The following is a 56,418-nucleotide window of genomic DNA, read 5'->3' on the forward strand; positions in this document are numbered from 1 at the left end:
AAGATCGGCTCGTTGCTGATCGCCTTGCCGAAAACGCCGCAAAATCCGTTGCCGGAAGCGGTGCAACCGGCGGTCGAGGTGGCGAAAAAGGTCGGTGAGCAGGTTACCGACGCGGCGAAACCGGCGCCGCAGCCGGAAGAGAAGCCGCTTGGCGAAACGCTGAAGGAACTGTTCGCCAAACCGCTGTTGCCGGATCTGCCGGACATCCGCCTGCCGCTGGATATCACCGTGAAAGAGATCAGCGGCGAACAGCTGCGCTTGACCGGCGATACCGACGTGCTGATCACGAGTCTGTTGCTGCAGGCCAGCACGCAGGATCAGCATATCCAGCTGGACAACTTCGACGTGAAGTCGCCGCAGGGTACGCTGTCGGTGCAGGGGCAGGCGACCCTGACCGGCGATTGGCCGGTGGCCCTGACCGCCAACAGCGCGTTGAACATCGACCCGTTGAAGGGCGAGAAGGTGAAGCTGAACATCGGCGGCGGGTTGCGTGATGAGCTGAAGGTCGCGCTGAACCTGTCCGGCCCGGTCGGCGCCCAGCTCGATGTGCAAACCCGGCTGGCCGAAGCCGGCCTGCCGCTGGCGCTGACGCTGCAGAGCAAACAGCTGAAATGGCCGCTGAGCGGCGAGGCGCAGTACCAGGTTAACGATTTCCGCCTGCGCTTTAACGGCAAGGCGACCGACTATGCGTTGTCGACGCGCGCTAATCTGAAAGGTCAGGATCTGCCGCCGGCGGTGCTGACGCTGGACGGCAAAGGCAACGTCGAGCAGTTCAAGCTGGAGCGCCTGCGGCTGGCGGCGCTGCAGGGTAATACCGATCTCACCGCGCTGGTGGACTGGAGCAAGGCCATCAGCTGGAACTCGCAATTGACGCTGAGCGGCATCAATACCGCCAAGCAGTGGCCGGAATGGCCGGCGAAACTCGACGGCAAGATCACCACGCGCGGCAGTCTGCACGGCGGCAGCTGGCAGCTGCAGGTGCCGGTGCTGCAGCTGGACGGCAACGTGAAGCAGAACAAGGTCACGGCGCGCGGCACGCTGAGCGGCAACGCCGCCGGGCAGTGGAAAATCCCCGGCATCGATCTGACGTTGGGGCGCAACCAGCTGAACGTCAAAGGACAGCTGGACGAGAAGAGCTGGAACCTGGACGCCAACATCGACGCGCCGCGTCTGGACGGCGCGCTGCCGGGCCTGGGCGGCACCGCCAAAGGGCTGCTGAAGCTGCGCGGCAATCTGCAGGCGCCTCAGCTGCTGGCGGATTTGACCGCCTCCGGTTTGCAGTGGCAGGCGCTGCGCATCAACCGGGTGAAGATCGACGGTGACGTGCGCTCCACGGATCAGATCCAGGGGCAGCTGGCGGTACGCGTCGAGCAACTGAAGCAGGACGCGCTGGAAGTCAGCCTGCTGACCCTCGACGCCAAAGGCAGCGAGAAGCAGCATCAGCTGCAGTTGAAGATCGACGGTAAGCCGGTCTCCGGCCAGCTGGCGCTGCAGGGCAGCTTCGATCGTCAGCAGCAGCGCTGGCGCGGCAATCTGAACAATACCCGCTTCGATACGCCGGTGGGGGAGTGGCGCCTGACGCGCGCCATCGCGCTGGACTACCTGAACACCGCGCAGAAAATCAGCATCGGGCCGCACTGTTGGCAGAACCCGAACGCTGAGCTGTGCGTGCCGAAGACCATCGAAGCCGGCCAGAGCGGCCAGGCCAGCGTGGTGCTCAACCGGTTCGATCTGGCGATGATCAAGCCGTTCCTCGGCCCGGAGACCGCCCTGAGCGGCGTGTTCACCGGCCGGGCCGACGTCAGCTGGAAACCGGGCGGCGCGCTGCCGGAGGCGAAGGTCACGTTGGCCGGCAACGGCGTCAAGGTGGTGCAGCAGGTGCAGGGCAACGCGCTGCCGATCGCCTTCGATACGCTGACCCTCAACGCCGGTCTGAACAACGGCCGCGCGCAGGCCGACTGGCGGATCAAACTGACCAACAACGGCCAGTTCGACGGCAATATCCAGGTGGCGGATCCGCAGGTGCGGCGCACCATCAGCGGCAACGTCAATATCACCAACATTTCGTTGGCGCTGATCAACCCAGCGCTGATGAAGGGCGAAAGCGCGGCGGGCATGCTGAACGCCAACCTGCGTCTGGGCGGCAGCGCGCAGAAGCCGCTGGTGTTCGGGCGTCTGGCGTTGGATCGGGCGAAGGTGCAGGGCCACTGGATGCCGTTCGATATGACCGACGCGCGGCTGGCGGTGAATTTCAATGGCATGACCTCGACGCTGGAAGGGCTGCTCAGCACCACGCGCGGCCAGCTGAATCTGGCGGGCGATGCCGACTGGCGTGACATCAACGCCTGGCGTGCGCGCATTGCCGCCAAGGGCGACAAACTGCGGGTGACGGTGCCGCCGATGATCCGCATCGACGTGTCGCCGGATCTGGTGTTCGAAGCCACGCCGCAGCTGTTCTCGCTCAACGGCAAGGTCGACATCCCTTGGGCGCGCATCACGGTGCAGGAGCTGCCGGAAAGCGCGGTGGGCGTCTCCTCCGACGAAGTGATGCTGGACGACCAGCTGAAGCCGATTCAACCGAAGACCGCCTCGATTCCGATCAACAGCAACCTGATGATCCACGTCGGCAATGACGTGCGGCTGGACGCCTTCGGCCTCAAAGCCCGCTTGAAGGGTGATTTGAAAGTGGTGCAGGACAAGAAAGGGCTGGGCCTCAACGGCCAGATTGACATCCCTTCCGGTCGCTTCCATGCTTATGGTCAGGATTTGATCGTGCGTAAAGGGCAGCTGATGTTCTCCGGCCCGCCGGATCAGCCGCTGCTCAATATCGAAGCGATCCGCAACCCGGAATCCACCGAGGACGACGTGACCGCCGGCGTGCGCGTGACCGGCCTGGCGGATGCGCCGAAGCTGGAAGTGTTCTCCGATCCGGCCAAATCGCAACAGGAAGCCCTGTCTTATCTGCTGCGCGGCCAGGGCTTGAACAGCTCAGGCGCCGACGGCAACGCCATGACGTCGATGTTAATCGGCATGGGGGTTGCACAAAGTGGTCAACTTGTGGGTAAAATCGGCGAGGCATTCGGCGTGAGTAATTTGGCTCTGGACACTCAAGGGGTTGGCGACAATTCCCAGGTTGTCGTGAGCGGCTATGTCCTCCCAGGCTTACAAGTAAAATATGGGGTGGGCATTTTCGACTCGCTGGCCACGCTGACGTTGCGTTATCGCCTGATGCCTAAGTTGTATCTTGAAGCGGTGTCTGGTCTCGACCAGGCATTAGATTTGCTCTATCAGTTTGAGTTTTAGCGATGCGAATAATTGTCTACGGCAGTTTACGGCGCAAACAGGGAAACAGCCATTGGATGACCAACGCCCAATGGCTCGGCGAGCACGAGCTCGAAGGCTATCAGATTTACAATCTGGGCCATTACCCGGCGGCGATCCCTGGAGAGGGCACGATACATTGCGAGGTGTATCGTATTAACTCATCGATTCTGGCAGAGCTGGACGAACTGAAAAGCAACACCAAGGACTATAAGCGCGAGCTGATTCAGACGCCTTATGGGAGTGCGTGGATCTACCTGTACAAACACAGCGTGGACGGTTACCCGCGAATTACCAGCGGTGACTGGCTGAAGCGTCTCGAAGAACAGTAAGAAAAAAAACACCGCTCAATGAGCGGTGTTTTTTCATCGGACGGCGGCAGGATTACTTCTTGGCAGCGCGTTCGAAGGAGGCGATGATTTCCGCTTTAGCCGCGGCAGCGTCTGCCCAGCCTTCCACTTTCACCCATTTGCCTTTTTCCAGATCTTTGTAGTGCTCGAAGAAGTGAGCGATCTGGGCTTTCAGCAGTTCCGGCAGGTCGTTCACGTCTTTCACGTGATCGTACTCTTTGGTCAGCTTGCTGTGCGGCACCGCAACCAGCTTGGCGTCTTCACCGGCTTCGTCGGTCATTTTCAGCACGCCAACCGGACGGCAGCGGATCACGGAGCCCGGCTGCAGCGGGTATGGGGTTGGAACCAGCACGTCAACCGGGTCACCGTCCAGAGAGAGGGTGTGGTTGATGTAGCCGTAGTTGCACGGGTAGAACATCGCGGTGGACATGAAACGGTCAACGAACAGCGCGCCGGTTTCTTTGTCGATTTCGTATTTGATTGGATCGGCGTTGGCCGGGATTTCGATTACTACGTAGATGTCTTCCGGCAGGTCTTTGCCAGCAGGGACCAGATTCAAGCTCATGTCGGTTTCCTTTAATCATCAAACCAGAAATGGAGTGGCGGCTATTATAGCGGACTCTTTTGCGATTTCCTGCCCTTTTCATCGTCGAAAACCCCGCGCGCCGACGCAGGGAGAATTTCCAGATTAATCCCGCTGCGGCATGAAGTTTTGCCTCCGCCTGCCGATAACTTCAACAAACAATAATGAGCCAGCAAAGCTGGCTCCGCGTTTTGCCACCCCTACTACGTCTGATCTCACTATTCTGAAGCCGGGAAGAACTCATGCTAAAAAAGATTACGGTGAAGGCTGGGCTGATCGCCCTGCTGAGCCTGATGACCATGCTGCTGATCATGGTCAGCGTTATTGGCGTCAACGCGATTAACGAAGGATCGCGCTCGATCCATACCTTAAACCAGATCCTCGGCGAAGAGCTGGGCTCGCTGGCCAACAGCTCCAACCTGACGCTGCGCGCCCGCACCGCCGCCTCGCTGGCGGTGCGCCAACGGGAGATCGGCCAGACTGATGTCTCCGACGCCACCGTGGGCCGCATCTACGGCTACCTCGAGCAGTCGAACAAGGAAATGGCGCGCTTTGTCGGCGTCGGCACCGTGACCGAGCGCGGCCGCGAACTCTCCAGCCGCCTGCAAAACAGCTATCGCGCCTATCTGGAGCAGGGCGTGAAGCCGATGGCCGCCGCCATCAAGGCCGGCAAGATCGATGAGTATTACCATATCCAGGAGACGCGCATTTCCGCCCTGAGCATCGCGTTTGAAAAGGATCTCACCGATTTCCGCAGCTTCGCCATGAAGCTCGGCGAGAAGCAGGTGTATGAGGCGGAAAGCAACGCCAGCACCAAGATCTCGCTGATCGTGGTGGCGGGCCTGCTCAGCGTGCTGTTGGCGTTGCTGGCCTGGTTCGCGCTGCGCGTGATTATCCTGCGTCCGCTGGACGAGTCCATCGCGCAGCTGGAACACATCGCCGGCGGCGATCTGACCCACGAGATCCGCGGCGAGGGCGATACCGAGATGGGGCGCCTGGTGCGGGCGATGCAGCGTATGCAGCAGGCGCTGGCCAGTTCGGTCAGCAAAGTGCGCGACGCCAGCAGCCAGATCGACACCGGCTCGCGCGAACTGGCGGCCGGCAACCTGCATCTGGCGCAGCGCACCGAAGAATCGGCCGCGTCGCTGGAAGAGACCGCCGCCAGCATGGAACAGCTGACCTCGACGGTGAAAATGAACGCCGAGAACTGTGAACAGGCCAACCAGCTGGCGCTGAGCGTGTCCGATATCGCCAACCAGGGCAGTGAGGTGGTCAGCCAGGTGATGAGCAAGATGCAGGCGATCACCGACAGCTCGCGCCGCATCGCCGATATCATCAGCGTGATGGATGGCATCGCCTTCCAGACTAACATCCTGGCGCTGAACGCGGCGGTGGAAGCCGCGCGCGCCGGCGAACAGGGCCGCGGTTTCGCGGTGGTGGCCGGTGAAGTGCGCAACCTGGCGCAGCGCAGCGCCCAGTCGGCGAAAGAGATCAAAGGGCTGATCGAAGCGTCGCAAAACCGGGTGCAGGAAGGCGAACAGATGGTGGAGTCGGCGGCGCAGACCATGAGCGGCATCACCGGTGAAGTGGGCCGGGTGACGGCGTTGATGCGTGAGATCTCGGCGGCGACGCGCGAACAAAGCAGCGGTATCGAACAGGTGAACCTGGCGGTGGCGCAGATGGATCAGGTGGCGCAACAGAATGCGGCGCTGGTGGAGGAGTCTGCAGCGGCGACGCGCTCGCTGGAAGATCAGGCTCAGCTGCTGGCGCAGAGCATGGCGGCGTTCAAGCTGTAAGGCAATAAGGGTTCGGCAAGGCGCCGAACCCTGGCAAAGAACGCGTTACTCGTCCGGATTTTCGGCGATGAAGCGTTCTGCGTCTTCCACCATCGACTTGGTGCCGACGAAGAATGGCGCGCGCTGGTGCAGTTTCACCGGCGTGATGTCCAGAATGCGGTTTTTGCCGTCGCTGGCCTTGCCGCCGGCCTGTTCGGCCAGGAACGCCATCGGGTTGCATTCGTACAGCAGGCGCAGCTTGCCTTGCGGGTGGCTGGCGGTGCTTGGGTAGATGTAGATGCCGCCTTTCAGCAGGTTGCGGTGGAAGTCCGCCACCAGAGAACCGATGTAGCGCGAGGTGTAAGGGCGCTGCGTCGCTTCATCCTGCTCCTGGCAGTATTTGATGTATTTCTTCACGCCGAGAGGGAACTTGATGTAGTTGCCTTCGTTGATGGAATACATGTTGCCGCTCGCCGGGAAACGCACTTTCTCGTGAGAGAGACAGAACACGCCCAGAGACGGATCGTACGTGAAGGCGTGGACGCCGTAACCGGTGGTGTACACCAGCATGGTGGACGAACCGTAAACCACGTAACCCGCTGCGACCTGGGCGCTGCCCGGCTGCAGGAAGTCTTCTTCGGTCACCGGCGTGCCGACCGGCGTGATGCGACGATAGATAGAGAAAATCGTACCGACCGAGACGTTGACATCAATGTTGGACGAACCGTCCAACGGATCCATCAATACGACATACTTGGCATTTTCAGCTCGCTCGCCGTCGAATATCACGATTTCATCTTCTTCTTCGGAAGCGATACCCGCAACTTCACCACGCGCTTTCAACGCCGCTTTCAGTTTTTCGTTCGCGTACAGGTCCAGTTTCATCTGAACTTCGCCCTGTACGTTGGACACCCCGCTGGTCCCCAGAATATCAACCAGGCCGGCCTTGTTGATGTCGCGGTGAATGATTTTGGCGCCCAGTTTAATGGCAGAAAGTAACGCGGTCAGCTCGCCGGTGGCGTGCGAGAAGTCGTGCTGTTTCTCGACGATAAATTCGCCTAACGTTTTCATGACACAATCCCTGAATCTACGGATGGATAGCGGCCTGTTAACAAACCGCCAACGTTTTCGCGAGCAGTGTAGCCCAAAGATGCGCGCCATTCATAGGCAAATCCATTTCTTCTGGACGATTCTGAGCGTTAGAATATGCCGACATTCGATGCACTCACATGAGAAACCTATGCGCATTCACATTCTTGGGATCTGTGGCACCTTTATGGGCGGGCTGGCGATGCTGGCGCGCTCACTGGGGCATGACGTCACCGGTTCGGACGCCAACGTCTATCCGCCGATGAGCACGCTGCTGGAGAACCAGGGGATCGATCTTATTCAGGGTTATGATCCGGCCCAGCTGGATCCGGCGCCGGATCTGGTGATCATCGGCAACGCCATGACGCGCGGCAACCCGTGCGTGGAGGCGGTGCTGGAGCGTGGTATCCCTTACGTTTCCGGCCCGCAGTGGCTGCACGACGCCGTGTTGCGCGATCGCTGGGTACTGGCGGTCGCCGGCACCCACGGCAAAACCACCACCGCCGGCATGGCGACCTGGATCCTCGAAGCCTGCGGCTACCAGCCGGGCTTCGTCATCGGCGGCGTGCCGGGCAACTTCGACGTCTCGGCTCGCCTCGGCGGCAGCCCGTTCTTCGTGATCGAGGCCGACGAGTATGACTGCGCGTTCTTCGACAAGCGCTCCAAGTTCGTGCACTACAGCCCGCGCACGCTGATCATGAACAACCTGGAGTTCGACCACGCCGATATCTTCGACGATCTGAAAGCCATTCAGAAACAATTCCACCACCTGGTGCGCCTGGTGCCGGGCAAAGGCAAGATCATCCTGCCGGACAACGACAGCCACCTGAAGCAGGTGATGGCGATGGGCTGCTGGAGCGAACAGGAGCTGGTGGGCGAAGAGGGCACCTGGCGCGCGCAGAAGCTGACGCCGGACGCCAGTCATTACGCGGTGTTCCTCGACGGCGAGCAGGTTGGCGAAGTGAACTGGGCGCTGGTGGGCGAGCACAACATGCATAACGGCCTGATGGCCATCGCGGCGACCCGTCACGTTGGCGTGCAGCCGGCGGACGCCTGCCGTGCCTTGGGCGACTTCATCAACGCCCGTCGCCGCCTGGAGCTGCGTGGCGAAGCCAACGGCGTCACGGTCTACGACGATTTCGCGCACCACCCGACGGCGATCCTGGCCACTCTGGCCGCGCTGCGCGGCAAGGTAGGCGGCACGGCGCGCATTCTGGCGGTGCTGGAGCCGCGATCCAACACCATGAAAATGGGCATCAGCAAAAACGATCTGGCGCCTTCGCTCGGCCGTGCCGATGAAGTGTTCCTGTTCCAGCCGCATCACATTCCGTGGCAGGTTGCGGAAGTGGCGGATGCCTGCGTGCAGCCGGCGCACTGGAGCGCGGATCTCGACACGCTGGTGGAGATGGTGGTGAAAACCGCACAGCCGGGCGACCACATTCTGGTGATGAGCAACGGCGGTTTCGGCGGCATTCACGATCGCCTGTTGGACGCGTTGGCGAAAAAGCAGGAACCGAAGGTGACCTACTGATTGTTCAGCCGCATAAGCCAACCTAAGGGCCGCATTCGCGGCCTTTTTTACGCCCATAAAAAAGCCCTCGCGAGCGAGGGCAACGGGGTTCGTCGGATAGGACGACGAGAGGGTCTCTGGGAAATCGGCGTTTGCGTCAGAACTCGGCAGTGGCAGTGACGAGGGTAATCAGCTCTGCAAAGCCGTTCCCAGAGTTGTTATTTGTAAATCTCGGCGGTGGCGTGGTAGTTGCCTTCGTTACGCGCTTCGATCACGCGGTAAGCGGTCGCGCCTTTAGCATCGGCTTTCTCCGACAGCGCCTGGCGAATGTCGGTCGGTGCGCCGTCGATACCGCTGACGGTAATGGTGCCGATAGATTGCAGATTGGCGGTCTGATCGTTAGTCACCAACTGGGCGGCAGACGCGCCAAAGGAGATGACAGACAGCAAACCGAGTGCAGCGAGAGTAGTTTTCATGTTCATGATAGCGATCCTTGGTCATAACAGCCTGGAAGGGCTTGGCAGCGATTTTTATTCTTGAAGGCCGTTATGACAGCGTTTGATTCCAGAGATGTATTGCCCGTTGCCGGGTAATGCCGGTACTTATTTGTAGATTTCAGCGGTCGCGTGGAAGTTGCCGTCGTTGCGCGCTTCGATCACGCGGTAAGCGGTCGCCCCTTTGGCGTCGGCTTTATCGGACAGCGCCTGACGAATGTCGGAAGGCGCAGCGGCGACGCCGCTCACGGTGATCACACCGGCGGGCTGCAGTTTTGCGGCCTGGGTTGCGTCAACAGATTGTGCTGCGAATGCGCCAAAGGAAAGCATGGACAGAACGCTCAGGGTTGCAACGGTAGCTTTAATTTTCATCATCTCACCTCATCGTATTCTTTTATCAGTTCCAACGAACTGTGATTCAGTTCACGAAAATGAGTATACAGCTAGTAACGCCAAAAATTAATAGTTCGCTAACAGTTTCTAGTGAAACTTTAAACCGATGAACCTTATTTTTTATAACTACAAGGAATAAAAAACGCTCATAAAACGATCTTTCGATGTTAAATTTATGTAATTTCAATAAGGTAAGTGCTTTTGACCAAAAGTGCGGAAGATCACAGTGGGTACTGCTGGTTACATGGATATGTCATGGAAATGTGTTGTTGCGGGATAAAAAAGCAGTGTTAAACGCGGTTGAAGGCCGGAAAGGTAACGCGAGGGTTAAAGAAGCGCTAACAAAATGCGGGCGGTAGCCGCACTTTGTTAGCGCCAGGTTTCACAGCTCTTGCTCGAACACGCCCAGGATCGCTTCATGCAGCTTCTGAGCGGTAAAGCCGCTGGACGGCGTGACGAAAATCGTGTCGTCGCCGGCGATAGTGCCGAGGATGCCCTGGGATTTGCCCAAGGAGTCAAGCAGGCGGGCGATCAGCTGTGCGGCGCCCGGACTGGTGTGGATCACCACGACGGCGTCGTTATGGTCGACGTCCAGCACCAGGTTCTTCAGCGGGCTGGTGGTGGTCGGCACGCCGAGTTCGGCAGGAAGGCAATACACCATTTCCATTTTGGCATTGCGCGTACGTACCGCACCGAACTTGGTCAGCATGCGCGATACTTTGGATTGGTTAATGTTTTCGAAGCCTTCTTCTTGCAGCGCCAAAACGATCTCGCCTTGAGAACTGAATTTTTCTTCTTTCAATAACGCTTTGAACGTCTTGATCAGATCTTCCTGTTTTGCGGGATTACGCATTTTGCACCGTGGAATGTTGATAATGGAAGTCATGATTATGCATATAGATGAATTTTTATGCAACAAAGGCCGACCCAAAGAAAATAAACATGACCGGGCGGCGAGGAAAGGGCGGCATTTTAACAAAATCCGGCCGTGATGAATATGCCCTTTTGACGTCGGAAAATCGGCCTGCGCTGGTAAATAAAATGTTATTAAAATGATGTTGTTCTGATGTTGCGTAAGGGTGTAATGTAACGGCCGGTTAACTTGCTCGTGAATAACCTCGCACTATTTTTGATTAGTGTGCGCTATGCCCTTCATGCGTAAGCGATTTAATCTAAAATGGGCGCGACAGCGGTCATTTTATTGCACCTGCAGGCAACAATTAGCTAATTTATTGTTTTTAAAGGTGTAATAATTTAAGGTCCGTCACCAACACATTCACGGCGCTTTATATATTTAAGACAATAAAGGAGTATAGGATGAAAGTTGCAGTTCTCGGTGCTGCTGGCGGTATCGGCCAGGCCCTCGCCCTTCTACTCAAAACCCAGCTTCCTTCAGGTTCTGAACTCTCTCTCTACGACATTGCCCCCGTTACCCCAGGCGTTGCCGTCGACTTAAGCCACATCCCAACCGCAGTTAAAATCAAAGGCTTCAGCGGCGAAGACGCGACCCCGGCTCTGCAGGGTGCGGACGTGGTGCTGATTTCCGCCGGCGTGGCCCGTAAGCCAGGCATGGATCGCTCTGACCTGTTCAACGTTAACGCCGGCATCGTGCGTAACCTGATTGAGCAAGTGGCGAAAACCTGCCCGAAAGCCTGCATCGGCATCATCACCAACCCGGTTAACACCACGGTCGCCATCGCGGCGGAAGTGTTGAAAAAAGCCGGCGTTTACGACAAGAACAAACTGTTCGGCGTGACTTCGCTGGATATCATCCGTTCCAACACCTTCGTGGCCGAGCTGAAAGGCAAGCAGCCGGAAGAGCTGAATGTGCCGGTCATCGGCGGCCACTCTGGCGTGACTATCCTGCCTCTGCTGTCGCAGATCCCTGGCGTGAGCTTCACCGATCAGGAAGTAGCGGATCTGACCAAACGTATTCAGAACGCCGGCACCGAAGTGGTGGAAGCCAAAGCCGGTGGCGGGTCTGCTACGCTGTCCATGGGCCAGGCGGCCGCGCGTTTCGGTCTGTCTCTGGTGCGCGCACTGCAGGGCGAGAAAGGCGTTGTGGAATGCGCTTACGTTGAAGGCGACGGCAAATACGCTCGCTTCTTCGCACAGCCGCTGGTGCTGGGTAAAAACGGCGTTGAAGAACGCAAGGATATCGGCACGCTGAGCGCCTTCGAACAGAAAGCGCTGAATGAGATGCTGGACGTGCTGCACAAAGATATCGAACTGGGCGAGAAGTTCATCAATAACTGATCGTCGCCGATAGTCAGCCGATAAACGCCGCCGGACGCTGTTCCGGCGGTTTTTTTTGCCCCGCGTTCACGATTTGATGCGGGCTTTTCGATCCAGCAGGCAATCGCTGTGCGGATCATAATAGCGGCTTGGCCAGATCTCCGATGGGTGGATGCCGATTGCTTCGGCGATCAGCCATTCCCCCTTCGGCCAGGGACGCGACAGCGCGTTGGCCAGCGTTGATGAGCTTAATCCGGCCTTGCGCGACACCGCCGCCAGCGTGGTGCCCTGTTTGCGTAACGCCGCGATGATATCTGCCGGATGCCAATCTGGGTTCCTTGAATTCATGTTTACATTCCTTTTCTGATTAGCCAAAGTTGCGTTAGTGGTATAACTAACGGATCAGGGTTAGGCGTTTGAACAACGTGAAACGCTTATTCGGAAACAAGAATACCATTAAATTTCCTAAAAAATACCCAAGTAATTTCCAAAAATGACTTTGCCCACTATTGCCCAGAGATGATGGCTATGAAAAACGAGTGGTTTGCCGCCAAGGAACTGACAGGCATCGCAGGATTACCTTCCTCACCACAGGGAATCAATCTGATGGCCCGGCGCGAAGGCTGGATAAGCCGCAGGCGTAAAGGCGTGCAGGGAAAAGCGTTGGAGTATCATATCGACAGCCTGCCGCCTGGCGCGCGCAACCTGCTGATGCTGAAAGAAGATGGGGCGGCGTATGACGTAGAACGCCAGGATCCGTTAGCGGTATGGATCGAGTATTACTACCATTTGACGGAGAGCGAGCGCGAGAAAATGGTGGCTTTCCTGATGCGGGAAGGGATAGGCGGCCTGCTGGCGCGCATTGACGAAGAGAACAATACCTAGACAGGCCCGCATCAGCGGGCCTGATAAGAACGTTAAGAAACTTTTGTTTCTTAAAAGTCGCGTTGCACTGCCAGATGCGCCAGGCCTTCCAGCGCCGTGCGGTGCTCCGAGGCCGGCAAGACCTGCAGCGCGGCGATCGCCTTGTCGGCTTCTTCCTCGGCGCGTTGGCGAGTGTATTCCAGCGAACCGCATTGTTGCATCGCCTGCAATACCGGCTCCAGCAGATGACGACCGTTGCCTTGCTCAATCGCGCCGCGGATCATCTCACGCTGTGCGTCGTCGCCGTTGTGCATCGCGTGCAGCAGCGGCAGGGTCGGTTTCCCTTCATTCAGATCGTCACCGGTGTTTTTGCCCAGGGTGCTGCCGTCGGCGCTGTAGTCGAGCAGATCGTCGATCAGCTGGAAAGCGGTGCCGAGGTAGCGGCCATAATCTTGCAGCGCCTTCTCTTGCTCGGCGTTGGCGCCGGACAGGATCGCCGACGATTGCGCCGCCGCCTCAAACAGACGGGCGGTTTTGCTGTAGATCACCCGCATATAGCTTTCTTCGCTGATGTCAGGATCGTGCACATTCATCAACTGCAGCACTTCGCCTTCGGCGATGACGTTGACCGCCTCCGACATCAGCGCCAGCACGCGCAGCGATTCCAGGCTGGTCATCATCTGGAAGGCGCGGGTATAGATAAAGTCGCCGACCAGCACGCTGGCGGCGTTGCCGAACGCGGCGTTGGCGGTGGCTTTGCCGCGGCGCATGTCCGATTCGTCGACGACGTCGTCATGCAGCAGCGTGGCGGTATGGATGAATTCGATCAGGGCGGCGACGGTGACGTGCTTGTTGCCTTCATAGCCCAACGCTCGCGCCGCCAGGACGGCGATCATCGGCCGGATGCGTTTACCGCCACCGCTGATAATGTAATAGCCAAGCTGATTGATGAGCGTGACATCGGAATTCAGCTGTTCGAGAATTGTTGCGTTCACGGCCGCCATATCTTGCGCGGTTAACTCGGTAATTTGCTCTAGGTTCATTGTGTTTTTTTCAGCTGTGTTTCTCTTCACCGCGTTGAGATCGCTGCTCACATCGGTACATGGCGGTAACTGTCCCTATGATTGTACTTGAAAAACGGTTCAGATAAACGCCACGAAAGAAACTGTGTTTTTTTTCTTCTTTTTTGTACATCTGGTCTTATTCTGCTCTTGTCATGCGCCGCTTTTTTGCGTAGAATTCGCGCCCTATTGTGAATATTTATAGCGCGCTCTGAACTAACACAGTCGGGCACGCGGAAAGCGGAGTTTTATATGTACGCGGTTTTCCAAAGTGGTGGTAAACAACACCGAGTAAGCGAAGGTCAGACCGTTCGCTTGGAAAAGCTGGACATCGCAACTGGTGAAGCGGTTGAGTTTGACCAGATTCTGATGATCGCTAATGGCGAAGATATCAAAATCGGCGTTCCTTTCGTCGATGGCGGCAAGATCAAAGCTGAAGTCGTTGCTCACGGTCGTGGCGAGAAAATTAAAATTGTTAAGTTTCGTCGTCGTAAACACCACCGTAAGCAACAGGGCCACCGTCAGTGGTTCACTGACGTTAAAATCACCGGCATCAGCGCTTAAGTTAGGAGAGCGGATTAATGGCACACAAAAAGGCTGGCGGCTCGACTCGTAACGGTCGCGATTCAGAAGCTAAACGTCTGGGCGTAAAACGCTTTGGCGGCGAAGCAGTACTGGCAGGCAGCATCATCGTTCGTCAGCGCGGCACCAAATTCCACGCTGGTACCAACGTGGGTTGCGGCAAAGACCACACTCTGTTTGCTTTGAAAGACGGTAAAGTCAAATTCGAAGTTAAAGGCCCGAGCAATCGTAAATTCATCAGCATCGAAGCTGAATAATTTTTCGAGCCTTACGAAATAGATGTAAGCCCCGCAATTCGTTGCGGGGCTTTTTACATTTATGGGTTGCCTGCGGGCAGCCCCGTCAGCGTTGGCGAAGGTAATATGGATACGAAGCAGCAGGTCGGCGTGGGTATTTCCCTGGCGTTAACCACGGCGGTTTGCTGGGGCGCGTTGCCGATCGCGATGAAAGAAGTGTTGGCGGTGATGGAGCCGTTTACCGTCGTTTGGTATCGCTTTACCATGGCCGCCATCGGTTTGGGCGTGATCCTCGCGGTGCGCGGCAAGCTGCCGCCGCTGAAGATGTTCCGTCAACCGCGTTGGCTGCTGCTGTTGGCGATCGCCACGGCGGGGCTGTTGGGCAACTTTGTGTTCTTCAGTTCCTCGCTGCAATACCTGAGCCCGACGGCGTCGCAGGTGATTGGCCAGCTGTCGCCGGTGGGCATGATGTTCGCCAGCGTGCTGATTTTAAAAGAGCGCATGCGCATCACCCAGGTCATTGGCGCCTTGATGCTGATTTGTGGACTGATGTTGTTTTTCAACGTCAGTCTGATAGAGATCTTTACCCGGCTGACGGACTACACGCTGGGCGTCATGCTGGGCGTGTGTGCGGCGATGGTCTGGGTGAGCTACGGCGTGGCGCAGAAGGTATTGCTGCGACGGCTGGCTTCGCCGCAGATCCTGGTTATGTTGTACACTTTATGTGCGATAGCGTTGTTCCCTCTGGCCAAACCCGAGGTGATTTTCCAGCTTAGCGGCTGGCAATTGGCGTGCCTGCTGTTTTGCGGCGCCAACACGTTGATCGGCTATGGCGCGCTGGCGGAAGCGATGGCGCGCTGGCAGGCGGCGCAGGTGAGTGCGTTGGTGACGCTGACCCCGCTGTTTACCCTGCTGTTTTCTGATTTATTGGCGCTGGCCTGGCCCCAGGCGTTCGCCGCGCCGACGTTAAATCTCGTCGGCTATGTTGGCGCGTTTGTGGTCGTGGCGGGCGCTATGTTTTCCGCAATTGGTCACCGGTGGTGGCCGCGACGGGCAGAACCCCCCCAGGTTGCTCCTTTGAAGCAGCCCGGTGAATGATTTACGGAGACGGTAAATGAAGTTTGTAGATGAAGCAGCGATTCTGGTCGTTGCAGGCGATGGCGGCAACGGATGCGTCAGCTTCCGCCGCGAAAAATATATCCCTAACGGTGGGCCTGACGGCGGCGACGGCGGCGACGGCGGTGACGTCTACCTGCTGGCGGACGAGAACCTCAATACCCTGATCGACTACCGCTTTGAGAAGTCTTTCCGCGCCGAGCGCGGTCAGAATGGCCAGAGCCGCGACTGTACCGGTAAACGCGGTAAAGACGTCATCATCAAGGTGCCGGTCGGCACGCGCGTGAAGGATCAGGGCACCGGCGAGATCCTCGGCGACATGACCCGTCACGAGCAGAAACTGATGGTCGCCAAAGGCGGCTGGCACGGTCTGGGCAACACCCGTTTCAAATCGTCGGTCAACCGTGCGCCGCGTCAGAAGACGCTGGGCACCGCCGGCGAAGCGCGCGATCTGTTGCTGGAGCTGTTGCTGCTGGCCGATGTGGGCATGCTGGGGCTGCCGAACGCCGGCAAATCGACCTTCATCCGCGCGGTGTCCGCCGCCAAGCCGAAGGTGGCCGATTATCCGTTTACCACGCTGGTGCCAAGCCTGGGCGTGGTGCGCATGGACCACGAGCAGAGCTTTGTGGTCGCCGACATTCCGGGGCTGATCGAGGGCGCCTCCGAAGGCGCGGGCCTGGGCATTCGCTTCCTGAAACACCTGGAGCGTTGCCGCGTGCTGCTGCACCTGGTGGACATTGCGCCGATCGACGAATCCGATCCGGTGGAAAACGCCAAAGTCATCATCAACGAGTTGAACCAATACAGCGAAAATCTGGCGCAGAAGCCACGCTGGCTGGTGTTCAACAAAATTGATGTGATTGGTGAGGAAGAAGCCGCCGAACGCGCCAAGGCGATTGTGGAAGGCATGGGCTGGGAAGGAAAGTACTACATGATCTCCGCCGCCAACCGCGAAGGCGTCAACGCGCTGTGCTGGGACGTGATGAACTTCATCAACACCCAGCCGAAAGCGATGGCGATCGAAGAAAGCGCGCCGGAAAAAGTCGAATTCATGTGGGACGACTATCACCGCGAACAGCTGGCGGAGATGGAATCGGAGGCGGATGACGACTGGGATGACGACTGGGACGAAGACGACGACGAAGGTGTCGAAATCATTTACCAGAAGTAATTCGATGATAAAGGGCTCAGCAACGCTGGGCCCTTATTATTTGAGCGCCTTTTCCGGCAGCCAACACTGGGCATTCAGGCCGCGCGCATCGCGGCGGTTTTCCAGCGTCAAGCGCCCCTGGTGCAGCTGCACGATGCGGATCACGATATTCAAGCCCAGTCCGCTGCCGCCATAGCGTTGATCCATGCGGCGAAACGCCTGCGTCAGCTCCCCGACCATCTCTTCCTTGATCCCCGGGCCATCGTCGATGACCTGCAGCAGATAACCGCGGTCCTGCGGCGTTAACCGCACCTGTATCGCGCCGCCTTCCGGGCCGTATCGGTGGGCGTTTTCGACCAGGTTGCGCAGCAGCAGCCGCAGCAGCACCGGATCGCCGTTCACCGCGGCGGCGGCCGGCAATTGCCAGGCCAGCGTTTGCCCGCGTTGGGCGGTCATTTCGTCGAGTTCTTCACGCAGCGGCTGGATCACATCGGCTACCCAATCGAAATGCTGGTAATGGCCGCTGGCAAAGTCTTGCCCGGCGCGCGACAGCATCAGCAACTGCTCGACGGTGTGCATCAGTTGATCGATGCGGGCGATCAGCGCCTGGCTGCCCTTGACGCCCTGTTTTTCCATCAGTTCCAGATGCAGGCGGATGCCGGCCAGCGGCGTGCGCAGCTCGTGGGCGGCGTCGGCGGTGAACAGGCGTTCCTGCTGAATGGTGTTGTCCAGCCGTGAGAACAGCTGATTGAGCGCATTGGTGACCGCCACCATTTCCTGGCTGTCGCTGGTGATCGGCAGCGGCGTCAGGTTATCGGCAGAGCGCTTTTCCAGCCGCTGCTGCAATTGGTTGAGCGGGCGGGTGATCCAGCTGATGGCCCAGAAAGACGCCAGCAGGGTCACGATCATCATGATCAGCGAAGGCGCCAACAGCGAGGCGATGGCTTCGGCGATCTCGGTATCGACGCGCTCGCTGCGCACTTTGGCGGACAGGGTTTCGTCCACCAGGAAGCTGATCTGTTCCTGGCTTTCGTGCCACAGCCAGAAGGCGCTGATGAGCTGCGTGACCAACAGGATCAGCGCCAACATCAGCAGCAGGCGGCGGCGCATGCTGATCATGAGGAAGGTTCCAGGCGGTAGCCGATGCCGCGCACGGTGCGGATGCGATCCTTGCCCAGTTTGCGACGCAGGTTGTGGATGTGCACTTCCAGCGTGTTGGAGCCCAGATCGTCTTGCCAGGTGTAGAGATCTTGTTGCAGGAGCTCACGGTTGACCGTCTGCCCGGCACGCATGATCAGGCGCGACAGAATGGCGAACTCTTTTGGCGTGACCTCCACCGGTTGTTGCTGCAGGTAGACCTGCTGGCTGGAGAGGTTCAACTGCAGGTCATCCACCTGCATCAGATTGTCGCTGTGGCCCTGGTAGCGCCGCAGGAGGGCGCGCACGCGCGCCTGCAGCTCAACCAGCGCGAAGGGTTTGACCAGATAGTCGTCGGCGCCGGCGTCCAGCCCGTCGACGCGATCTTCCAGGGCGTCGCGGGCGGTCAGGATCAGCACCGGCAGATCGATCTGCTGGCGGCGCCACTGCCGCAGCAGCGCCGCGCCGTCCATATCCGGCAGGCCGAGATCCAGGATCACCATGCTGTATTGGCTGGTGATGAGCAGGCTGTTGGCCTCCGCCGCCGTGGCGGCACAGTCGCAGACGTAACCCTCGCCGGTCAGCGCCAACGCCAGCCCCTGTTGCAGCAGTTCATCATCTTCAACGACCAGCAGCTTCATGACGACCCTCAGTTGTTTTGGTAAATATCCCGATACAGGCGGCTTTCGAAGCGCACCAGCGGCGCGCGGCGCTGTTTCTGATCTTCCGGCGGCACGGCGTAGCCGGAGAGATACTGCACGAAGGCCATGCGCTGGCCGCTGGCTGTCGTGATGAAGCCCGCCAGGTTGTAGACGCCCTGCAGCGCGCCGGTCTTGGCCGATACCTTGCCGTCGACGCCGGCTTCATGCAGGCCGCCGCGGTAGCGCAGGGTGCCGTCATAGCCGGACAGCGGCAGCATCGAGATAAAGTTCAGCTCGTTGTCGTGCTGCGCGATGTACTGCAGCGCCTGCATCATGGTCGCCGGGGCCAGCAGGTTGTGGCGCGACAGGCCGGAACCGTCGGCGATGATGGTATTGCCCAGATCGATGCCGGCCTTTTGGCGCAGCACCTGGCGCACTGCATCGGAGCCCGCTCGCCAGGTGCCTGGCACGCCGAAGCGCTCATGGCCGATGGTGCGGAAGACGGTATCGGCAATCATGTTGTCCGACTTCTTCAGCATGATCTTCAACAGGTCGTGCAGCGGTGCCGACTGGGTTTGCGCGATCACCGTGCCGGTAATGCCGGGACGCGTCTGGCGTTTCAAATGCCCGTCGATCTGGATGCCGGCCTGCGTCAGCTCGTCTTTCAAGATGGCGCCCGCATAGCTGGCGCCGTCCTGGATGGCGAAGGCCAGCGGCAACGGCTCGCTGCGCTGCGTCAGGCAGCCGGTCAGGGTAAAGCGGTTCAGCTCGCCCGGCACCACGTCCAGCTCGCAGTACTGCGCGTCTGCCGAGCCGCGCGCCAGGGTGCGCACCTGGCTAAACATATTAACCGGATAATAGGAGGCGACGCGGATAAACGCCATGTCGCCCGGATTCGGCGCGCTGTACAGCGAGACCGAGAAACAGTTGCGATCGACGATGGCGGCGGCCGGCGGCGCGCTGAAGCACTGCGTCAGATCGTTCCACGGCCAACCGGGCGCTTTGTCATGGCTGGCGAAGACCGAGGTATCGACCAGCACATCGCCGCTGATTTGGCGCACGCCTTGCTTTTTCAGGACGGCCACCATATTGCGCAGGCTCTGGCGTTTGAAGGTCGGATCGCCGCTGAAGCGAGCGATCAGGTTGCCGCGCAGCACGCCGTCGCGGATATCGCCCTGGCTCTCCAGCGTGGTGGTGAAACGGTAATCGGGCCCGAGTTGCAGCAATGCCGCCAGCGCCGTCAGCACTTTTTGGGTACTGGCCGGCAGCGCCATTTGCTGAGAGTGGTAATCGATCGTCGGCGAGCCGGCGCCGATCTTCTGAACGACCAGGGCAAGGTTGGCCCCATCAGGCAGATATTGTGTGTACTCTTCAACCGGGGCCGCATTCGCATTCAGAACAAATGCGCAAGCCAATGCACTGACAATTCGTGAAAAACGCATAATCTCGGGATAACAGCTGGATAACGTGCCGTCATACTACGGTGCAATCAGGGAAAAAGTAAACGATGACCCTCAAGGAACTCTAGGCTAAAATGCGTATCAAAATGCAAAACCGATCTTGGCTTGGGCTCCGTTCCGAGTCAGGTTTCTTTTGTTTGTCGCCTGGAGGCGGGGGGCGGTATGCCAACCGTGTTTTCATACGAATACGTCAGGATGACGGTTATTTGAACAGGAAAGATTTAGAGGTATTTATACGATGAACCAAATTCCGATGACCTTGTTTGGCGCTGAAAAACTGCGCGAAGAGCTCGAATATCTGAAAAGCGTGCGCCGCCCGAAAATCATTGCGGATATCGCTGAAGCGCGTGAACACGGCGACCTGAAAGAAAATGCCGAGTACCATGCCGCCCGCGAACAGCAGGGTTTCTGTGAAGGCCGCATTCAGGAAATCGAAGCCAAGCTGTCCAATGCTCAGGTGATCGACATCACCAAGATGCCGAACACCGGTCGGGTGATCTTCGGCGCCACCGTATCGGTGATGAATCTGGACAGCGAAGAAGAAGTGACTTACCGCATCGTTGGCGACGATGAGGCCGATTTCAAGAAAAATCTGATTTCGGTAAACTCGCCGATGGCGCGCGGCCTGATCGGCAAAGAGCAAGACGATGTGGTGGTGATCAAAACCCCAGGCGGCGACGTGGAATACGAGATCCTGAAGGTCGAGTATCTCTGATCGGGACCGTTGGTCATTAATGCGCCAACGTTTTGTAAAGATAGGAAAAAGGCCGCAAGCGGCCTTTTATCTTGGTCAGGCGCATGGCACCTTTTCGTTAACCTGATGGTTATTAACGCGGTAGACTGATCTTGCGCTCTTTCGACGGGCGGTAAAGAATAAGCGTACTGCCGATAACTTGCACATTGCAGGCGCCCGTTTCACGCACGATAGCGTCGGCGATCAGGGTCTTGGTTTCGCGATCTTCAGCGGCGATTTTTACCTTGATCAGCTCATGATGCTCCAGAGCCTGTTCAATTTCAGCCAGCACCCCTTCGGTAAGACCGTTATTGCCCAGCATCACCACCGGTTTTAACGGATGCGCCAGGCCTTTCAGGTGCTGTTTTTGTTTATTATTCAGATTCATTGTCTTTTTTGCTTAAGTTGGGATTGAAAACGGTACATTCTACCGCCATCTCATGTATATCACCAAATCGGTCTTCACCGGTGTGAGTCTACGTGAGCAGCGACCCTGACATAAGACTCTTTTTATGATAGTTGGAAAACGAGATGGCTAATAAAAAGCGTTCGGCTAGCTCCAGTCGCTGGTTACAAGAACACTTTAGCGATAAATATGTACAGCAGGCGCAGAAAAAGGGACTGCGTTCCCGTGCCTGGTTTAAACTTGATGAAATACAGCAGAGCGACAAACTGTTCAAACCGGGCATGACCGTGGTTGACTTGGGCGCCGCACCGGGCGGCTGGTCGCAGTATGTGGTCACCCAAATCGGCGGTACCGGGCGCATCATCGCCTGTGATATTTTGCCAATGGATCCTATCGTTGGCGTCGATTTCCTTCAGGGCGATTTTCGTGATGAACTGGTGCTGAAGGCACTGTTGGAACGAGTAGGCGAGAGTAAGGTTCAGGTGGTCATGTCCGATATGGCCCCGAATATGAGTGGCACCCCGGCGGTCGATATTCCAAGGTCGATGTATCTGGTGGAGTTGGCGCTGGATATGTGTCGTGATGTCCTCGCACCAGGCGGAAGTTTCCTGGTGAAGGTGTTCCAGGGAGATGGCTTTGACGAGTACCTACGGGAAATTCGCTCCCTGTTTACGAAGGTTAAGATTCGTAAGCCAGACGCTTCCCGCGCCCGTTCGCGCGAAGTGTACATTGTAGCGACAGGGCGCAAACTGTAGTACCCTAACGCTGTTTGTTAACACAGTTGTAAGATGAGGTTAATCCCTTGAGTGACATGGCGAAAAACCTAATTCTCTGGTTAGTCATCGCGGTAGTGTTGATGTCTGTATTCCAGAGCTTTGGGCCCAGCGAGTCGAATGGCCGTAGGGTGGATTACTCTACCTTCATGTCCGAACTGACCCAGGACCAGGTTCGCGAAGCGCGAATCAACGGACGTGAAATTAACGTTACCAAGAAAGACAGTAACAAATACACGACCTACATCCCTGTCAACGATCCTAAGTTGCTGGATACGTTGTTAACGAAGAATGTGAAAGTTGTCGGCGAGCCGCCTGAAGAGCCGAGCCTGCTGGCTTCTATCTTTATCTCTTGGTTCCCGATGCTGTTGCTGATCGGGGTCTGGATCTTCTTTATGCGGCAAATGCAGGGCGGCGGCGGCAAGGGCGCGATGTCCTTCGGCAAGAGCAAGGCCCGCATGCTGACGGAAGACCAGATCAAGACCACTTTCGCCGATGTCGCCGGGTGTGACGAAGCGAAAGAAGAGGTGAGCGAACTGGTGGAATACCTGCGCGAACCGAGCCGTTTCCAGAAGCTGGGCGGCAAGATCCCGAAAGGCGTGCTGATGGTTGGCCCGCCGGGGACCGGTAAAACGCTGTTGGCGAAAGCGATCGCCGGCGAAGCGAAGGTACCGTTCTTCACCATTTCCGGTTCCGACTTCGTCGAAATGTTCGTCGGCGTGGGTGCATCCCGCGTGCGCGACATGTTCGAACAAGCGAAGAAAGCCGCGCCGTGCATCATCTTCATTGATGAAATCGACGCCGTCGGTCGCCAGCGTGGCGCCGGCCTGGGTGGCGGTCACGATGAGCGTGAGCAGACCCTGAACCAGATGCTGGTTGAGATGGACGGTTTCGAAGGCAACGAGGGCATCATCGTCATCGCGGCGACCAACCGTCCGGACGTGCTTGACCCCGCGCTGCTGCGCCCGGGCCGTTTCGACCGTCAGGTCGTGGTCGGGCTGCCGGATGTGCGCGGCCGTGAGCAGATCCTGAAGGTGCACATGCGCCGCGTGCCGTTGGCGGCCGACATCGACGCCTCCGTCATTGCGCGCGGTACGCCGGGCTTCTCCGGTGCCGACCTGGCCAACCTGGTCAACGAAGCGGCGCTGTTCGCCGCCCGCGGCAACAAGCGCGTGGTGTCGATGGTGGAGTTCGAGAAAGCCAAAGACAAGATCATGATGGGTGCGGAACGCCGCTCCATGGTGATGACTGAAGCGCAGAAAGAGTCGACCGCGTATCACGAAGCGGGCCACGCCATCATCGGCCGCCTGGTTCCTGAACACGATCCGGTGCACAAGGTCACCATCATTCCTCGTGGCCGTGCGCTTGGCGTGACCTTCTTCCTGCCGGAAGGGGATGCGATCAGCGCCAGCCGTCAGAAGCTGGAGAGCCAAATCTCCACCCTGTACGGCGGTCGTCTGGCGGAAGAGATCATCTACGGGCCGGAAAAAGTCTCTACCGGTGCGTCGAACGATATCAAAGTGGCGACCTCCATCGCCCGCAACATGGTGACCCAATGGGGCTTCTCCGAGAAGCTGGGGCCGCTGCTGTATGCGGAAGAAGAGGGCGAAGTGTTCCTGGGCCGTTCCGTGGCCAAGGCGAAGCACATGTCGGATGAAACCGCGCGTATCATCGACCAGGAAGTGAAGTCGCTGATCGAACGCAACTACACGCGTGCTCGCTCGCTACTGATGGAAAACATGGACATCCTGCACTCGATGAAGGATGCGTTGATGAAGTATGAAACTATTGATGCGCCGCAGATCGACGATCTGATGAACCGCAAAGACGTGCGTCCGCCGGCGGGCTGGGACGATGCGAACAAAGGCAACAGCTCCGACAACGGCGGCACCCCAAAAGCCCCGACGCCGGTAGATGAGCCGCGCACCCCAACGCCGGGCAACACCATGTCCGAACAGCTCGACAAGTAACAGCGGCTGTGTAATAACATCAAACCCCGGCATGCCGGGGTTTTTTTTGCCCGGCGGGCAGTGAACCAGGCAACAGTAAGGTGGACCAACCATGCAGTTAACCGTGCGCGACATGACGCTCAATCTCTCCCATCCACAGGTGATGCATCCTCAACGTGACGCCGGATTCGTTTTCCGACGGCGGCCGCCACAACACCCTGAACCAGGCGCTGGTGCATGCGCATGCGCTGATTTCGGCCGGCGCCACGATGATTGATATCGGCGGCGAATCGACAAGGCCGGGGGCGGCGGAAGTGAGCGAAGAGGAGGAGCTTGAGCGGGTCGTGCCGGTGGTGGAAGCGCTGGCGCAGCGCTTTGAAGTCTTTATCTCGGTCGATACCTCGAAAGCGGGTGTGATCCGCGAATCGGCGCACGCCGGCGCACACTTGATCAACGACATCCGTTCGCTGCAGGAGCCGGGCGCCCTGGCGGCGGCGGCGGAAAGCGGTTTGCCGGTCTGCCTGATGCACATGCAGGGGCAGCCGCGCACCATGCAGCAGGCGCCGCACTACGACGATCTGATCGCCGACGTGCAGACGTTTTTCGAGCACCATATCCGGCGCTGTAACGAGGCGGGGATAACAAATCAGAAATTGCTGCTCGACCCAGGCTTCGGTTTCGGTAAAAATTTGTCGCACAACTATCAGCTTCTGGCCCGGTTGTCGGAATTTCATCGTTTCGGTTTGCCGCTGTTGGTCGGCATGTCGCGCAAATCGATGATTGGACAACTGCTGAACGTGCCGCCGGATCAACGGGTTATCGGCAGCGTGGCCTGCGCGGTGATCGCGGCGATGCAGGGTGCGCAGATTGTCAGAGTGCATGACGTTAAAGAAACCGTCGAGGCGATGCGTGTCGTCGAGGCAACACTTTCAGCTAAGGGACAGTAGAGACATGAGCGAGCGCAAATATTTTGGCACCGACGGCATCCGTGGCAAGGTCGGGGACAGCCCCATCACGCCTGACTTCGTGCTGAAGCTGGGCTGGGCGGCCGGTAAAGTGCTGGCGCGTCACGGTTCCCGCAAGATCATCATCGGTAAGGATACGCGCATCTCCGGATATATGCTGGAGTCCGCTCTGGAAGCCGGCCTGGCGGCCGCCGGATTGTCCGCCTCCTTCACCGGGCCGATGCCCACGCCGGCGGTGGCCTACCTGACGCGCACCTTCCGCGCGGAAGCGGGCATTGTCATCTCCGCTTCGCACAACCCGTTCTATGACAACGGCATCAAGTTCTTCTCGATCGACGGCGCCAAATTGCCGGACAACGTCGAAGAGGCGATCGAAGCCGAGATGGAAAAACCGCTGACCTGCGTGGAGTCCGCCGAGCTGGGTAAAGCCAGCCGCATCATCGACGCCGCCGGCCGCTATATCGAATTCTGCAAAGGCACCTTCCCGAGCGAGCTGAGCCTGAAGGGGCTGAAAATCGTGGTTGACTGCGCCAACGGCGCGACTTACCACATCGCGCCGAGCGTGCTGCGCGAGTTGGGCGCCACGGTGATCGCCATCGGCGTTGAGCCGGACGGGATGAACATCAACGAAAAATGCGGCGCTACCGATGTGCGTCAGCTGCAAGAGCGCGTACTGAAGGAAAAAGCGCACGTCGGCCTGGCGTTCGACGGCGACGGCGACCGCGTGATGATGGTGGATCACCTGGGCAACAAGGTGGACGGCGACCAGATCCTGTACATCATCGCCCGTGAAGGCCTGCGTCAGGGCCAGCTGCGCGGCGGCGCGGTCGGCACCCTGATGAGCAATATGGGGTTGGAGCTGGCGCTGAAACAGCTGGGCATTCCGTTCGCTCGCGCCAAAGTGGGCGACCGCTACGTGCTGGAGAAGCTGCAGGAGTTGGGCTGGCGCATCGGCGCGGAAAACTCCGGCCATGTGATCCTGCTGGACAAAACCACCACCGGCGACGGCATCGTGGCCGGGCTGCAGGTGCTGACCGCCATGGTGCGCAACCACATGAGCCTGCATGACCTGTGCAGCGGCATGAAGCTGCTGCCGCAGATCCTGGTCAACGTGCGCTTCGCCGGCGAGTACAACCCGCTGGAGTCCGACGCGGTGCGCAAAGTCACCGAGCAGGTGGAGGCCGAGCTGGCCGGCCGCGGCCGGGTGCTGCTGCGCAAATCGGGCACCGAGCCGCTGATCCGCGTGATGGTGGAAGGCGAAGACGAGCAGCAGGTGACCGCGCTGGCGCATCGCATCGCCGACGCGGTGAAATCCGCAGGTTAAAACAGACAGTTAGCCGCCGGGCTTGGCATCGCTGAGCCCGAACAGGCGATTGTTGGCGTTTTTTTCCGCAAACGCGCCGGCGGCTGCAAATTGCCCTTGCGCGGGTTGGCGGCTTTGGTTAGTATTCACACCCGCTTCAGTAGGCAGTTTATAAAAACGCCTGCTTGATGAGTGTGAAGCATTTGGCATGCGGTAAGGCCGCAAGGATACGGGTACTACTATGTACGAAGCTCTTCTGGTAATTTTCCTGCTGATCTCAATCGGGCTGGTTGCTCTGATTATGTTGCAGCAAGGTAAAGGCGCTGATATGGGAGCCTCTTTCGGAGCAGGTGCATCAGGCACATTGTTCGGTTCGAGTGGTTCCGGTAACTTTATGACCCGCATGACTGCTGTGCTGGCGACGTTGTTCTTCGTCATCAGTCTGATTCTGGGCAACCTCAGCAGCAACCAGATCAAGAAAGGCAGCGAGTGGGAAAACCTGGGTCAGCCAGTGAAAACTGAGCAGACGACCGCGCCGGCGGCACCAGCCAAGCCGAGCAGCGATATCCCGCAGTAAGCCGCAACAAAGTTTGAAAACGGTGGTTGTGAACTCGAAAGAACAACGGCCGTTAGCAGTAAGAATCAGTACCGAGGTGGTGGAATTGGTAGACACGCTACCTTGAGGTGGTAGTGCCCTAACGGGCTTGTGGGTTCGAGTCCCATCCTCGGTACCAAATCCCAGAGATAACTTGCAATTTTGCGATTATCGGCGTAGTATTTGCCACGTTTTCGGACGCGGGGTGGAGCAGCCTGGTAGCTCGTCGGGCTCATAACCCGAAGGTCGTCGGTTCAAATCCGGCCCCCGCAACCACTTTCCTTTAAGTGTTTATTTTCAAATACACTTTTCGATTGAAACCCGCTTTTCTCGATCAACATTTGAAAATGACACTTGCTCGAAAGTTGTACCGAGGCCGCCTAGCGGCAAACAGGGTCCAGTTGCATAAAGCCCCGATTTTTCGGGGTTTTTTGTTATTTGGCAACAGAATCACTGGGCTATTTAGCCCTTTTTTTATGTCTTGGGGGTGGGCTTGTCCACATTAGAGCAAAAGTTAACAGAGATGCTTTCGGCACCGGTAGAAGCGTTGGGCTTTGAGCTTGTAGGCATCGAATTCATTCGTGCGCGCCAATCGACGCTCCGCATCTATATTGATAGTGATAACGGCATCAATGTTGATGATTGCGCTGATGTCAGCCACCAGGTCAGCGCTGTATTGGACGTCGAAGATCCAATCACGGTCGCTTACAACTTGGAAGTCTCCTCTCCTGGCCTTGATCGCCCGATGTTCACCGCAGAACACTATACGCGTTACCTCGGTGAAGAAGTCAGCCTGGTCCTGCGCATGGCGGTACAGAACCGTCGCAAGTGGCAGGGTATTATCAAGTCTGTCGAAGGCGAGATGATCACGGTTACTGTGGAAGGGAAAGATGAAGTGTTCGCGCTGAGCAACATCCAGAAAGCGAACCTGGTACCCCACTTTTAAAGTTTGGAAGAGGCAACTAGGATGAACAAAGAGATTCTGGCTGTTGTTGAAGCAGTTTCCAATGAAAAATCCCTTCCGCGCGAGAAGATTTTCGAAGCGCTGGAAACTGCATTAGCCACCGCAACCAAGAAAAAATACGAGCAGGAAATCGACGTGCGCGTCAGCATTGACCGCAGAACCGGCGATTTCGATACCTTCCGCCGTTGGGTCGCCGTAGACGAAGTGACTCAGCCGACGCGTGAAATCACGCTGGAAGCCGCTCAGTTTGAAGATCCGAGCATCGAGCTCGGCGGATACGTCGAAGATCAGATCGAATCCGTGACCTTCGACCGCATCACCACCCAAACCGCCAAGCAGGTTATCGTGCAGAAAGTGCGCGAGGCCGAGCGCGCGATGGTGGTCGACGCTTTCCGTGAACACGAAGGTGAGATCGTCACCGGCGTGGTGAAGAAAGTGAACCGTGACAGCATCGCGCTGGATCTGGGCAATAACGCCGAAGCGGTCATTGGCCGTGAAGACATGCTGCCGCGCGAAAACTTCCGTCCGGGCGACCGCATTCGCGGCGTATTGTATGCCGTACGTCCCGAAGCTCGCGGCGCGCAGCTGTTCGTCAGCCGTTCCAGCCCGGAAATGCTGAAAGAGCTGTTCCGCATCGAAGTGCCGGAAATCGGCGAAGAAGTGATCGAGATTAAAGCGGCAGCCCGCGATCCAGGCTCCCGTGCGAAAATTGCAGTGAAAACCAACGACAAGCGCATCGATCCGGTCGGCGCCTGCGTAGGTATGCGCGGTGCGCGCGTTCAGGCCGTGTCGAGCGAGCTCGGCGGCGAACGCATCGATATCATCCTGTGGGATGATAACCCAGCGCAATTCGTCATCAACGCCATGGCGCCGGCCGACGTCGCGTCGATCGTGGTAGACGAAGATAACTGCACCATGGATATCGCCGTTGAAGCCAGCAACCTGGCGCAGGCGATCGGCCGTAACGGCCAAAACGTGCGTTTGGCTTCCCAGCTGCTGAAACAACACCGCGGCGACGATCGTTGGGAACTGAACGTGATGACGGCGGACGACCTGCAGGCCAAGCACCAGGCCGAGGCTCATGCCGCTATTGATACCTTCACCAAGTATCTTGATATCGACGAAGATTTCGCCACCGTACTGGTTGAAGAAGGCTTCTCCACGCTGGAAGAGCTGGCCTACGTGCCGATCAAAGAGCTGTTGGAAATCGACGGTCTGGATGAAGATACGGTTGAAGCATTGCGCGAACGCGCCAAAGCTGCATTGACCACGCTGGCCCTGGCACAAGAAGAAAGCCTGGGCGACAACAAACCGGCCGACGATTTGCTCAACCTGCCGGGTCTTGAGCGCAGCATGGCCTTTAAACTGGCCGCGCGTGGGGTTTGTACGCTGGAAGATCTTGCCGAGCAGGGTGTTGACGATCTGGCTGATATTGAAGGGCTTAGCGATGAGCAAGCCGGCGAGCTGATCATGGCTGCACGCAATATCTGTTGGTTTGGCGACAACGCGTAATAACTGTAGCAGGAAGGAACAGCATGACGACAGATGTAACCGTAAAATCGCTGGCAGCAGAGATTCAGACTCCGGTTGATCGCCTGGTACAGCAGTTTGCTGATGCAGGGATCAACAAGTCCGAGTCGGACTCTGTTACCCAGCAAGAAAAAGAAACATTACTGGCGCACCTGAACCGTGAACACGGCAGCGCGCCGGGTAAACTCACTTTGCAGCGCAAAACGCGCAGCACCTTGAATATCCCGAGCACCGGCGGTAAAAGTAAATCGGTGCAAATTGAGGTCCGCAAGAAACGCACTTATGTAAATCGCGATACGCAGGAAGCCCAGTTGGCTGAAGCGGCAGAGCAGGCACAGCGTGAAGCGGAAGAGCAGGCACGGCGCGAAGCGGAAGAGCTCGCAAAACGCGAAGCGGAAGCGAAGCGCGCAGCCGAAGAGCAAGCCAAACGTGAGGCCGCGGAGATTGCTAAGCGTAATTCAGCGGAAAAAGAAAAAGTGACCAATCAACATACCGACGAAATGACCAAGCCAGCTCAGGCGGAAAAAGCACGCCGTGAAGCCGAAGCCGCTGAACTGAAACGTAAAGCGGAAGAGGAAGTGCGCCGCAAGGTTGAAGAGGAAGCCAAGCGCGTGGCGGAAGAAGCCCGTCGCATGGCCGAAGAGAACGGCGAGAAGTGGGCCCAGGCCGACGCGGCTAGCGCTGCGGTTGAAAGCGCCGACTATCACGTGACCACCTCTCAGCACGCCCGTGCCGCTGAAGATGAAAACGACGCCAAAGTTGAAGGCGATCGTCGCAGCCGCACCCGCGGCGGCAAAGCCACCAAGCAGAAGAAAGGCAACAAGCTGTCCGAATCCAAAGCGGATCGCGAAGAAGCGCGTGCCGTTACCCGTGGCGGCAAAGGCGGCAAACGCAAGCCTAGCGCTCTGCAGCAGGGCTTCAACAAGCCGGCGCAGGTGGTTAACCGTGACGTGGTGATCGGTGAAACCATCACCGTGGCCGAGCTGGCCAACAAGATGGCAGTCAAAGGTTCTCAGGTCATCAAAGTGATGATGAAACTGGGCGCCATGGCCACCATCAACCAGGTTATCGACCAGGAAACCGCACAGCTGGTTGCCGAAGAGATGGGCCACAAAGTTATCCTGCGTCGTGAAAACGAGCTGGAAGAAGCGCTGATGAGCGACCGTGATACGGGCGCTGCGGCCGAGCCGCGCGCGCCGGTCGTGACCATCATGGGCCACGTTGACCACGGTAAAACCTCTCTGCTGGACTACATCCGCTCCACCAAAGTGGCGGCGGGCGAAGCCGGCGGCATTACCCAGCACATCGGTGCCTACCACGTAGAAACCGAGAATGGCATGATCACCTTCCTGGACACCCCGGGCCACGCCGCGTTTACCTCGATGCGTGCTCGCGGTGCTCAGGCGACTGACATCGTGGTTCTGGTGGTGGCGGCCGACGACGGCGTGATGCCACAAACCATCGAAGCTATCCAGCACGCGAAAGCGGCGCAGGTGCCATTGGTGGTTGCGGTGAACAAAATCGACAAACCGGAAGCCGATCCGGACCGCGTTAAGCAGGAACTGTCTCAGTACGGCGTTATGCCGGAAGAGTGGGGCGGCGAAGCGCAGTTCGTTCACGTGTCCGCGAAAGCCGGTACCGGTATTGACGAGCTGCTGCAGGCCATCCTGCTGCAGGCCGAAGTGCTGGAGCTGAAAGCGGTTCGCAGCGGCATGGCGAGCGGCGTAGTGATCGAGTCCTTCCTGGATAAAGGCCGTGGCCCGGTTGCTACCGTGCTGGTTCAGGAAGGTACGCTGAACAAGGGCGATATCGTCCTGTGCGGCTTCGAATACGGCCGCGTGCGTGCGATGCGTGACGAGCTGGGTCGTGAAGTGACCTCCGCCGGTCCGTCTATCCCTGTGGAAATCCTGGGTCTGTCCAGCGTGCCTGCAGCGGGTGACGAAGCGACCGTGGTGCGTGACGAGAAGAAAGCGCGTGAAGTGGCGCTGTACCGTCAGGGCAAGTTCCGCGAAGTCAAACTGGCGCGTCAGCAGAAGTCCAAGCTGGAAAACATGTTCGCCAATATGACCGACGGCGAAGTGTCCGAGCTGAACATCGTGCTGAAATCCGACGTACAGGGTTCTTGCGAAGCGATCAGCGACTCGCTGCTGAAACTCTCCACCGACGAAGTGAAGGTGAAGATTGTCGGCTCCGGCGTAGGTGGGATCACCGAAACCGACGCGACGCTGGCTGCGGCTTCCAACGCCATCATCCTGGGCTTCAACGTGCGTGCCGACGCTTCTGCGCGCCGCGTGATCGAAGCGGAAAGCCTGGATCTGCGTTACTACTCCGTGATCTATAACCTGATCGACGAAGTGAAGCAGGCGATGAGCGGTATGCTGGCGCCGGAATACAAGCAGCAGATCATGGCCTGGCCGAAGTGCGCGACGTGTTCAAATCGCCTAAGTTCGGCGCTATCGCCGGCTGTATGGTTACCGAAGGGACCATCAAGCGTCACAACCCAATCCGCGTACTGCGCGACAACGTGGTTATCTATGAAGGCGAGCTGGAATCCCTGCGTCGCTTCAAAGATGACGTTAACGAAGTCCGTAACGGCATGGAATGTGGTATCGGCGTTAAGAACTATAACGACGTGCGCGTCGGCGACATGATCGAAGTGTTCGAAATCATTGAGATCCAACGCACCATCGCTTAACGATTGCACATCTGCTTATATCTGTTTACGGGGGGCCTTTGTGCCCCCCGATTTGTCTGGAGAATCCAAAATGGCAAAAGAATTCAGCCGCGGTCAACGCGTGGCGCAAGAGATGCAGAAAGAGATTGCGATCATTCTGCAGCGTGAAGTGAAAGATCCGCGCGTCGGCATGGCGACCGTTTCCGGCGTGGAAGTGTCCCGCGACCTGGCGTATGCCAAGGTTTACGTCACCTTCCTGAACGTGCTGACCGAGAACCACGATCCGGATCTGGTCACCAACGGCATCAAAGCGTTGCAGGACGCTTCCGGCTATATCCGCACCCTGCTGGGCAAAGCGATGCGCCTGCGCGTGGTGCCGGAGCTGACCTTCGCTTACGACAACTCCCTGGTGGAAGGCATGCGCATGTCCAACCTGGTGACCAACGTGGTGAAGAACGACGCAGAGCGCCGTTCCGCCTCAGGCGATGACAAGGAGGATTAATGAGTCGCCCTCGTCGCCGCGGCCGTGACATCCACGGCGTGCTGTTGCTGGACAAGCCGCAGGGGTTGTCGTCCAACGATGCGCTGCAAAAAGTAAAACGTCTGTACAACGCCAACCGAGCGGGCCATACCGGCGCGCTCGATCCGTTGGCGACCGGCATGTTGCCTATCTGTCTGGGCGAAGCGACCAAGTTTTCGCAATACCTGCTCGATTCCGACAAGCGCTATCGGGTGATCGCCAAGCTGGGGCAGCGTACCGATACCTCCGACGCCGACGGGCAGATCGTGCAGGAACGCCCGGTGAACTTCACCCAGGCGCAGCTCGACGCGGCGCTGGACACCTTCCGCGGCGACATCCAGCAGGTGCCGTCGATGTATTCGGCGTTGAAATACCAGGGCAAGAAACTCTACGAGTATGCGCGCCAGGGCATCGAAGTGCCGCGCGAAGCGCGCAGCATTACGGTGTACGAGCTGCAGTTTATCCGCTGGGAAGGGGATGAACTCGAGCTGGAGATTCACTGCTCGAAAGGCACCTACATCCGCACCATCACCGACGATCTCGGCGAGCTGCTGGGCTGCGGCGCGCACGTGATCTATCTGCGCCGCCTGCAGGTGGCGACTTATCCCATCGCGCGCATGGTGACGCTGGAACAGCTGAACGCCTTGGTGGCGCAGGCGCAGGAACAAGCGATCGCGCCCGGCGAGCTGCTCGATCCGCTGCTGATGCCGATGGACAGCCCGGTTGAGAACTATCCGGAAGTGAATTTGCTGCCGGTGGTGGCGGGTTACGTCAAGCAGGGGCAACCGGTGCAAGTGGCCGGCGCGCCGGCATCCGGCCTGGTGCGCATCACCGAGGGTGAAGAGCGGAAATTCATCGGCGTTGGCGACATCGCCGAGGATGGTCGCGTGGCGCCGCGCCGCCTGGTGGTCGAGCATTTCGACTGACGGCGGGGCACTGCGTCGCCTTGCGATCGCACTGCGCTAAGAGTAGAATGGCGCAGCTTATGCATTGGGTTGCTGAATTAGAGATCGGCGCCTGTTTTTATTATCTATAATCTGGAGTATTACAATGTCTCTAAGTGTTGAAGCTAAAGCTCAAATCGTAGCTGATTTCGGTCGTGGTACTAACGACAGCGGTTCTACCGAAGTTCAGGTTGCCCTGCTGACTGCGCAGATCAACCATCTGCAAGGCCACTTCTCCGAGCACAAAAAAGATCACCACAGCCGTCGTGGTCTGCTGCGTATGGTTTCTCAGCGTCGTAAGCTGCTGGACTACCTGAAGCGTAAAGATGTAGCACGTTACACCAGCCTGATCGAGCGTCTGGGTCTGCGTCGCTAATCTAGCAAGTTTCAGTGGAAAGGGGCCTATTTTGGCCCCTTTCTTCTAGGAAGCATAAGCAAATCAGGTTAATGTATTACTGATGTTTCCAAACAGGTTCTTCCGTTACAGAGGTTCGCGCGGCTAATGAGAGGCTTTATCTCCCGCCTGAGATAAGGATTGTCATTAGTCGCGAGGATGTAGTGAGAAGGCAAATCGAGTCACAGGCGTGTCGAGTCGTCAATGCGATTGCGCGCCGTTAATCAAGGATATAATTTTGCTGACACCGATCATTCGCAAATTCCAGTATGGCCAGCATACCGTCACCATCGAAACCGGTATGATGGCGCGTCAGGCCACCGCCGCCGTTATGGTGAGCATGGATGACACCGCCGTATTCGTTACCGTCGTTGGCCAGAAAAAAGCCAAGCCGGGCCAGAGCTTCTTCCCGCTGACGGTGAACTACCAAGAGCGTACCTACGCCGCCGGCCGCATCCCGGGCAGCTTCTTCCGCCGCGAAGGCCGTCCGAGCGAAGGCGAGACCCTGACCTCCCGTTTGATCGACCGTCCGATCCGTCCACTGTTCCCGGACAGCTTCCTGAACGAAGTTCAGGTGATCGCGACCGTAGTTTCCGTTAACCCGCAGGTGAACCCGGACATCGTTGCGATGATCGGCGCCTCTGCCGCCCTGAGCCTGTCCGGTATTCCGTTCAACGGCCCAATCGGCGCCGCGCGCGTAGGTTACATCAACGATCAGTACGTACTGAACCCGACGACCGACGAGCTGAAAGAAAGCCGTCTGGATCTGGTGGTTGCCGGTACCGCCGGCGCGGTGCTGATGGTGGAATCCGAAGCTGACGTGCTGAGCGAAGATCAGATGCTGGGCGCCGTGGTGTTCGGCCACGACCAGCAGCAAGTGGTTATCGAAAACATCAACGCGCTGGTTGCCGAAGCCGGCAAGCCGAAGTGGGATTGGCAGGCGCCTGCGGTCAACGAAGCGCTGCACGCGCGCGTGGCTGAACTGGCCGAAGCTCGCCTGGGCGACGCTTACCACATTACCGAAAAACAAGAGCGTTACGCTCAGGTTGACGCGATCAAAGACAGCGTGGTTGAAACCCTGCTGGCGCAGGACGAAACGCTGGACGCCGGCGAAATCCAGGACATCCTGGGCACCGTCGAGAAGAACGTGGTGCGCAGCCGCGTACTGCGTGGCGAGCCGCGTATCGACGGCCGTGAAAAAGACATGATCCGTGGCCTGGATGTGCGCACCGGCGTACTGCCGCGCACCCACGGTTCCGCGCTGTTCACCCGTGGCGAAACTCAGGCGCTGGTTACCGCGACCCTGGGCACCGCGCGCGACGCACAGAACCTGGACGAGCTGATGGGCGAGAAGACCGACAGCTTCCTGTTCCACTACAACTTCCCTCCGTACTCCGTAGGCGAAACCGGCATGGTCGGTTCTCCTAAGCGTCGTGAAATCGGTCACGGTCGCCTGGCGAAACGCGGCGTATTGGCTATGATGCCTAAACCGGAAGATTTCCCGTACACGGTTCGCGTGGTGTCTGAAATCACCGAATCCAACGGTTCTTCTTCCATGGCTTCCGTGTGCGGCGCGTCTCTGGCGCTGATGGACGCCGGTGTGCCAATCAAGGCTGCCGTTGCGGGTATCGCGATGGGCCTGGTGAAAGAAGCCGACAACTATGTGGTTCTGTCCGACATTCTGGGTGACGAAGATCACCTGGGCGACATGGACTTCAAAGTGGCCGGTAGCCGCGACGGTATCACCGCGCTGCAGATGGACATCAAAATCGAAGGCATCACCCGCGAAATCATGCAGGTGGCTCTGAACCAGGCCAAGGGCGCGCGTCTGCACATCCTGGGCGTAATGGAACAGGCTATCAGCACCCCGCGCGGCGATATCTCCGAATTCGCACCGCGTATTCATACTATCCGCATCAACCCGGATAAAATCAAAGACGTGATCGGTAAGGGCGGTTCCGTTATCCGCGCGCTGACCGAAGAGACTGGCACTACCATCGAAATTGAAGATGATGGTACAGTTAAAATCGCTGCGACCGACGGTGAGAAAGCGAAATTCGCTATCCGTCGCATCGAAGAGATCACGGCAGAGATCGAAGTGGGCCGTATCTACCAGGGTAAAGTGACCCGTATCGTTGATTTCGGCGCATTCGTCGCTATCGGCGGTGGTAAAGAAGGCCTGGTGCACATTTCTCAGATCGCCGACAAGCGCGTTGAGAAAGTGACCGACTATCTGCAGATGGGTCAGGAAGTGCCGGTTAAGGTACTGGAAGTTGACCGTCAGGGCCGCGTGCGTCTGAGCATCAAAGAAGCGATGGCGCCGGAAGCAGGTTCACCTGCGCCTGAAGCAGAATAACTGTATAGATAGTTTTACAGCTCCCCGCCACGGGGTTGGGAGCTGTTCGTATCGCGCGGGTAGGATGCCCGCGTTTTAGCAAACGGAGGACAGGACGTTCATCCAATGTTTGTCTTCGGGAGTGGGAAATGAAGCCTTTCTTGCGCTGGTGTTACGTTGCGACAGCACTCATGCTGGCAGGATGCAGCAACCATGATTGGCGTAAAGACGAAGTTTTGGCAATCCCGTTGCAGCCTACGTTGCAGCAGGAAGTGATCCTGGCGCGCATGGAACAAATTCTTGCCAGCCGGGCACTGACGGATGACGAACGCGCACAGCTTTTATATGAGCGCGGTGTGCTGTATGATAGCCTCGGGTTACGTGCATTAGCGCGCAATGATTTCTCGCAGGCGCTGGCGATACGTCCCGACATGCCGGAAGTTTTCAACTACCTGGGCATTTACTTAACGCAGGCAGGCAATTTTGATGCTGCCTATGAAGCGTTTGATTCTGTACTAGAGCTTGATCCAACTTACAATTACGCGCGTTTAAACCGGGGCATCGCACTGTACTATGGCGGCCGCTTCCCGTTGGCGCAGGATGATCTGCAGGCGTTTTATCAAGACGACCCAAACGATCCCTTCCGTTCGTTATGGCTGTATCTGGTGGAGCGAGAAATCGATCCCAAGAAGGCCGAGGTAGCGCTTCAGCAGCGCTATGACAAAGCGGACAGAGGGCAATGGGGATGGAATATTGTCGAATTCTACCTGGGCAAGATCAGCGAAAAAACGCTGATGGAACGCCTCAAGGCAGATGCAACGGATAACACTTCGCTCGCTGAGCATCTCAGTGAAACTGACTTCTATTTGGGTAAACACTACCTGAGTCTGGGGGACAAGGACACCGCTTCGGCGCTGTTCAAACTGACGGTGTCTAACAACGTTCACAACTTCGTTGAGCACCGCTATGCATTGTTGGAATTGGCGCTTTTGGGCCAAGAGCAAGACGACCTATCGGAATCGGACCAGCAATAGCTGACGAACACCTATCAGCCTGATGAACATTGGTTTTTAACCAAAGTTATCGCCTTAACGGGCGAGGGCTTTTTTGTTCGTTTTATAATCTAATTTGAGCCGGTTCACACTTTTCAATGAAAATGACTGAAAATTTTCTCGACGAGTTATGTAGACTGGCTGCCATTATTAATGAGGCACGTGTACATGACGACTGAGTTTGAAACCTCTTTTGCTGATCTGGGGCTGTCTGCTCCAATCATTTCCGCCCTGAACGATCTGGGCTATGAAAAACCATCTCCGATCCAGGCTGAGTGTATTCCTCACCTGTTGAACGGCCGCGACGTGCTGGGCATGGCACAGACCGGTAGTGGTAAAACTGCAGCGTTCTCGCTGCCGCTGCTGCACAACCTGCAGGCAGACCTGAAAGCGCCTCAGATCCTGGTGCTGGCACCGACCCGCGAACTGGCGGTTCAGGTTGCCGAAGCGATGACCGATTTCTCCAAACACATGAACGGCGTTAACGTGGTAGCCCTGTACGGCGGCCAGCGTTACGACGTGCAGCTGCGCGCTCTGCGCCAGGGCCCGCAAATCGTTGTGGGTACCCCAGGCCGCCTGCTGGACCACCTGAAGCGCGGCACCCTGAACCTCTCCAACCTGAGCGGTCTGGTGCTGGATGAAGCCGACGAAATGCTGCGCATGGGCTTTATCGAAGACGTAGAAACCATCATGGCTGAGATCCCGGCTGAACATCAGACCGCGCTGTTCTCCGCCACCATGCCGGAAGCGATCCGTCGCATCACCCGCCGCTTCATGAAAGAGCCGCAGGAAGTGCGCATCCAGTCCAGCGTCACCACCCGTCCGGACATCAGCCAGAGCTACTGGTCGGTTTACGGCATGCGTAAGAACGAAGCGCTGGTGCGTTTCCTGGAAGCCGAAGACTTTGACGCGGCGATCATCTTCGTTCGTACCAAGAACGCGACCCTGGAAGTGGCCGAAGCGCTGGAGCGCAGCGGTTACAGCAGCGCCGCGCTGAACGGCGACATGAACCAGGCGCTGCGTGAGCAGACCCTGGAGCGCCTGAAAGACGGTCGTCTGGATATCCTGATCGCCACCGACGTTGCGGCCCGTGGCCTGGACGTTGAGCGCATCAGCCTGGTTGTCAACTATGACATCCCGATGGACTCCGAGTCTTACGTTCACCGTATCGGCCGTACCGGTCGTGCGGGCCGCGCCGGCCGCGCGCTGCTGTTCGTGGAAAACCGCGAACGCCGCCTGCTGCGCAACATCGAACGCACCATGAAGCTGACCATCCCGGAAGTGGAGCTGCCGAACGCAGAACTGCTGGGCGAGCGTCGTCTGGCCAAGTTCGCCGCGAAAGTTCAGCAGCAGCTGGAAAGCAGCGATCTGGATCTGTACCGCGCGCTGCTGACCAAACTGCAGCCGGAAGAAGAGCTGGATATGGAAACCCTGGCCGCAGCGCTGCTGAAAATGGCTCAGGGCGAACGTCCGCTGATCCTGCCGCCGGATCCGGTCTTCAAGCCGCGTCAGCGTCGTGAGTTCAACGACCGTGACGATCGCCGCGGCGACCGTCGTGACAGCCGCGACAGCCGTGACGGCGATCGTCCGCGCCGCGAACGTCGTGACGTTGGCGAAATGCAGCTGTACCGCATCGAAGTGGGCCGTGACGATGGCGTAGAAGTCCGTCATATCGTTGGCGCTATCGCTAACGAAGGCGACATCAGCAGCCGTTACATCGGCAACATCAAGCTGTTCGCTTCCCACTCCACCATCGAGCTGCCAAAAGGCATGCCGGGCGAGATCCTGAATCACTTCACTCGCACTCGCATCCTGAACAAGCCGATGAACATGCAGCTGCTGGGCGATGCACAGCCGTTCGAACGTCGCGAGCGTCGTGACGGCGGCAACGGCGGCGAGCGTCGCGGCAACGGTCGTCCGTTCAACGGCGAACGTCGCGAAGGCGGCCCACGTCGTTCCTTCGGCGAACGTCGTGAAGGCGGTAACGGCGGCGAGCGTCGTGGCGGTAACTACAACCGTGACGGCAAGCCGGCGCCACGCCGTGATGACGGCGCACCGGCGGCACCACGTCGTCGTTTCGGCGACGCGTAATCGCCGATTCACCGTTCGCGGTGAGCGCTCTGAAAAACAGCCTGCGGGCTGGTTTTTTTATGCCTGAAAATTGCCGTCAAACGCCCCTGAATGGCGTATCATTCATAAGGTTTTTTCTTACGGATGATATGCACGGGAGATGCCATGAGTTGGCAGCAGTTCAAATCTCAATACCTGGTGCGTTTTTGGGCGCCGCTGCCGGCGGTGATCGCCGCCGGGATCCTCTCTACCTACTACTTCGGCATGACCGGCACCTTCTGGGCGGTGACCGGCGAATTCACGCGCTGGGGCGGCCATGTGCTGCAGTGGTTCGGTCTGCACCCTGAGCAGTGGGGCTATTTCAAGGTGATCGGTTTGCAGGGCACGCCGCTGGAGCGCATCGACGGGCGCATGATCATCGGCATGTTCGCCGGTTGTATCGCCGCCGCGCTGTGGGCCAACAACATCAAGCTGCGTCAACCGCAGCATCGTATTCGCATCGTGCAGGCGCTGCTGGGCGGCATCATCGCCGGTTTCGGCGCGCGCCTGGCGATGGGGTGCAACCTGGCGGCATTCTTCACCGGCATTCCTCAGTTCTCGTTGCACGCCTGGTTTTTCGCGCTGGCGACCGCCGCCGGTTCTTACTTCGGCGCCAAATTCACGCTGCTGCCGATGTTCCGCATCCCGGTCAAATTGCAAAAGGTGAAGGCCGCCGCGCCGCTGACGCAGAAGCCTGAGCAGGCGCGCCGCCGCTTCCGGCTGGGCATGGCCGTCTTCGGCCTGGCGGTGGCCTGGTCGCTGTGGACGCTGTTCGATGCGCCGAAGCTCGGCATCGCCATGCTGTTCGGCATCGGCTTTGGCCTGCTGATCGAGCGCGCGCAGATCTGCTTCACTTCGGCGTTCCGCGATCTGTGGATCACCGGCCGCACTCACATGGCGAAAGCCATCATCATCGGCATGGCGGTGAGCGCCATCGGCATCTTCAGCTATGTGCAGCTCGGCGTGGCGCCGAAGATCATGTGGGCCGGCCCGAATGCGGTGCTGGGCGGTTTGCTGTTCGGCTTCGGCATCGTGCTGGCCGGCGGCTGCGAGACCGGTTGGATGTACCGCGCCGTGGAAGGGCAGGTGCACTACTGGTGGGTGGGGCTGGGCAACATCATCGGCGCTACGCTGCTGGCCTATTACTGGGACGACCTGGCGCCGGCGCTGGCAACCGACTACGACAAGATCAACCTGCTCGATACCTTCGGCCCGATCGGCGGCCTGCTGGTGACTTACCTGCTGCTGGCGCTGGCCTTCGCCGCCATGCTGTGGTGGGAGAAACGCTTTTTCCGCGCCCGGCCTGAGGCGCAGGTGGTGAATTTGAGGAGCATGCCATGAAAGCGACGACGATAGTGCCGGACTACCGGCTGGACATGCTGGGCGAGCCTTGCCCATACCCGGCGGTGGCGACGCTGGAGGCGATGCCGCAGCTGAAGCCGGGGGAAATCCTGGAGGTGATCAGCGATTGCCCGCAGTCGATCAACAACATCCCGCTCGATGCGCGCAACCACGGCTACAAGGTGCTGGATATCCAGCAGGACGGGCCGACCATTCGCTACCTGATCCAGCGTTAACGCCAAGGCGGTGGGGTTCCCACCGCCTCTTCGCTTTTTAGCCCTTCACGATGTCGCCCTTCACGCCGGCGACGATCTCGAACGAACGCAGCCGCGCCTGATGATCGAAAATCTGGCCGTTGACCATGATCTCGTCGGCATCGGTTTCACGCAGCAGCGTTTGCAGCCCGTGGCGCACCGTTTTTTCATCGCCGACGATCGACATCCGCAGCGCCTGCTCGACGCCGTATTGCTCGCCGGCGGTCCACAGCGCGTGAATGTTATCCACCGGCGGCGGCAGCGGGCCGGGCGAACCGCGGCGCAGATTGATGAACTGCTGCTGCATCGAGCTGAACAGGAAGCGTGCGTCACGGTCGCTGTCGGCGGCGATCACGTTGACGCAGACCATGGCGTGCGGCTGCGCCAGCTGTTTGGACGGTTTGAAGTTCTCGCGGTACAGCTGCAGCGCCTGGAACAGCATATCCGGGGCGAAGTGCGAAGCGAAGGCGAACGGCAGGCCGAGCTGCGCCGCCAGCTGCGCGCTATAGAGGCTGGAGCCGAGCAGCCAGAGCGGCACATGCAGCCCCTGGCCCGGCACCGCCTGCACCGGTTGCCCGGGCTGCGCATCGCAGAAGTAGTTTTGCAGTTCCTGCACGTCGCGCGGGAAGGTATCCACGTCGCCGGACAGGTGGCGGCGCAGCGCCATCATGGTGCGCTGATCGGTGCCGGGCGCGCGGCCCAACCCCAAATCGATGCGCCCAGGGTAGAGTGACTCCAGCGTGCCGAATTGTTCGGCGATCACCAGCGGCGCATGGTTCGGCAGCATCACGCCGCCGGAGCCGAGGCGAATGCTCTGGGTGCCGGCGGCCAGATAGCCCAGCAGCACCGAGGTGGCGGCGCTGCCGATGCCGGTCATGTTGTGGTGCTCGGCCAGCCAGTAGCGCCGGTAACCCCAGCGTTCGGCGTGCTGCGCCAAATCCAGCGAACAGTGAAAAGCGTCGCGCGCCTTGGCCCCTTGCGGGATTGGCGATAAATCCAGTACCGAAAGCGGTACGGCAGTGTGTTCAGTCATGACATCGTCCATCAGAGAGTGGATCGCTTAAAGGGCGATTGCAGGAGTCTGCATACTAAAAGGCCGAAAAAAAGATGCTTTTTAGTGTTAAAAGCATAATCCAATTTATAGTTATAAAAGAGGAGATATGTGCTTGTGATATCCTCATGAGTGCAATGGTGTTTTTTGGAGCAATTTGAGACATGGAAATGATTATCCCCGCCCGCCGCTTACCGTTCCGGGAGCTGACATAATGAAAAAAAAGACGCTGTTTACCCTGTTGCTGATGTTGGCGGCGATCGCATTGGCGATCCTGTTCCGCGCGCACAATCAGGATCTGTTGCTGCAGGGTGAAGTGGATGCCCCCGAAGTGATCGTCGCATCCAAGGCGAAAGGCCGGGTCGTTGAACGCCTGATCGAACGCGGCGACGACGTGAAAAGCGGCCAACTGATCATTCAACTCGATAGCCCCGAACTGATGGCGCAACTGCGTTCCGCACAGGCGACGCGCGACGAGGCCAAGGCGCAGCTCGAGCTGTCGCTGCACGGCACCCGTGAAGAGAGCATCCGCAACCTGCGCGCCAACCTGGCGCAGGCCGAGGCGCAGTACCGCAATGCGCAAAACGACTACAACCGGAACCTGAGCGTGGCCGGCAAGGGCTATATCTCGAAGTCCGAGCTGGACGCTTCGCGCCGGTCGCGCGACACCGCCTTCCAGCAGGTGCAGGCCGCCAAGGCCAATCTGGATGAAGGCATCAACGGCGACCGCGTCGAGCAGCGGCAGCAATATGCGGCGGCGCTGCGGGCGGCGGAAGAGAACCTGCTGCAGATCCAGGCGCAGAGCGACGATCTGCAGGTGAAAGCGCCGGTAGACGGCGAAGTGGGGCCGATCCCGGCCGAAGTGGGCGAATTGCTGAACGCCGGCAGCCCGCTGGTGACGTTGATCCGGGTGCCGGACGCCTACTTCGTGTTTAACCTGCGTGAAGACATCCTGGCCCACGTGCGCAAAGGCGACAAGGTCAAGCTGAGGGTGCCGGCGCTGAAGGACAAAATGATCGACACCGAGGTGCGCTACATCGCGCCGCTGGGGGATTACGCCACCAAACGCGCCACCCGCGCCACCGGCGACTTCGACCTGAAAACCTTCGAAGTGCGCCTGTATCCGTCACAGCCGGTGGACGGCCTGCGTCCGGGGATGAGCACCTTATGGCAATGGAAAGAGTAAGGGCCGGCTGGCGCTGCTTCAGTCACGCGTTCGACAAAGAGTGTCGCGTCGCCTTTCGCAGCCCGGTGGTGCACTGGCTGAGCTGGATCTTTCCGCTGATCCTGTTTGCGCTGATCAGCAGCAACTTCTCCGAAGGCACGCTGCTCGATCTGCCGGTCTCAGTGGTGGACAGCGATCACAGCCCGCTGTCCAAATCGCTGACGCGGCGGCTGGACGCCGGTTCGCACGCCCACGTCGAGGCTTACGGCGGCGGGTTGCCGGAGTCGCTGAGCCGCCTGCGCAGCGCGCAGGATTACGCGTTGCTGTATATCCCGCCGGATCTTGAGGCCAACGCGCTGTCGGGCAAACAGCCGAGCGTGGTGATGTACTACAATGCGTTGTTCTACGGCGCCGGGCTGTACTCCACCCAGGACTTTGGCGGCCTGATGAACGAAATCAACGCCAGCACCCGCAGCATCATCGCCACCGAGATGGGCAAGACGCTGCCGCCGTTGGCGGACGTGACGCTCTCCTACGGCAGCCTGTTCAACGCCAGCGGCAGCTATATCTATTACCAGCAGTTCGCCGCCACCATCCATCTGCTGCAGCTGTTCGCGGTGACCTGCATGATCTACGTGCTGGCGCGCAGCAAGTCGCTGCTGCAGGCCAAGCCGTTCAGCCTGGCGCTGCTCGGCAAGCTGGCGCCGTACACGCTGTGTTTCACCACCCTGCTGATGGTCGAGATCGCGGCGCTGGTGGGCATCTTTGACGCCCGCGTCAGCGGTAATCCTCTGTTTATGCTGATGATCGGCCTGTTCTACGTGATGGCGGCGCAGAGCATCGGCCTGCTGCTGTACACCTTTACCGGCAGTACCATCACCGCGTACAGCCTGATCGGTATTTTGGTCAGTATCGCGATGACCTTCTCCGGCATGGCGGTGCCTGAGCTGTCGATGCCGCTGCCGGCGCGCATCATTTCCAACATCGAACCGCTGACCCACGCGCTGTACGCGATGTTTGACGTGTTCCTGCGACAGGTGCACGCCAGCGCCATCTTCAGCGTGTGCGCGCTGCTGGCGGTCTATCCGCTGGTGGCCGCGCTGCTGGTGCGCAATCGCCTGCCGGCGCGGCTGGAAAAAGAGGGGAACGCCGGATGAAGCTCTATTGGCAAACCTTCGTTAAAGTGCTGCTCGGCATGCTGGAGCGGCCGGTGTGGCTGATGCTGATCCTGTCGCTGTGCATCATGAGCCTGGTGTACGCCAACCGCACGGTCTGGGATCTGCCGGTGGGGGTGGTCGATCAGGATCACAGCACCGCCAGCCGGCAGCTGATCCGCCAGCTGGACGCCACGTCCAAGATAGCGATTGAAACCTACGACAGCCTGGAACAGGCGCAGCGCGATCTCAGCTGGCGCAAGCTGTTTGCGGTGATCATCATGCCGGTGGATCTGGAGAAGAAGATCCTCAGCGGGCAGAACATCGTGGTGCCGGTCTACGGCGACGCCACCAACCGCCTGGCCAACGGCCAGATCCAACAAGACGTGGTGGCGGCCTATCAGCAGCTGCTGACGGAGTACAACAACGGGCTGCTGCTGCGCAGCGGCTTCAGCGAACGGCAGGCGCAGATACTGCTGACGCCGATACTGGGACAAACGCTGGACGTGTTCAACCCCGGCATCAGCTTTGCGGCGATCATCTTCCCCGGTCTGTTGGTGATGCTGTTGCAGCACTCGTTGCTGATCGCCTGTATCCGCGTCAATATCGCCATGAAGAGCATGCCCGGCGGCAAAGCGCCGCTGGCGGCGCACCTCGGCGGGCTGACGGCGCTGCTGCCGATCTGGCTGTTCCTGTCGATCGTGCTGTTCGTGCTGTGGCCGTGGGTATTGGGCTATAGGCAGACGGCGAACATCGCCGAACTGCTGCTGCTGACCTTCCCGTTCCTGCTGGCGGTATTGGGGCTGGGCAAGCTGGTGACCGAGTGCCTGCGCAGCGTCGAGATGATCTACCTGACGCTGGCGTTCATCACTACGCCGGTCTTCTACCTGTCCGGCACCATCTGGCCGCTGCAGTCGATGCCGGCCTGGGTGCGCGCCATCTCGTACAGCATTCCCTCCACCTGGGGCACCAAGGCGATCGCCGGCGTCAACCAAATGGGGCTGTCGCTGAATGAAGTGTGGGGCGACGTGGTGATGATGCTGATACTCGGCGTGGTCTACACCCTGCTGGGCTTCGGCGTGGCCTTCTTACGCAACAGCGTGGCGCTGCGCGGGATGTTCAGGAAGCGGCGGGCGTAAGGGGGAGGCATTGATGCCTTTCCCGGTGACGTCAAAAGATAATTAATCCAATGGGTTATTGCGTTATCCCCGCGGCCGGCGGGGATAACGCAAAGCGACCACAACCCGGCAATCGGGTTTCGGCCGCGCATAAACTCTCCTCGCTAACGACACGCAGCAACCCCTTCTTGAAATTCGGTCTGGCCCGCCGACAATCACGCCTGTTTGTGTTGCAGTGGTATGTTCTCTTTTTGATAAGGCTATTCCTAATTCTTTCAACCTTATCATCCCTAAAAAATAACCATTCGACTATTTAGCCAAAAGTGATATTTGCCGGGATAGAACATTGCTTATCCAATTTTAATTGTTATATTTCTATTTCGCCCAAAATGATTAAGTTTTCTTAATTGTTTATGTGTGTGATGAACTCCTCGGGATTTACGATCTTAGCGTGCGGAAATCATTAATTGTAGGATAATTAAATGGATTGCTCGCTCATAGTCATGAGATTGGTCTGTAAACGGGATGTTTCAGATAGGTGCCGTTATGTAACAAATATGAAGGAGCATGATGTATGACGGGTAAATTAAGCGTTCAAACGGTTCTGTTTGAATATCATGGACAAAAATATAAGGTCTTCCTGGCATGCGATAAACGGCATGTTGGGTGCAACGAATTAAATCCGTTGTATTTTTTAGATGCCAACAGACACTTTGAGACCCTAATTAAGGCGAGTTATCACGGTGATGATGTATCCCCTGTGCTTTATATTGGAATCGGTTATCAGGAGGGGGTCGATATTAAGGCGGCTCGCACATTCGACTATACGGTGAGCGATGGCAGCGAGCGCTTTAAAGACGGGGGCGGAGCGGAGCAATTTTATCGATTTATTCAGGATGTCGTCAAACCGTGGGTCGAATGTCGTTTTAAGGTCAATAAGCAAATGCAAACGCTGGCGGGGCATTCGTTTGGCGGGCATTTCACCTTATACGTGGCGTTTCATCATCAAACGGCTTTTCAGCGCTATGTTGCCGCCAGTCCCGCGCTCTGGTGGGCGAATGGCGCGGTGCTGCCCGAAGGCGACGTTAAGCTTGCCGCAAGCATTGATTGGTTATCGCTGCTATTAGGCAGCCGCGAGGAGCGGGCGGAGCCGGACAGTACCGATCTTGAGAAAGAGATCTTCCAGCGCATAGAGGATAACCCAAGGTTGAATGTCAGGAATCTGGCGTCGCAGTTGGTGAAAGACGGCGAGCGCTGCAGCTTCGAGTTTCTTCCCGGGCGCAAACATCCGGCGGTGGCAAAAGATTATGCACGCATAGCGAATTTCGTTGCGAGCCAAAAACCACTGCCAACAGGGCTGTGACAGGAGAGGTTAAATGGATTTTAAAGTGACGAGAGGGTTGCTGCTTTTGGCTGGATTATTTTTCTCTATCACGGCGGTGGCAAAGCCTGTTCAAACCGACGAGACCGCCTCATTGATTAACCAGCGATTGTCTTACATGAAAGACGTTGCCGGGTATAAGGCAAACAACCATCTGGCCATTGAGGATTTGCCTCAGGAAGCCAACGTATTGGCCAACTCAGTCCGCGAGGCGGAAGCATTGGGATTGGATGGCAAGTCGGTGGCTCCTTTTATACAGGCGCAAATGGATGCGGCCAAAGCGATTCAGTATCGCTACCGGGCAGACTGGCTGTCGGCGCCGGAAAACGGCTGGCAGCCTGAATCGCTAGACAGTGTGAGAGCGAAAATCAGCCGGTTGAATACCCAGATTTTGACCAGCGTCAGCAATAAATTGAAGAAAGGCGAGCGCTTTAATGACAGGTTTGTTTTTATGAAATCCCTGGAACAAACCCACCTGAAAGTTGGCGATAAAGAACGCCTGTGGCAGTCATTAAAGCGAATTGCGTTGAAAGGGTAATCGCCTGCCTTTGTTCTGGCTGAATGCGCTCGATGTGTGGTTTCGGGCGCATTCTCCTCGCGGGCGGCCAGCTGGATGATGGCGTCGAAAGGCCCCTCTGGCGAGGGAAAGCCCGGCGCCGGCCTCCATCACTCCACCAACGCCAACCCGGCCACGCGGCGCCAGTAGCCGTTGCAGTCGGCGTGGTCGGTCAAGGCCAGCGGCTGCTCGCCGAGCTCGTTGGCGCGGAAGGCATCGATCTGCGCCAGCGTCTCGGCGCCCTGCGGCGACAGCCGCACGATGTCCACCAGCCCTTGCATGTTCGGCAGCTCGTTGCCGAGGTTATAGCAGTAACCGCTCATCGTCTGGATGCCGTTGAGTACGAACACCTGTTGTTGTTCCTGCGAACGCATCATGCGGCCCTGCGGATACTTGATGCAGCAGGTTTCGCACTCGTCCTTGCCGCGGTTCTCCGAGCGGGCGGTGAAGCAGCGCGCGGAATAGGCCAGCGGCAGATGGCCGTAGCTCAGCACCTCCACCTCGAAGTCGTGGCGGAAGCCCAGCTCGTCGCACTGCGTCAGCAGATTGGCCAGCCAGTCGCGCGACAGCTCGACCGGCATGCACCAGCGGATCATGCCCTGACGGCGCAGCAGGCGCAGGGTATAGGCGTTGTAACAGTTCAGCGCATGGCCGGCGACGAACGGCAAGCCGCGCTCCGCCGCCATGTTCACCGCGCCCAGATCGTTGGCTTCAAACAGGAAATCGCCGTTTTCCACATAGCGTTTCAGCTCATTCAGTTCGGACGGCGCCTGCAGCAGCGCCAGCGTGGAGATCACCACCTGTTTACCACTGCGGGCGATTTCGCGCGCCAGCGCCAGCCAATCGCCGACCTTCATCTCGCGGCGCTTGGCGCAGACGCTCTCGCCGAGATAAATGATGTCGGCGCTGCTGTCCGCTGCCTGTTGATAGAACGTTGCGATGTCGTTTTTCGGCCAGTAGTAGAGTACCGGCCCCAGTGCGTATTTCATGTTTCCTCCGGCTACTGCCATTTGCGGTGATAGGCGCCCAGCGTGGTTTGGGTGCCTTCGGACATCGCGCCCAGCGTCTCCATCCAGGCGGCGTCGGCGCGGTAGGCGGCCGGATCGGCCTGGCAATGGTCGATCGCCTGGCGCCAGACGCGCGCCACCTGGCTGACGTAAGCCGGGCTGCGCTGGCGGCCTTCGATCTTCACCGAAGCGATGTTGGCGGCCAGCAACTCCGGCAGCAGCTCCAGGGTATTGAGGCTGGTAGGCTCTTCCAGCGCGTGGTAGCGCACGTCGTCCACCAGATAGCGGCCCTTGCACAGCGTCGGGTAACCGGCGTTTTCGTGGTCCTGATAGCGGTCGATCAGCACGTCGTTCAGGCGCGACTCCATGCCCTGCGGGGTGTGCTGCCAGCGCACGAAACGCGCCGGCGAACAGGCGCCGACGGTGTTCGGCGACTCGCCGGTCAGGTAGGAGGAGAGGTAGCAGCGCCCCTCGGCCATGATGCACAGGCTGCCGAAAGCGAACACTTCCAGCGGCACCGGGCTGGTGCGCGCCAGCTGTTTCACCTGGTGCATCGACAGCACCCGCGGCAGCACCACCCGGCCGACCTCGAAGTTGCGCTGGTAGAAACGGATCGCCTCCTCATTGGTGGCGGAAGCCTGTACCGAAACGTGGCGCTCCAGCTGCGGGTAGCGTTGGGCGGCGTATTCCAGCATCGCCAGATCCGCCAGAATCAACGCGTCGGCGCCCAGTTGGGCGGCCATATCCACCGCGCGCTGCCAGCGGGCGTAGCCGTCGGGATGGGCGAAGGTGTTGATGGCGATATGCAGTTTGCGGCCGTGGCGATGCACGTAATCGACCGCTTCCTGCAGCTTTTTCTCGGTGAAGTTGAGGCCGGCGAAGTGGCGCGCGTTGGTATCGTCTTTCAGCCCGATGTAAACGGCATCGGCGCCGTTATCCACCGCGGCCTTCAGGGCCGGCAGGTTGCCGGCGGGACAAAGCAGCTCCATAGATTTATCCTGGCTTAGCCGTACGCCGGCCGGGCGCACGCTGTCTTTAAAGGTTGCCGACGACGGTGTTCCGCCGGCAAACGCGAATCGGGGAGGCCATTTTAGGCAAAGGGGCGCGCACGGGTTTTGATTTGAGGCAGCTTATGGCGTATTGATAAACATGGCGGTGAAATGCACTATTTGTTGATATAGACCGCTGAAGCCGCGCGTCAGTGTGGCAAAATAGCGGTAGTCCGTATTGAAAGGAGTGGATGACCGTGTTGGAACAACTACGAGCACGTCTTGTGCGCCAGGGGCCGTCGCTGCTGCGCATCCCGCTGAAATTCACGCCGTTCGCTCTGCAGCGCCAACTGCTGCAACAGGTGCTGAGCTGGCAGTTCCGCCAGGCGTTGGCGGATGGCGATCTGGAATTTCTCGAATCGCGCTGGTTAAAGATCGAAGTTCGCGATCTGGCGCTACAATGGTTTATGACGGTAGAAAACGACAAACTGGTGGTCAGCCAGCACGCCGAAGCGGACGTCAGCTTCAGCGGCGACGCCAACGATCTGATCCTGATCGCGGCGCGTAAGCAAGATCCGGATACGCTGTTCTTTCAGCGTCGGCTGCAGATTGAAGGGGATACCGAATTGGGCCTGTATGTGAAAAATTTGATGGACGCCATTGAGCTGGAAAGCATGCCTGCGCCGCTGCGCATGGGGCTGTTGCAGTTGGCTGATTTTGTCGAAGCAGGGCTGCAGGAGGGCACGGCGTCGGCTTCCCGTGTGGCGGCATCATGCTGATCCGCGTAGAGATCCCGGTAGATGCGGCGGGCATCGATGCCTTGCTGCGCCGCGCCTTTGGCCGCGACGACGAAGCCGACCTGGTGCAGCAGCTGCGCGAAGACGGCCTGCTGACGCTGGGCGTGGTCGCCACTGACGACGAAGGCGGCGTAGTGGGTTATGCCGCGTTCAGCCCGGTAGACGTGGCCGGCGAAGATCGCCAATGGGTGGCGCTGGCACCGCTGGCGGTAGATGAAAGCCTGCGCCGTCAGGGGCTGGCTGAAAAGCTGGTGTACGAGGGGTTGGATTCGCTGAACGAATTCAGCTACGCCGCGGTGGTGGTGCTGGGCGATCCGGCCTATTACGGCCGCTTCGGTTTCCAACCGGCCGCCGCCTATGGCCTGAATTGTCGCTGGCCGGACACGGAAAGCGCATTCCAGGTGTATCCGCTGGCGCAAGACGCTCTGAATGGCGTCAGCGGCGAAGTGGCGTTTTCGGCGCCGTTTAATCGCTTTTAACGACCGGCAATAGATACGCCAACGACAGCGGCGGGTGATTCACCAGCCGCTCTTTTTGTATTTTGCTCAGCTGTTTGAGTGAACAATTCAGTTCATCTGTCGTGTCTATGCGTCGCAGTGAGACGGATGGTGATACCAAACAGGAGCCAATAATTCCCCCCTAAAATGTAGAAATGCCACCTTATTCCATTCTTGATTGCTGAACCCTTTTTTGAATGTCAATTTTAATTTATTGATTTAAAACAATATTATTAAACGCTTTAAAAAAGGCTTTTTTAAAAGATATGCCGATTTTCTTCCAACAATCAGCTGATTAGCGCTAAGATTCAACGGTGCACTGCCGTACAGGCAGCTTAGAAACGCACGTCGTTTGACAGATCCACCAGCAACGTGTGCACTGCCGTACAGGCAGCTTAGAAATTGCTCAATAAGCCAAGACAAAACGCCTTGCGGTGCACTGCCGTATAGGCAGCTTAGAAATTCGGCGGCCGGCCGCGAGCGTCTTGCCATCAGTTCACTGCCGTCCAGGCAGTTTGAATAGTAGGGATAAAACTTTACCGACACCTGTTAACCAGTAAGCAAATACGCCAACGACAGCGGCGGGTGATTCACCAGCCGCTCTTTTTGTATTTTGCTCAGCTGTTTGACGCGGTATTCCAGCTTCAGCGCCGTTGAGCGATCCCCCACCTGGCAGTGAAACGCCAGCGTCAGCTCCCCTTTACCGCGCAGCGCCTTGGCGCCTTTGCCGGCTTGATGTTGCGCCAGGCGGCGCGCCACGTCGGTGGTGATGCCGGTATACAGCATGCCGCTCGGTAAACGCAGCATGTAGAGGTGCCAGGGAGTGGGGGTAGTGTCGGTCATCGTACGCCGTTTCGGTGGCCAGGGTCGGCGTATGATGGCATGTTCGCCGTCACAATCCCATCCCCGGCCGCCGGAGCCTTACCGCTTTACCCCTTTTTTCCCGCCAGCTCGAAGCGCGGCGAGACGATGCCGTACAGCGTCCAGCCGAGGAAGGTGGCGATGGCGCCCCACATCATCGCTTCCTCACCGGAGCTGTAAAGCGCATAGAAGCTGTACAGCGCGCCGATGCCGGCGATGATATTGGCGATGCGCGCCTTGTTGTCCGGTACCTTCGCCACTTTCTGAATAATGACCAGCGCCGCCATCGACAGGATGTAAGGGATGATGTTGGTCACCACCGCCAGGTTCACCAGCACGTTGAACTGTTTGTTCAGCGACGGGCTAATGGTCATCAGAGACAAACCGCTCTGGATGACGACGATGGTCAGCATGCCTTTAACCGGCGCGTCGGCCTTGCTCAGCTTGGAGAAGATTTTCGGGAAGAAGCCGCTGTCGGCGGAGGATTTGAACACCTGGGCGATGGTGAACTGCCAGCCGAGCAGCGAGCCGACGCAGGACATCACCATCAACGCCATGATGATCTTGCCGACCGTCGGATTGAACATATGGGAGAACGCCAGCCCGAACGGGGCGGTGGAGTTGGCCAGATCCATGTTCGGCACGATGCCGGCGATCACGTTGGTCGAAACGATATAGATCACCGCCGCGCTGAGTGTGCCGCCCAGTACGGCGATCGGCACGTTGCGCTCCGGATTTTCCACCACGTCGGTGTTGGCGCAGGCGGATTCCAGCCCCAGGAACGCCCACAGGGTCATTGAGATCGAGGCGCCAATGGCTTCGAAGGTCGGCACCTGATGCGGGTTCCAGGCGGCGACGTAGGCGCTGCCGCTGAACCAGTACCAGCCGATGACCGAGATGCCCACCACCGGAATGATCACGCCCCAGACGGTGATGCCGCTGATTTTGCCGGTGATGCGCGCGCGCCGAAGTTAGCGACGGTCGCCAGCCACAGCACGCCGATGGTGGCGATACAGATACCGAGCGGGCTGAGCGTGGTGTCGAACAGCTCGGTGCCGTAACCGACGGCGGAAATGGCGATGGCGATATTGGCGATCAGCAGCGAAACGCCGTAGGTGTAGTTCGCCATGAAGTTGCCTGATTTACCGAAGGCGTATTCGGCGTAGCCGCCCATGCCGCCGGATTTACGGCTGAACATGCCGCATTTGGCGAACGCGTAGGCCAGCGCCATCGAGCCGACGGCGGTCACCAGCCAGGAAACGATCGAAATCGTGCCCACTTCGGCCAGCTTGGTCGGCAGCATAATTATGCCGGAACCCATCATATTCACGGCGGTCAGGATCGTTAATTGCACGACCCCCATTTTATTGTTGGACTTACTCATGATCATTTTCTCTTTTAGGATGCGATCCGGGCGGCGAGAATAATCGCCGCCCCGTAAGGTGATTAATTTTTCATGACGTAGCCGTAAGCGCGGTTCCAGCCGTCCTCATCCTGTTGGATATAAACGCCCTGCAATTCCGGCGCGAATCCCGGCAATAAGTTGATGCCTTCTTCCAATGCCAGGAAATAACGCTGCGCGGCGCCGCCCCAAATTTCACCGGGCACCACGCACAGCACGCCAGGAGGGTAAGGCAGGGCGCCTTCGGCGGCGATGCGCCCCTCGGCCTTGGCCAGCGAGACCAATTCCACGTTGCCGCGTACAAACTCGGTATTGGCGTCCTGCGGATTCATCACCACGCGCGGGAAATAACTTTTGCGGAACATCTCTTTTTGCAGTTCTTTAACGTCGTAGCTGACGTAAAGGTCGTGCATTTCCTGGCACAGCTGGCGGATGGTGTAGTTTTTGTAGCGCTGCTGGTGGTTTTTATAGACCGCAGGCAGCACCTCGCTGAGCAGGGAGTTTTGCTCGATGTGCTTCTCGAAGCGGGCGATCAGGGCCACCAGGTGTTGCATCTTGGCGATGTCTTCCGCCGGCGTCAGCAGGAACAGGATCGAGTTGAGATCGCATTTTTCCGGCACGATGCCGTTTTCGCGCAGGTAGTTGGCCAGAATGGTCGCTGGGATGCCGAACTCGCTGTAGCTGCCGGTCGCGGTATCGATGCCCGGCGTAGTGAGCAGCAGTTTGCACGGATCGACGAAGTACTGCGATTCGGCATAGCCTTCAAAAGCGTGCCATTTTTCGCCGGGCACGAAGTTGAAGAAGCGCAGATCGTTGGCCATCGCCGCGGTGTCATAGGCTTGCCACGGCTTGCCGTCGATCTGATCCGGCACGAACGGTTTGATCATCGTGCAGGTATCCAGCAGCATTTTGCGCGCTTCGATGCCCACGCGCACACATTCTTGCCACAGGCGCTGGCCGCTCTTGCCCTCGTGCATCTTGGCGTTGACGTCCAGCGCGGCGAACAGCGGATAGAACGGGCTGGTGGAGGCGTGCAGCATAAAGGCGTTGTTGAAGCGCTTGTGGTTGCAGTAGCGGCTCTGCCCCTTGATATGCTTGTCTTTTTTGTGGATCTGCGAGGTTTGCGAGAAGCCGGCCTGCTGTTTGTGCACCGACTGGGTGACGATGATGCCGGGATCGTTCTCGTTCAGCTCCAGCAGCAGCGGCGAGCAGTCTTTCATCATCGGAATGAACTGCTCATAGCCCACCCAGGCGGAGTCGAACAGGATGTAATCGCACAGGTGGCCAATCTTGTCGACCACCTGACGGGCGTTGTAGATAGTGCCGTCGTAGGTGCCGAGCTGGATGATCGCGAGGCGGAACGGGCGGGCTTCGTTGGCGCGTTCCGGCGCCACTTCGCGGATCTGCTGGCGCAGGTAGCGCTCGTCGAAGCAGTGCGCGTCGATGCCGCCGATAAAGCCGAACGGGTTGCGCGCGGTTTCCAGATAAACCGGCGTGGCGCCGGCCTGGATCAACGCGCCGTGGTGGTTGGATTTATGGTTGTTGCGGTCAAACAGTACCAGATCGCCGCGCGTCAGCAGGGCGTTGGTCGCCACCTTGTTCGAGGCCGAGGTGCCGTTGAGCACGAAGTAGGTCTTGTCGGCGTTGAACACCTTGGCGGCGTGCTGCTGCGCCGCGCAAGGCGCGCCTTCGTGGATCAACAGATCGCCCAGTTTGACGTCGGCGTTGCACATGTCCGAACGGAAAAGCGTTTCGCCGTAGAAGTCGAAGAACTGGCGGCCCGCCGGATGTTTGCGGAAGAACTCGCCGCCCTGGTGGCCGGGGCAGGCGAAGGTGGCGTTGCCCATTTCTACGTATTGCGTCAGCGTGTTGAAGAACGGCGGCAGCAGCTCGCTCTCATATTTTGCGGCGGCGGCCTCCAGCTGTTTGCCGTAGAACTGGGTATTCTTGCCGCACAGCTCAAACACACCATGCAGCGCCGGCAATACGGCGTTATCCAGCTCTTCTTCGCAGCAGACGGCGACGAACAGCGGAATGTTCAGGCCGTGCTCTTCGATGCGCGCCACCATGCCTTGCGCGACGTCGTCTACCGACAGCACGATGGCGGCGACGTCATTAAAATCGCTGTGGTGCACATCGACGATGTCGCGTTCAGTTTCAAAGCAGCCGAGGGTGTGGGTGTTGGCGGCAATTTTTAATTTTTTCATTTTTCTCATTCTTCAGGCAAAGGCGCGCGTCGGCAAATAATTCCATTTGCCGCTAACGCCTTCACGAAAATAAAGGTGTACGAGAACCCAGCGATGCCCTAAGACATTAACTGTGTTCTTGGTTTTATTTTTCTTGGAGGCTCTTTTACGGTATTAAAAATGTATTGCGCGCCCTTCCCGGTTTGCGGGGGAAAGACATTATCACCGGAGTGCGGAGAATAAAGTGAAACGCAAAGACACTCTTAACAACGGCGTAAGAGCGAGGGGGTGAGGGTTATCTGTAGTTGAAGAATGCGAAACTAAAGCAGCTGCGATGAGCCATCATCATAATATGGGTTGTGCGCCTGATGTGCGCCATTTTTCGGTTATTGTTTTCCATTTTCTAATCCACCTTGCTGAGTGAAAAGATGGCGCTATTTTAACGCAAGATGGGCAGAAAATCGTGATTTTCATCACATAAATGCCGGTGTTTATAAATAACTATTCATTGATTATGCAGTGGGTTGCATAAACTGCGGCCAGGCAGACAAATGAGCATGTAAATAAATTGCTAATCGGCGCCGGGCAGACGCGCTAAATTTGCGTGCCGTCAGGATGGGAATAAAAGAATGGCGCAATTAATCGGTTGCCTAACGATCAAATAAATCCGGTTTGTTTTTTTTATGTTATAAACCCGCTCGATGCTGAAATGAGTAAAAATACAGATATTGTGATTTTATATTCGAATGGGATTTTTGGTGATTATCGTTATTTGTGACTCGCTTCAACAACGCAGGGTAAGATGAAGTGAGTGAACCGGGAGGCGAGAAACCTTGAATACCCCAGAACAACGGCAACAGATTGCGGATTTCATCGGCAAGCAACACGTCTTGACGCTGTGCGCCGGCGACGGTCTCGACATGTGGTGCGCCAACTGTTTTTACGTGTTCGACACCGCGACGATGGCGCTGTGGCTGATGACCGAACCGCACACCCGCCACGGCGGGCTGATGCTGAACAACGGCCGGGTGGTCGGCACCATCGCGCCGAAGCCGAAAAGCATCGCGCTGATCCGCGGCGTGCAGTACCGCGCCGAGGCGGTGCTGCTGAGCGGCGAAGAGGCTGAGGCGGCGCGCGCGCGTTACTGCAAGCGCTTCCCGATCGCCAGGGCGATGAAGGCCTCGGTATGGCGGCTGGATCTGCACGAGGTGAAGATGACCGACAACACCCTCGGCTTCGGCAAGAAGCTGCATTGGGCGCGGTCTATACTTTAAGTCGACGTATTGATTACAACGGGAGATCGCATGGCGCGAGCACTGTTAGTCGGCGCAACCGGGCTGGTGGGGCGCGAGTTGCTGCAGTTGTTACAAAGCGATCCGCAGATAACGGCCATTGTGGCGCCGACGCGCACGCCGC

52 protein-coding genes, 2 tRNA genes and 3 pseudogenes (2 of these 57 cut by a window edge) are annotated in these 56,418 nt (G+C 58.3%); 39 read left to right on the forward strand and 18 right to left on the reverse strand.

The window, feature by feature from the left end:
* Positions 1-3,303, forward strand: partial view of a translocation/assembly module TamB domain-containing protein gene (locus tag ITX55_RS05985; RefSeq protein WP_033641644.1) — the 3' portion only. 516 nt of this gene lie to the left of the window's left edge; only the last 3,303 of its 3,819 coding nucleotides appear in the window; the start codon falls outside the window, past its left edge; its stop codon occupies positions 3,301-3,303.
* A 2-nt stretch (positions 3,304-3,305) separates the two neighbouring features.
* Complete coding sequence (locus ITX55_RS05990) at positions 3,306-3,653, forward strand: gamma-glutamylcyclotransferase (protein WP_025159589.1); 348 nt, start codon at positions 3,306-3,308, stop codon at positions 3,651-3,653.
* A gap of 52 nt (positions 3,654-3,705) precedes the next feature.
* Here ITX55_RS05990 and ppa read toward each other — a convergent pair whose 3' ends face one another.
* Positions 3,706-4,236, reverse strand: a complete 531-nt coding sequence (ppa, locus tag ITX55_RS05995; protein WP_004933594.1) for an inorganic diphosphatase — start codon at positions 4,234-4,236, stop codon at positions 3,706-3,708.
* Between the two features lie 260 nt (positions 4,237-4,496).
* Between ppa and ITX55_RS06000 the strand changes: the two genes are divergently transcribed.
* Positions 4,497-6,050 carry a methyl-accepting chemotaxis protein gene (locus ITX55_RS06000; RefSeq protein ID WP_033651483.1) on the forward strand — a complete coding sequence of 518 codons (1,554 nt, stop codon included), beginning with the start codon at positions 4,497-4,499 and terminating at the stop codon, positions 6,048-6,050.
* A 45-nt stretch (positions 6,051-6,095) separates the two neighbouring features.
* On the opposite strand, the gene fbp is transcribed toward ITX55_RS06000, so the two are convergent.
* Complete coding sequence (gene fbp / locus ITX55_RS06005) at positions 6,096-7,100, reverse strand: class 1 fructose-bisphosphatase (protein ID WP_004933587.1); 1,005 nt, start codon at positions 7,098-7,100, stop codon at positions 6,096-6,098.
* Between the two features lie 169 nt (positions 7,101-7,269).
* Between fbp and mpl the strand changes: the two genes are divergently transcribed.
* Positions 7,270-8,649 (forward strand): UDP-N-acetylmuramate:L-alanyl-gamma-D-glutamyl-meso-diaminopimelate ligase, encoded by a 1,380-nt coding sequence (gene mpl, locus ITX55_RS06010; protein WP_033651482.1) that lies wholly within the window; start codon positions 7,270-7,272, stop codon positions 8,647-8,649.
* A gap of 197 nt (positions 8,650-8,846) precedes the next feature.
* On the opposite strand, the gene yhcN (ITX55_RS06015) is transcribed toward mpl, so the two are convergent.
* The 3 genes from yhcN (ITX55_RS06015) to argR form a co-directional block, all read right to left on the reverse strand.
* Positions 8,847-9,110 carry a peroxide/acid stress response protein YhcN gene (gene yhcN, locus ITX55_RS06015; RefSeq protein WP_025305042.1) on the reverse strand — a complete coding sequence of 88 codons (264 nt, stop codon included), beginning with the start codon at positions 9,108-9,110 and terminating at the stop codon, positions 8,847-8,849.
* Positions 9,111-9,230: 120 nt separating this feature from the next.
* Positions 9,231-9,494: a peroxide/acid stress response protein YhcN gene (yhcN, locus tag ITX55_RS06020; RefSeq protein WP_004933574.1), complete on the reverse strand. Its 264-nt coding sequence runs from the start codon at positions 9,492-9,494 to the stop codon at positions 9,231-9,233.
* Positions 9,495-9,897: 403 nt separating this feature from the next.
* Positions 9,898-10,368, reverse strand: a complete 471-nt coding sequence (gene argR, locus ITX55_RS06025; protein ID WP_016929335.1) for a transcriptional regulator ArgR — start codon at positions 10,366-10,368, stop codon at positions 9,898-9,900.
* Positions 10,369-10,832: 464 nt separating this feature from the next.
* On the opposite strand from argR, the gene mdh reads away from it, so the two are divergent.
* Positions 10,833-11,771, forward strand: coding sequence for a malate dehydrogenase (gene mdh / locus ITX55_RS06030; RefSeq protein ID WP_033636811.1), 939 nt, complete (start codon positions 10,833-10,835; stop codon positions 11,769-11,771).
* A 66-nt stretch (positions 11,772-11,837) separates the two neighbouring features.
* On the opposite strand, the gene ITX55_RS06035 is transcribed toward mdh, so the two are convergent.
* The gene (locus ITX55_RS06035; RefSeq protein WP_004933567.1) at positions 11,838-12,098 is read right to left on the reverse strand and encodes a helix-turn-helix transcriptional regulator; all 261 of its coding nucleotides are present in this window, start codon (positions 12,096-12,098) and stop codon (positions 11,838-11,840) included.
* 180 nt (positions 12,099-12,278) lie between these two features.
* Here ITX55_RS06035 and ITX55_RS06040 point away from each other — a divergent pair, with 180 nt between their 5' ends.
* A complete protein-coding gene (locus ITX55_RS06040; protein ID WP_033651481.1) occupies positions 12,279-12,635 on the forward strand; it encodes a DNA-binding protein in 357 nt (118 codons plus the stop codon).
* Positions 12,636-12,685: 50 nt separating this feature from the next.
* On the opposite strand, the gene ispB is transcribed toward ITX55_RS06040, so the two are convergent.
* Positions 12,686-13,657 (reverse strand): octaprenyl diphosphate synthase, encoded by a 972-nt coding sequence (ispB, locus tag ITX55_RS06045; protein ID WP_033641648.1) that lies wholly within the window; start codon positions 13,655-13,657, stop codon positions 12,686-12,688.
* A 270-nt stretch (positions 13,658-13,927) separates the two neighbouring features.
* Between ispB and rplU the strand changes: the two genes are divergently transcribed.
* The 4 genes from rplU to cgtA all read left to right on the forward strand — a co-directional run bounded on the left by rplU (position 13,928) and on the right by cgtA (position 16,780).
* Positions 13,928-14,239, forward strand: coding sequence for a 50S ribosomal protein L21 (gene rplU / locus ITX55_RS06050; RefSeq protein WP_004933561.1), 312 nt, complete (start codon positions 13,928-13,930; stop codon positions 14,237-14,239).
* A gap of 17 nt (positions 14,240-14,256) precedes the next feature.
* Positions 14,257-14,514 carry a 50S ribosomal protein L27 gene (gene rpmA / locus ITX55_RS06055; RefSeq protein WP_004933559.1) on the forward strand — a complete coding sequence of 86 codons (258 nt, stop codon included), beginning with the start codon at positions 14,257-14,259 and terminating at the stop codon, positions 14,512-14,514.
* 105 nt (positions 14,515-14,619) lie between these two features.
* Complete coding sequence (locus ITX55_RS06060) at positions 14,620-15,591, forward strand: DMT family transporter (protein ID WP_033651479.1); 972 nt, start codon at positions 14,620-14,622, stop codon at positions 15,589-15,591.
* 16 nt (positions 15,592-15,607) lie between these two features.
* A complete protein-coding gene (gene cgtA / locus ITX55_RS06065) occupies positions 15,608-16,780 on the forward strand; it encodes an Obg family GTPase CgtA (protein ID WP_033641651.1) in 1,173 nt (390 codons plus the stop codon).
* Between the two features lie 36 nt (positions 16,781-16,816).
* Here the strand turns inward: cgtA and pmrB are convergent, their stop codons facing one another.
* From pmrB to dacB, 3 genes are read right to left on the reverse strand one after another with little or no spacing between them, the layout of a single operon-like run.
* Entirely contained in the window at positions 16,817-17,878 is a 1,062-nt protein-coding gene (pmrB, locus tag ITX55_RS06070; RefSeq protein ID WP_033641653.1) for a two-component system sensor histidine kinase PmrB, read from the reverse strand.
* Positions 17,875-18,537, reverse strand: a complete 663-nt coding sequence (gene pmrA / locus ITX55_RS06075; protein ID WP_033641655.1) for a two-component system response regulator PmrA — start codon at positions 18,535-18,537, stop codon at positions 17,875-17,877. The genes pmrB and pmrA overlap by 4 nt, the downstream gene beginning before the upstream one ends.
* Before the next feature lie 8 nt (positions 18,538-18,545).
* Positions 18,546-19,979: a serine-type D-Ala-D-Ala carboxypeptidase gene (dacB, locus tag ITX55_RS06080; protein ID WP_025159591.1), complete on the reverse strand. Its 1,434-nt coding sequence runs from the start codon at positions 19,977-19,979 to the stop codon at positions 18,546-18,548.
* Positions 19,980-20,235: 256 nt separating this feature from the next.
* Here dacB and greA point away from each other — a divergent pair, with 256 nt between their 5' ends.
* Positions 20,236-20,712, forward strand: a complete 477-nt coding sequence (gene greA / locus ITX55_RS06085) for a transcription elongation factor GreA (RefSeq protein WP_004933539.1) — start codon at positions 20,236-20,238, stop codon at positions 20,710-20,712.
* A gap of 112 nt (positions 20,713-20,824) precedes the next feature.
* Here the strand turns inward: greA and yhbY are convergent, their stop codons facing one another.
* Complete coding sequence (gene yhbY, locus ITX55_RS06090; RefSeq protein ID WP_004933536.1) at positions 20,825-21,118, reverse strand: ribosome assembly RNA-binding protein YhbY; 294 nt, start codon at positions 21,116-21,118, stop codon at positions 20,825-20,827.
* A gap of 143 nt (positions 21,119-21,261) precedes the next feature.
* Here yhbY and rlmE point away from each other — a divergent pair, with 143 nt between their 5' ends.
* From rlmE to yedF, 19 genes and pseudogenes are all read left to right on the forward strand, one after another.
* Positions 21,262-21,891, forward strand: coding sequence for a 23S rRNA (uridine(2552)-2'-O)-methyltransferase RlmE (gene rlmE / locus ITX55_RS06095; RefSeq protein ID WP_004933533.1), 630 nt, complete (start codon positions 21,262-21,264; stop codon positions 21,889-21,891).
* Positions 21,892-21,947: 56 nt separating this feature from the next.
* Positions 21,948-23,879, forward strand: a complete 1,932-nt coding sequence (gene ftsH / locus ITX55_RS06100; RefSeq protein ID WP_004933529.1) for an ATP-dependent zinc metalloprotease FtsH — start codon at positions 21,948-21,950, stop codon at positions 23,877-23,879.
* A gap of 91 nt (positions 23,880-23,970) precedes the next feature.
* Positions 23,971-24,805: pseudogene (gene folP / locus ITX55_RS06105) on the forward strand (dihydropteroate synthase).
* Positions 24,806-24,809: 4 nt separating this feature from the next.
* Positions 24,810-26,147, forward strand: a complete 1,338-nt coding sequence (glmM, locus tag ITX55_RS06110) for a phosphoglucosamine mutase (RefSeq protein WP_223084899.1) — start codon at positions 24,810-24,812, stop codon at positions 26,145-26,147.
* Positions 26,148-26,367: 220 nt separating this feature from the next.
* On the forward strand, positions 26,368-26,703 hold the full coding sequence (gene secG, locus ITX55_RS06115; protein ID WP_223084902.1) for a preprotein translocase subunit SecG: 336 nt from the start codon (positions 26,368-26,370) through the stop codon (positions 26,701-26,703).
* A gap of 70 nt (positions 26,704-26,773) precedes the next feature.
* A tRNA-Leu gene (locus ITX55_RS06120) sits at positions 26,774-26,860 on the forward strand.
* Positions 26,861-26,920: 60 nt separating this feature from the next.
* Positions 26,921-26,997 (forward strand) — tRNA-Met (locus ITX55_RS06125).
* Between the two features lie 217 nt (positions 26,998-27,214).
* Positions 27,215-27,667 (forward strand): ribosome maturation factor RimP, encoded by a 453-nt coding sequence (gene rimP / locus ITX55_RS06130; protein ID WP_033644179.1) that lies wholly within the window; start codon positions 27,215-27,217, stop codon positions 27,665-27,667.
* A gap of 21 nt (positions 27,668-27,688) precedes the next feature.
* Positions 27,689-29,197, forward strand: coding sequence for a transcription termination factor NusA (nusA, locus tag ITX55_RS06135; protein WP_004933514.1), 1,509 nt, complete (start codon positions 27,689-27,691; stop codon positions 29,195-29,197).
* A gap of 23 nt (positions 29,198-29,220) precedes the next feature.
* Positions 29,221-31,910 (forward strand): annotated as a pseudogene (infB, locus tag ITX55_RS06140) (translation initiation factor IF-2).
* Between the two features lie 70 nt (positions 31,911-31,980).
* Entirely contained in the window at positions 31,981-32,391 is a 411-nt protein-coding gene (gene rbfA / locus ITX55_RS06145) for a 30S ribosome-binding factor RbfA (RefSeq protein WP_004933508.1), read from the forward strand.
* On the forward strand, positions 32,391-33,335 hold the full coding sequence (gene truB / locus ITX55_RS06150) for a tRNA pseudouridine(55) synthase TruB (protein WP_033641660.1): 945 nt from the start codon (positions 32,391-32,393) through the stop codon (positions 33,333-33,335). Before rbfA ends, truB begins: the two co-directional genes overlap by 1 nt.
* 124 nt (positions 33,336-33,459) lie before the next feature.
* Positions 33,460-33,729, forward strand: coding sequence for a 30S ribosomal protein S15 (gene rpsO, locus ITX55_RS06155; RefSeq protein ID WP_004933502.1), 270 nt, complete (start codon positions 33,460-33,462; stop codon positions 33,727-33,729).
* 256 nt (positions 33,730-33,985) lie between these two features.
* Complete coding sequence (gene pnp / locus ITX55_RS06160; protein WP_016929321.1) at positions 33,986-36,103, forward strand: polyribonucleotide nucleotidyltransferase; 2,118 nt, start codon at positions 33,986-33,988, stop codon at positions 36,101-36,103.
* Positions 36,104-36,231: 128 nt separating this feature from the next.
* Positions 36,232-37,116: a lipoprotein NlpI gene (gene nlpI, locus ITX55_RS06165; RefSeq protein WP_004933495.1), complete on the forward strand. Its 885-nt coding sequence runs from the start codon at positions 36,232-36,234 to the stop codon at positions 37,114-37,116.
* A 122-nt stretch (positions 37,117-37,238) separates the two neighbouring features.
* Positions 37,239-37,313 (forward strand): protein YrbN, encoded by a 75-nt coding sequence (yrbN, locus tag ITX55_RS24180; RefSeq protein WP_223182019.1) that lies wholly within the window; start codon positions 37,239-37,241, stop codon positions 37,311-37,313.
* The gene (locus ITX55_RS06175) at positions 37,303-39,225 is read left to right on the forward strand and encodes a DEAD/DEAH family ATP-dependent RNA helicase (RefSeq protein ID WP_033641661.1); all 1,923 of its coding nucleotides are present in this window, start codon (positions 37,303-37,305) and stop codon (positions 39,223-39,225) included. The genes yrbN and ITX55_RS06175 overlap by 11 nt, the downstream gene beginning before the upstream one ends.
* A gap of 144 nt (positions 39,226-39,369) precedes the next feature.
* On the forward strand, positions 39,370-40,584 hold the full coding sequence (gene yedE / locus ITX55_RS06180) for a selenium metabolism membrane protein YedE/FdhT (protein ID WP_016929320.1): 1,215 nt from the start codon (positions 39,370-39,372) through the stop codon (positions 40,582-40,584).
* A complete protein-coding gene (gene yedF, locus ITX55_RS06185) occupies positions 40,581-40,820 on the forward strand; it encodes a sulfurtransferase-like selenium metabolism protein YedF (protein WP_033641662.1) in 240 nt (79 codons plus the stop codon). The genes yedE and yedF overlap by 4 nt, the downstream gene beginning before the upstream one ends.
* Before the next feature lie 37 nt (positions 40,821-40,857).
* Here yedF and ITX55_RS06190 read toward each other — a convergent pair whose 3' ends face one another.
* Positions 40,858-41,871, reverse strand: coding sequence for an LLM class flavin-dependent oxidoreductase (locus tag ITX55_RS06190; RefSeq protein WP_072626611.1), 1,014 nt, complete (start codon positions 41,869-41,871; stop codon positions 40,858-40,860).
* Positions 41,872-42,103: 232 nt separating this feature from the next.
* On the opposite strand from ITX55_RS06190, the gene ITX55_RS06195 reads away from it, so the two are divergent.
* The 5 genes from ITX55_RS06195 (at position 42,104) to ITX55_RS06215 (ending at position 47,245) form a co-directional block, all read left to right on the forward strand.
* Positions 42,104-43,075, forward strand: coding sequence for an HlyD family secretion protein (locus tag ITX55_RS06195; protein ID WP_033638900.1), 972 nt, complete (start codon positions 42,104-42,106; stop codon positions 43,073-43,075).
* Positions 43,057-44,211 (forward strand): ABC transporter permease, encoded by a 1,155-nt coding sequence (locus ITX55_RS06200; RefSeq protein ID WP_033651473.1) that lies wholly within the window; start codon positions 43,057-43,059, stop codon positions 44,209-44,211. The genes ITX55_RS06195 and ITX55_RS06200 overlap by 19 nt, the downstream gene beginning before the upstream one ends.
* The gene (locus ITX55_RS06205; RefSeq protein WP_016929316.1) at positions 44,208-45,347 is read left to right on the forward strand and encodes an ABC transporter permease; all 1,140 of its coding nucleotides are present in this window, start codon (positions 44,208-44,210) and stop codon (positions 45,345-45,347) included. Before ITX55_RS06200 ends, ITX55_RS06205 begins: the two co-directional genes overlap by 4 nt.
* Before the next feature lie 553 nt (positions 45,348-45,900).
* A complete protein-coding gene (locus ITX55_RS06210) occupies positions 45,901-46,689 on the forward strand; it encodes an alpha/beta hydrolase (protein ID WP_108680090.1) in 789 nt (262 codons plus the stop codon).
* A 13-nt stretch (positions 46,690-46,702) separates the two neighbouring features.
* The gene (locus ITX55_RS06215; protein ID WP_042783539.1) at positions 46,703-47,245 is read left to right on the forward strand and encodes a chorismate mutase; all 543 of its coding nucleotides are present in this window, start codon (positions 46,703-46,705) and stop codon (positions 47,243-47,245) included.
* A gap of 128 nt (positions 47,246-47,373) precedes the next feature.
* On the opposite strand, the gene ITX55_RS06220 is transcribed toward ITX55_RS06215, so the two are convergent.
* Both ITX55_RS06220 and ITX55_RS06225 read right to left on the reverse strand, forming a co-directional pair.
* A complete protein-coding gene (locus tag ITX55_RS06220; protein WP_108680091.1) occupies positions 47,374-48,252 on the reverse strand; it encodes a U32 family peptidase in 879 nt (292 codons plus the stop codon).
* 11 nt (positions 48,253-48,263) lie between these two features.
* On the reverse strand, positions 48,264-49,259 hold the full coding sequence (locus ITX55_RS06225; protein ID WP_108680092.1) for a peptidase U32 family protein: 996 nt from the start codon (positions 49,257-49,259) through the stop codon (positions 48,264-48,266).
* Between the two features lie 251 nt (positions 49,260-49,510).
* Between ITX55_RS06225 and ITX55_RS06230 the strand changes: the two genes are divergently transcribed.
* Entirely contained in the window at positions 49,511-50,038 is a 528-nt protein-coding gene (locus ITX55_RS06230) for an SCP2 domain-containing protein (RefSeq protein ID WP_169539846.1), read from the forward strand.
* Positions 50,032-50,535: a GNAT family N-acetyltransferase gene (locus ITX55_RS06235; protein ID WP_089192488.1), complete on the forward strand. Its 504-nt coding sequence runs from the start codon at positions 50,032-50,034 to the stop codon at positions 50,533-50,535. The genes ITX55_RS06230 and ITX55_RS06235 overlap by 7 nt, the downstream gene beginning before the upstream one ends.
* Positions 50,536-51,102: 567 nt before the next feature.
* Here ITX55_RS06235 and ITX55_RS06240 read toward each other — a convergent pair.
* The 4 genes and pseudogenes from ITX55_RS06240 to speFL all read right to left on the reverse strand — a co-directional run bounded on the left by ITX55_RS06240 (position 51,103) and on the right by speFL (position 55,402).
* Entirely contained in the window at positions 51,103-51,396 is a 294-nt protein-coding gene (locus ITX55_RS06240; RefSeq protein WP_147838199.1) for a GIY-YIG nuclease family protein, read from the reverse strand.
* 86 nt (positions 51,397-51,482) lie between these two features.
* Positions 51,483-52,798, reverse strand: a pseudogene (gene potE, locus ITX55_RS06245) (putrescine-ornithine antiporter).
* Between the two features lie 62 nt (positions 52,799-52,860).
* Positions 52,861-55,023, reverse strand: a complete 2,163-nt coding sequence (speF, locus tag ITX55_RS06250; protein WP_164106804.1) for an ornithine decarboxylase SpeF — start codon at positions 55,021-55,023, stop codon at positions 52,861-52,863.
* 274 nt (positions 55,024-55,297) lie between these two features.
* Positions 55,298-55,402: a leader peptide SpeFL gene (gene speFL / locus ITX55_RS06255; RefSeq protein WP_004933443.1), complete on the reverse strand. Its 105-nt coding sequence runs from the start codon at positions 55,400-55,402 to the stop codon at positions 55,298-55,300.
* A 433-nt stretch (positions 55,403-55,835) separates the two neighbouring features.
* Between speFL and ITX55_RS06260 the strand changes: the two genes are divergently transcribed.
* Positions 55,836-56,276 carry a YhbP family protein gene (locus ITX55_RS06260; RefSeq protein ID WP_069100496.1) on the forward strand — a complete coding sequence of 147 codons (441 nt, stop codon included), beginning with the start codon at positions 55,836-55,838 and terminating at the stop codon, positions 56,274-56,276.
* 30 nt (positions 56,277-56,306) lie between these two features.
* A protein-coding gene (locus ITX55_RS06265) for an NAD(P)H-binding protein (protein ID WP_149542701.1) crosses the window boundary here: on the forward strand, positions 56,307-56,418 show its 5' portion. Its footprint extends 521 nt past the window's final position; only the first 112 of its 633 coding nucleotides appear in the window; the start codon lies at positions 56,307-56,309; the stop codon falls past the right edge of the window.

The organism is Serratia sp. EWG9, assembly GCF_019913725.1.
Classification (GTDB): domain Bacteria; phylum Pseudomonadota; class Gammaproteobacteria; order Enterobacterales; family Enterobacteriaceae; genus Serratia; species Serratia ureilytica.

What these genes read in the sequence shown, in the direction of transcription:
- yhcN (WP_025305042.1), bottom strand. Translation starts at nt 9,110, where the DNA reads ATGAACATGAAAACTACTCTCGCTGCACTCGGTTTGCTGTCTGTCATC.
- speF (WP_164106804.1), bottom strand. Translation starts at nt 55,023, where the DNA reads ATGAAAAAATTAAAAATTGCCGCCAACACCCACACCCTCGGCTGCTTT.
- pmrA (WP_033641655.1), bottom strand. Translation starts at nt 18,537, where the DNA reads ATGAAGCTGCTGGTCGTTGAAGATGATGAACTGCTGCAACAGGGGCTG.
- ITX55_RS06060 (WP_033651479.1), top strand. Translation starts at nt 14,620, where the DNA reads ATGGATACGAAGCAGCAGGTCGGCGTGGGTATTTCCCTGGCGTTAACC.
- rpsO (WP_004933502.1), top strand. Translation starts at nt 33,460, where the DNA reads ATGTCTCTAAGTGTTGAAGCTAAAGCTCAAATCGTAGCTGATTTCGGT.
- ITX55_RS06040 (WP_033651481.1), top strand. Translation starts at nt 12,279, where the DNA reads ATGAAAAACGAGTGGTTTGCCGCCAAGGAACTGACAGGCATCGCAGGA.
- ITX55_RS06200 (WP_033651473.1), top strand. Translation starts at nt 43,057, where the DNA reads ATGGCAATGGAAAGAGTAAGGGCCGGCTGGCGCTGCTTCAGTCACGCG.
- rplU (WP_004933561.1), top strand. Translation starts at nt 13,928, where the DNA reads ATGTACGCGGTTTTCCAAAGTGGTGGTAAACAACACCGAGTAAGCGAA.
- ITX55_RS05990 (WP_025159589.1), top strand. Translation starts at nt 3,306, where the DNA reads ATGCGAATAATTGTCTACGGCAGTTTACGGCGCAAACAGGGAAACAGC.
- ITX55_RS06235 (WP_089192488.1), top strand. Translation starts at nt 50,032, where the DNA reads ATGCTGATCCGCGTAGAGATCCCGGTAGATGCGGCGGGCATCGATGCC.
- rlmE (WP_004933533.1), top strand. Translation starts at nt 21,262, where the DNA reads ATGGCTAATAAAAAGCGTTCGGCTAGCTCCAGTCGCTGGTTACAAGAA.
- yhcN (WP_004933574.1), bottom strand. Translation starts at nt 9,494, where the DNA reads ATGAAAATTAAAGCTACCGTTGCAACCCTGAGCGTTCTGTCCATGCTT.
- ITX55_RS06220 (WP_108680091.1), bottom strand. Translation starts at nt 48,252, where the DNA reads ATGAAATACGCACTGGGGCCGGTACTCTACTACTGGCCGAAAAACGAC.
- ITX55_RS06175 (WP_033641661.1), top strand. Translation starts at nt 37,303, where the DNA reads ATGACGACTGAGTTTGAAACCTCTTTTGCTGATCTGGGGCTGTCTGCT.
- mpl (WP_033651482.1), top strand. Translation starts at nt 7,270, where the DNA reads ATGCGCATTCACATTCTTGGGATCTGTGGCACCTTTATGGGCGGGCTG.
- ftsH (WP_004933529.1), top strand. Translation starts at nt 21,948, where the DNA reads ATGGCGAAAAACCTAATTCTCTGGTTAGTCATCGCGGTAGTGTTGATG.
- yedE (WP_016929320.1), top strand. Translation starts at nt 39,370, where the DNA reads ATGAGTTGGCAGCAGTTCAAATCTCAATACCTGGTGCGTTTTTGGGCG.
- nlpI (WP_004933495.1), top strand. Translation starts at nt 36,232, where the DNA reads ATGAAGCCTTTCTTGCGCTGGTGTTACGTTGCGACAGCACTCATGCTG.
- ITX55_RS06210 (WP_108680090.1), top strand. Translation starts at nt 45,901, where the DNA reads ATGACGGGTAAATTAAGCGTTCAAACGGTTCTGTTTGAATATCATGGA.
- ITX55_RS06000 (WP_033651483.1), top strand. Translation starts at nt 4,497, where the DNA reads ATGCTAAAAAAGATTACGGTGAAGGCTGGGCTGATCGCCCTGCTGAGC.
- truB (WP_033641660.1), top strand. Translation starts at nt 32,391, where the DNA reads ATGAGTCGCCCTCGTCGCCGCGGCCGTGACATCCACGGCGTGCTGTTG.
- ITX55_RS06205 (WP_016929316.1), top strand. Translation starts at nt 44,208, where the DNA reads ATGAAGCTCTATTGGCAAACCTTCGTTAAAGTGCTGCTCGGCATGCTG.
- ITX55_RS06240 (WP_147838199.1), bottom strand. Translation starts at nt 51,396, where the DNA reads ATGACCGACACTACCCCCACTCCCTGGCACCTCTACATGCTGCGTTTA.
- pmrB (WP_033641653.1), bottom strand. Translation starts at nt 17,878, where the DNA reads ATGATCAGCATGCGCCGCCGCCTGCTGCTGATGTTGGCGCTGATCCTG.
- cgtA (WP_033641651.1), top strand. Translation starts at nt 15,608, where the DNA reads ATGAAGTTTGTAGATGAAGCAGCGATTCTGGTCGTTGCAGGCGATGGC.
- ITX55_RS06035 (WP_004933567.1), bottom strand. Translation starts at nt 12,098, where the DNA reads ATGAATTCAAGGAACCCAGATTGGCATCCGGCAGATATCATCGCGGCG.
- ITX55_RS06195 (WP_033638900.1), top strand. Translation starts at nt 42,104, where the DNA reads ATGAAAAAAAAGACGCTGTTTACCCTGTTGCTGATGTTGGCGGCGATC.
- nusA (WP_004933514.1), top strand. Translation starts at nt 27,689, where the DNA reads ATGAACAAAGAGATTCTGGCTGTTGTTGAAGCAGTTTCCAATGAAAAA.
- glmM (WP_223084899.1), top strand. Translation starts at nt 24,810, where the DNA reads ATGAGCGAGCGCAAATATTTTGGCACCGACGGCATCCGTGGCAAGGTC.
- ppa (WP_004933594.1), bottom strand. Translation starts at nt 4,236, where the DNA reads ATGAGCTTGAATCTGGTCCCTGCTGGCAAAGACCTGCCGGAAGACATC.
- ITX55_RS06215 (WP_042783539.1), top strand. Translation starts at nt 46,703, where the DNA reads ATGGATTTTAAAGTGACGAGAGGGTTGCTGCTTTTGGCTGGATTATTT.
- greA (WP_004933539.1), top strand. Translation starts at nt 20,236, where the DNA reads ATGAACCAAATTCCGATGACCTTGTTTGGCGCTGAAAAACTGCGCGAA.
- argR (WP_016929335.1), bottom strand. Translation starts at nt 10,368, where the DNA reads ATGCGTAATCCCGCAAAACAGGAAGATCTGATCAAGACGTTCAAAGCG.
- ITX55_RS06225 (WP_108680092.1), bottom strand. Translation starts at nt 49,259, where the DNA reads ATGGAGCTGCTTTGTCCCGCCGGCAACCTGCCGGCCCTGAAGGCCGCG.
- secG (WP_223084902.1), top strand. Translation starts at nt 26,368, where the DNA reads ATGTACGAAGCTCTTCTGGTAATTTTCCTGCTGATCTCAATCGGGCTG.
- ITX55_RS06190 (WP_072626611.1), bottom strand. Translation starts at nt 41,871, where the DNA reads ATGACTGAACACACTGCCGTACCGCTTTCGGTACTGGATTTATCGCCA.
- fbp (WP_004933587.1), bottom strand. Translation starts at nt 7,100, where the DNA reads ATGAAAACGTTAGGCGAATTTATCGTCGAGAAACAGCACGACTTCTCG.
- rbfA (WP_004933508.1), top strand. Translation starts at nt 31,981, where the DNA reads ATGGCAAAAGAATTCAGCCGCGGTCAACGCGTGGCGCAAGAGATGCAG.
- yhbY (WP_004933536.1), bottom strand. Translation starts at nt 21,118, where the DNA reads ATGAATCTGAATAATAAACAAAAACAGCACCTGAAAGGCCTGGCGCAT.
- ITX55_RS06230 (WP_169539846.1), top strand. Translation starts at nt 49,511, where the DNA reads ATGACCGTGTTGGAACAACTACGAGCACGTCTTGTGCGCCAGGGGCCG.
- ispB (WP_033641648.1), bottom strand. Translation starts at nt 13,657, where the DNA reads ATGAACCTAGAGCAAATTACCGAGTTAACCGCGCAAGATATGGCGGCC.
- speFL (WP_004933443.1), bottom strand. Translation starts at nt 55,402, where the DNA reads ATGGAAAACAATAACCGAAAAATGGCGCACATCAGGCGCACAACCCAT.
- rpmA (WP_004933559.1), top strand. Translation starts at nt 14,257, where the DNA reads ATGGCACACAAAAAGGCTGGCGGCTCGACTCGTAACGGTCGCGATTCA.
- dacB (WP_025159591.1), bottom strand. Translation starts at nt 19,979, where the DNA reads ATGCGTTTTTCACGAATTGTCAGTGCATTGGCTTGCGCATTTGTTCTG.
- yedF (WP_033641662.1), top strand. Translation starts at nt 40,581, where the DNA reads ATGAAAGCGACGACGATAGTGCCGGACTACCGGCTGGACATGCTGGGC.
- mdh (WP_033636811.1), top strand. Translation starts at nt 10,833, where the DNA reads ATGAAAGTTGCAGTTCTCGGTGCTGCTGGCGGTATCGGCCAGGCCCTC.